The organism is Enemella evansiae (assembly GCF_002250705.1).
In the GTDB taxonomy this organism is placed as follows: domain Bacteria; phylum Actinomycetota; class Actinomycetes; order Propionibacteriales; family Propionibacteriaceae; genus Enemella; species Enemella evansiae.
Map to the genome: position 1 here is coordinate 1 of NZ_NMVP01000012.1, position 56,636 is coordinate 56,636.

56 protein-coding genes (1 of these 56 running past the window's edge) are annotated in these 56,636 nt (G+C 68.4%); 28 read left to right on the forward strand and 28 right to left on the reverse strand.

Features of this window, described 5'->3' with window-relative positions:
- From BI335_RS08625 to BI335_RS08635, 3 genes are all read right to left on the reverse strand, one after another.
- Positions 1 to 300 (reverse strand): IS110 family transposase (locus BI335_RS08625; RefSeq protein WP_144009093.1); only part of this gene is annotated, 300 nt, incomplete at its 3' end.
- Between the two features lie 298 nt (positions 301 to 598).
- A complete protein-coding gene (gene ispD / locus BI335_RS08630; protein ID WP_229119506.1) occupies positions 599 to 1,312 on the reverse strand; it encodes a 2-C-methyl-D-erythritol 4-phosphate cytidylyltransferase in 714 nt (237 codons plus the stop codon).
- A 28-nt stretch (positions 1,313 to 1,340) separates the two neighbouring features.
- A complete protein-coding gene (locus tag BI335_RS08635; RefSeq protein ID WP_094357255.1) occupies positions 1,341 to 1,826 on the reverse strand; it encodes a CarD family transcriptional regulator in 486 nt (161 codons plus the stop codon).
- A 205-nt stretch (positions 1,827 to 2,031) separates the two neighbouring features.
- On the opposite strand from BI335_RS08635, the gene BI335_RS08640 reads away from it, so the two are divergent.
- Positions 2,032 to 2,691: a hypothetical protein gene (locus tag BI335_RS08640; protein WP_144009094.1), complete on the forward strand. Its 660-nt coding sequence runs from the start codon at positions 2,032 to 2,034 to the stop codon at positions 2,689 to 2,691.
- A 65-nt stretch (positions 2,692 to 2,756) separates the two neighbouring features.
- On the opposite strand, the gene BI335_RS08645 is transcribed toward BI335_RS08640, so the two are convergent.
- From BI335_RS08645 to BI335_RS08675, 7 genes are all read right to left on the reverse strand, one after another.
- A complete protein-coding gene (locus tag BI335_RS08645; protein WP_094357259.1) occupies positions 2,757 to 3,698 on the reverse strand; it encodes a ribose-phosphate diphosphokinase in 942 nt (313 codons plus the stop codon).
- 29 nt (positions 3,699 to 3,727) lie between these two features.
- Positions 3,728 to 4,561, reverse strand: coding sequence for an ABC transporter ATP-binding protein (locus BI335_RS08650; protein WP_229119507.1), 834 nt, complete (start codon positions 4,559 to 4,561; stop codon positions 3,728 to 3,730).
- Between the two features lie 2 nt (positions 4,562 to 4,563).
- Positions 4,564 to 5,586 carry an ABC transporter substrate-binding protein gene (locus BI335_RS08655; protein WP_094430341.1) on the reverse strand — a complete coding sequence of 341 codons (1,023 nt, stop codon included), beginning with the start codon at positions 5,584 to 5,586 and terminating at the stop codon, positions 4,564 to 4,566.
- An 18-nt stretch (positions 5,587 to 5,604) separates the two neighbouring features.
- Positions 5,605 to 6,438 carry an ABC transporter permease gene (locus tag BI335_RS08660; RefSeq protein ID WP_229119272.1) on the reverse strand — a complete coding sequence of 278 codons (834 nt, stop codon included), beginning with the start codon at positions 6,436 to 6,438 and terminating at the stop codon, positions 5,605 to 5,607.
- Between the two features lie 115 nt (positions 6,439 to 6,553).
- Positions 6,554 to 7,414, reverse strand: a complete 861-nt coding sequence (locus BI335_RS08665) for a sugar phosphate isomerase/epimerase family protein (RefSeq protein ID WP_094430343.1) — start codon at positions 7,412 to 7,414, stop codon at positions 6,554 to 6,556.
- Entirely contained in the window at positions 7,411 to 8,622 is a 1,212-nt protein-coding gene (locus tag BI335_RS08670; RefSeq protein WP_229119508.1) for a dihydrodipicolinate synthase family protein, read from the reverse strand. Before BI335_RS08670 ends, BI335_RS08665 begins: the two co-directional genes overlap by 4 nt.
- Complete coding sequence (locus tag BI335_RS08675; RefSeq protein WP_229119509.1) at positions 8,619 to 9,794, reverse strand: Gfo/Idh/MocA family protein; 1,176 nt, start codon at positions 9,792 to 9,794, stop codon at positions 8,619 to 8,621. Before BI335_RS08675 ends, BI335_RS08670 begins: the two co-directional genes overlap by 4 nt.
- 148 nt (positions 9,795 to 9,942) lie before the next feature.
- Between BI335_RS08675 and BI335_RS08680 the strand changes: the two genes are divergently transcribed.
- The gene (locus BI335_RS08680; RefSeq protein ID WP_094430345.1) at positions 9,943 to 10,956 is read left to right on the forward strand and encodes a LacI family DNA-binding transcriptional regulator; all 1,014 of its coding nucleotides are present in this window, start codon (positions 9,943 to 9,945) and stop codon (positions 10,954 to 10,956) included.
- Positions 10,957 to 11,045: 89 nt separating this feature from the next.
- Here the strand turns inward: BI335_RS08680 and BI335_RS08685 are convergent, their stop codons facing one another.
- Together BI335_RS08685 and BI335_RS08690 are read right to left on the reverse strand one after the other, a co-directional pair.
- Positions 11,046 to 11,723, reverse strand: a complete 678-nt coding sequence (locus BI335_RS08685) for a response regulator transcription factor (RefSeq protein ID WP_094357270.1) — start codon at positions 11,721 to 11,723, stop codon at positions 11,046 to 11,048.
- Positions 11,720 to 12,976, reverse strand: a complete 1,257-nt coding sequence (locus BI335_RS08690; protein ID WP_229119510.1) for a sensor histidine kinase — start codon at positions 12,974 to 12,976, stop codon at positions 11,720 to 11,722. The genes BI335_RS08685 and BI335_RS08690 overlap by 4 nt, the downstream gene beginning before the upstream one ends.
- Positions 12,977 to 13,183: 207 nt before the next feature.
- On the opposite strand from BI335_RS08690, the gene phoU reads away from it, so the two are divergent.
- Entirely contained in the window at positions 13,184 to 13,849 is a 666-nt protein-coding gene (gene phoU, locus BI335_RS08695) for a phosphate signaling complex protein PhoU (RefSeq protein ID WP_094357274.1), read from the forward strand.
- A gap of 370 nt (positions 13,850 to 14,219) precedes the next feature.
- Here the strand turns inward: phoU and BI335_RS08700 are convergent, their stop codons facing one another.
- Positions 14,220 to 14,969 (reverse strand): phosphoglyceromutase, encoded by a 750-nt coding sequence (locus BI335_RS08700; protein ID WP_094430349.1) that lies wholly within the window; start codon positions 14,967 to 14,969, stop codon positions 14,220 to 14,222.
- Positions 14,970 to 15,029: 60 nt separating this feature from the next.
- Here BI335_RS08700 and BI335_RS08705 point away from each other — a divergent pair, with 60 nt between their 5' ends.
- Positions 15,030 to 15,767: an SDR family NAD(P)-dependent oxidoreductase gene (locus BI335_RS08705; RefSeq protein WP_094430351.1), complete on the forward strand. Its 738-nt coding sequence runs from the start codon at positions 15,030 to 15,032 to the stop codon at positions 15,765 to 15,767.
- 30 nt (positions 15,768 to 15,797) lie between these two features.
- Here BI335_RS08705 and BI335_RS08710 read toward each other — a convergent pair whose 3' ends face one another.
- Positions 15,798 to 16,304, reverse strand: coding sequence for a type III secretion system chaperone family protein (locus BI335_RS08710; RefSeq protein WP_229119511.1), 507 nt, complete (start codon positions 16,302 to 16,304; stop codon positions 15,798 to 15,800).
- Between the two features lie 227 nt (positions 16,305 to 16,531).
- Between BI335_RS08710 and aspA the strand changes: the two genes are divergently transcribed.
- From aspA to BI335_RS08725, 3 genes are read left to right on the forward strand one after another with little or no spacing between them, the layout of a single operon-like run.
- Complete coding sequence (gene aspA, locus BI335_RS08715) at positions 16,532 to 17,977, forward strand: aspartate ammonia-lyase (RefSeq protein WP_094430353.1); 1,446 nt, start codon at positions 16,532 to 16,534, stop codon at positions 17,975 to 17,977.
- 6 nt (positions 17,978 to 17,983) lie between these two features.
- Positions 17,984 to 19,351 (forward strand): anaerobic C4-dicarboxylate transporter, encoded by a 1,368-nt coding sequence (locus tag BI335_RS08720; RefSeq protein WP_094430354.1) that lies wholly within the window; start codon positions 17,984 to 17,986, stop codon positions 19,349 to 19,351.
- 15 nt (positions 19,352 to 19,366) lie between these two features.
- On the forward strand, positions 19,367 to 20,725 hold the full coding sequence (locus BI335_RS08725; RefSeq protein ID WP_094430356.1) for a dihydrolipoyl dehydrogenase family protein: 1,359 nt from the start codon (positions 19,367 to 19,369) through the stop codon (positions 20,723 to 20,725).
- Between the two features lie 42 nt (positions 20,726 to 20,767).
- Here the strand turns inward: BI335_RS08725 and BI335_RS08730 are convergent, their stop codons facing one another.
- The 5 genes from BI335_RS08730 to BI335_RS21870 form a co-directional block, all read right to left on the reverse strand.
- Positions 20,768 to 22,030, reverse strand: a complete 1,263-nt coding sequence (locus BI335_RS08730) for a L,D-transpeptidase (RefSeq protein WP_094430357.1) — start codon at positions 22,028 to 22,030, stop codon at positions 20,768 to 20,770.
- 125 nt (positions 22,031 to 22,155) lie between these two features.
- The gene (locus BI335_RS08735; protein WP_094430358.1) at positions 22,156 to 23,001 is read right to left on the reverse strand and encodes an endonuclease/exonuclease/phosphatase family protein; all 846 of its coding nucleotides are present in this window, start codon (positions 22,999 to 23,001) and stop codon (positions 22,156 to 22,158) included.
- A 96-nt stretch (positions 23,002 to 23,097) separates the two neighbouring features.
- Positions 23,098 to 23,631, reverse strand: coding sequence for a DUF697 domain-containing protein (locus tag BI335_RS21860; RefSeq protein ID WP_229119512.1), 534 nt, complete (start codon positions 23,629 to 23,631; stop codon positions 23,098 to 23,100).
- Positions 23,632 to 23,687: 56 nt separating this feature from the next.
- A complete protein-coding gene (locus BI335_RS21865) occupies positions 23,688 to 23,978 on the reverse strand; it encodes a hypothetical protein (RefSeq protein ID WP_229119513.1) in 291 nt (96 codons plus the stop codon).
- Positions 23,969 to 24,232 (reverse strand): GTPase, encoded by a 264-nt coding sequence (locus BI335_RS21870; protein WP_229119514.1) that lies wholly within the window; start codon positions 24,230 to 24,232, stop codon positions 23,969 to 23,971. The genes BI335_RS21865 and BI335_RS21870 overlap by 10 nt, the downstream gene beginning before the upstream one ends.
- A 47-nt stretch (positions 24,233 to 24,279) precedes the next feature.
- Between BI335_RS21870 and BI335_RS08745 the strand changes: the two genes are divergently transcribed.
- Positions 24,280 to 24,840: an arsenate reductase/protein-tyrosine-phosphatase family protein gene (locus BI335_RS08745; protein WP_094430361.1), complete on the forward strand. Its 561-nt coding sequence runs from the start codon at positions 24,280 to 24,282 to the stop codon at positions 24,838 to 24,840.
- On the opposite strand, the gene BI335_RS08750 is transcribed toward BI335_RS08745, so the two are convergent.
- Positions 24,824 to 25,663, reverse strand: a complete 840-nt coding sequence (locus BI335_RS08750) for an SGNH/GDSL hydrolase family protein (RefSeq protein ID WP_144009095.1) — start codon at positions 25,661 to 25,663, stop codon at positions 24,824 to 24,826. The two genes, BI335_RS08745 and BI335_RS08750, sit on opposite strands and share 17 nt — an antisense overlap.
- Positions 25,664 to 25,691: 28 nt before the next feature.
- Complete coding sequence (locus BI335_RS21040) at positions 25,692 to 27,143, reverse strand: tyrosine-protein kinase domain-containing protein (RefSeq protein WP_172421801.1); 1,452 nt, start codon at positions 27,141 to 27,143, stop codon at positions 25,692 to 25,694.
- 168 nt (positions 27,144 to 27,311) lie between these two features.
- Here BI335_RS21040 and BI335_RS08760 point away from each other — a divergent pair, with 168 nt between their 5' ends.
- From BI335_RS08760 to BI335_RS08810, 11 genes are read left to right on the forward strand one after another with little or no spacing between them, the layout of a single operon-like run.
- Complete coding sequence (locus BI335_RS08760) at positions 27,312 to 29,132, forward strand: nucleoside-diphosphate sugar epimerase/dehydratase (RefSeq protein ID WP_094430365.1); 1,821 nt, start codon at positions 27,312 to 27,314, stop codon at positions 29,130 to 29,132.
- Positions 29,129 to 30,208 carry an LCP family protein gene (locus BI335_RS08765; RefSeq protein WP_094430367.1) on the forward strand — a complete coding sequence of 360 codons (1,080 nt, stop codon included), beginning with the start codon at positions 29,129 to 29,131 and terminating at the stop codon, positions 30,206 to 30,208. The genes BI335_RS08760 and BI335_RS08765 overlap by 4 nt, the downstream gene beginning before the upstream one ends.
- A gap of 54 nt (positions 30,209 to 30,262) precedes the next feature.
- Positions 30,263 to 31,525, forward strand: coding sequence for a nucleotide sugar dehydrogenase (locus BI335_RS08770; protein WP_094430370.1), 1,263 nt, complete (start codon positions 30,263 to 30,265; stop codon positions 31,523 to 31,525).
- Positions 31,522 to 32,568, forward strand: coding sequence for a polysaccharide biosynthesis protein (locus BI335_RS08775; RefSeq protein ID WP_324252830.1), 1,047 nt, complete (start codon positions 31,522 to 31,524; stop codon positions 32,566 to 32,568). Before BI335_RS08770 ends, BI335_RS08775 begins: the two co-directional genes overlap by 4 nt.
- Complete coding sequence (locus tag BI335_RS08780) at positions 32,553 to 33,665, forward strand: polysaccharide biosynthesis C-terminal domain-containing protein (RefSeq protein WP_094430373.1); 1,113 nt, start codon at positions 32,553 to 32,555, stop codon at positions 33,663 to 33,665. Before BI335_RS08775 ends, BI335_RS08780 begins: the two co-directional genes overlap by 16 nt.
- Positions 33,662 to 34,771 carry a non-hydrolyzing UDP-N-acetylglucosamine 2-epimerase gene (gene wecB / locus BI335_RS08785; RefSeq protein WP_229118021.1) on the forward strand — a complete coding sequence of 370 codons (1,110 nt, stop codon included), beginning with the start codon at positions 33,662 to 33,664 and terminating at the stop codon, positions 34,769 to 34,771. Before BI335_RS08780 ends, wecB begins: the two co-directional genes overlap by 4 nt.
- Positions 34,772 to 34,773: 2 nt before the next feature.
- Positions 34,774 to 36,042, forward strand: a complete 1,269-nt coding sequence (locus BI335_RS08790; RefSeq protein ID WP_094430375.1) for a glycosyltransferase family 4 protein — start codon at positions 34,774 to 34,776, stop codon at positions 36,040 to 36,042.
- 3 nt (positions 36,043 to 36,045) lie between these two features.
- Positions 36,046 to 37,197, forward strand: a complete 1,152-nt coding sequence (locus BI335_RS08795) for a DegT/DnrJ/EryC1/StrS family aminotransferase (protein ID WP_172421803.1) — start codon at positions 36,046 to 36,048, stop codon at positions 37,195 to 37,197.
- 2 nt (positions 37,198 to 37,199) lie between these two features.
- Complete coding sequence (locus tag BI335_RS08800) at positions 37,200 to 38,348, forward strand: glycosyltransferase family 4 protein (RefSeq protein ID WP_144009097.1); 1,149 nt, start codon at positions 37,200 to 37,202, stop codon at positions 38,346 to 38,348.
- Between the two features lie 11 nt (positions 38,349 to 38,359).
- The gene (locus tag BI335_RS08805; protein ID WP_094430378.1) at positions 38,360 to 39,346 is read left to right on the forward strand and encodes a CgeB family protein; all 987 of its coding nucleotides are present in this window, start codon (positions 38,360 to 38,362) and stop codon (positions 39,344 to 39,346) included.
- A 19-nt stretch (positions 39,347 to 39,365) separates the two neighbouring features.
- On the forward strand, positions 39,366 to 40,598 hold the full coding sequence (locus BI335_RS08810; protein WP_094430381.1) for an oligosaccharide flippase family protein: 1,233 nt from the start codon (positions 39,366 to 39,368) through the stop codon (positions 40,596 to 40,598).
- On the opposite strand, the gene BI335_RS08815 is transcribed toward BI335_RS08810, so the two are convergent.
- Complete coding sequence (locus BI335_RS08815) at positions 40,529 to 42,007, reverse strand: hypothetical protein (RefSeq protein WP_144009098.1); 1,479 nt, start codon at positions 42,005 to 42,007, stop codon at positions 40,529 to 40,531. The two genes, BI335_RS08810 and BI335_RS08815, sit on opposite strands and share 70 nt — an antisense overlap.
- Before the next feature lie 26 nt (positions 42,008 to 42,033).
- A complete protein-coding gene (locus BI335_RS08820; protein ID WP_094430385.1) occupies positions 42,034 to 43,230 on the reverse strand; it encodes a glycosyltransferase family 4 protein in 1,197 nt (398 codons plus the stop codon).
- 93 nt (positions 43,231 to 43,323) lie between these two features.
- On the opposite strand from BI335_RS08820, the gene BI335_RS08825 reads away from it, so the two are divergent.
- From BI335_RS08825 to BI335_RS08835, 3 genes are read left to right on the forward strand one after another with little or no spacing between them, the layout of a single operon-like run.
- Positions 43,324 to 43,920: a sugar transferase gene (locus BI335_RS08825; RefSeq protein ID WP_324252367.1), complete on the forward strand. Its 597-nt coding sequence runs from the start codon at positions 43,324 to 43,326 to the stop codon at positions 43,918 to 43,920.
- On the forward strand, positions 43,917 to 44,549 hold the full coding sequence (locus BI335_RS08830) for an acetyltransferase (RefSeq protein ID WP_094430387.1): 633 nt from the start codon (positions 43,917 to 43,919) through the stop codon (positions 44,547 to 44,549). Before BI335_RS08825 ends, BI335_RS08830 begins: the two co-directional genes overlap by 4 nt.
- 41 nt (positions 44,550 to 44,590) lie before the next feature.
- Entirely contained in the window at positions 44,591 to 45,139 is a 549-nt protein-coding gene (locus tag BI335_RS08835; RefSeq protein ID WP_172421807.1) for a YdcF family protein, read from the forward strand.
- On the opposite strand, the gene BI335_RS08840 is transcribed toward BI335_RS08835, so the two are convergent.
- Complete coding sequence (locus BI335_RS08840) at positions 45,111 to 45,470, reverse strand: DMT family transporter (protein WP_094430391.1); 360 nt, start codon at positions 45,468 to 45,470, stop codon at positions 45,111 to 45,113. The genes BI335_RS08835 and BI335_RS08840 overlap by 29 nt on opposite strands.
- Entirely contained in the window at positions 45,467 to 45,778 is a 312-nt protein-coding gene (locus tag BI335_RS08845; RefSeq protein WP_094430394.1) for a DMT family transporter, read from the reverse strand. Before BI335_RS08845 ends, BI335_RS08840 begins: the two co-directional genes overlap by 4 nt.
- Before the next feature lie 85 nt (positions 45,779 to 45,863).
- Between BI335_RS08845 and BI335_RS08850 the strand changes: the two genes are divergently transcribed.
- The 4 genes from BI335_RS08850 (at position 45,864) to BI335_RS08865 (ending at position 52,124) form a co-directional block, all read left to right on the forward strand.
- Positions 45,864 to 46,445, forward strand: coding sequence for a TetR/AcrR family transcriptional regulator (locus BI335_RS08850; RefSeq protein WP_094357336.1), 582 nt, complete (start codon positions 45,864 to 45,866; stop codon positions 46,443 to 46,445).
- A gap of 91 nt (positions 46,446 to 46,536) precedes the next feature.
- On the forward strand, positions 46,537 to 47,586 hold the full coding sequence (locus tag BI335_RS08855; RefSeq protein ID WP_094430396.1) for a family 43 glycosylhydrolase: 1,050 nt from the start codon (positions 46,537 to 46,539) through the stop codon (positions 47,584 to 47,586).
- A gap of 99 nt (positions 47,587 to 47,685) precedes the next feature.
- A complete protein-coding gene (typA, locus tag BI335_RS08860) occupies positions 47,686 to 49,548 on the forward strand; it encodes a translational GTPase TypA (RefSeq protein WP_094430398.1) in 1,863 nt (620 codons plus the stop codon).
- A 311-nt stretch (positions 49,549 to 49,859) separates the two neighbouring features.
- Positions 49,860 to 52,124: a L,D-transpeptidase family protein gene (locus BI335_RS08865; protein WP_144009100.1), complete on the forward strand. Its 2,265-nt coding sequence runs from the start codon at positions 49,860 to 49,862 to the stop codon at positions 52,122 to 52,124.
- A gap of 60 nt (positions 52,125 to 52,184) precedes the next feature.
- On the opposite strand, the gene BI335_RS08870 is transcribed toward BI335_RS08865, so the two are convergent.
- Complete coding sequence (locus tag BI335_RS08870; protein WP_094357344.1) at positions 52,185 to 52,556, reverse strand: RNA-binding S4 domain-containing protein; 372 nt, start codon at positions 52,554 to 52,556, stop codon at positions 52,185 to 52,187.
- Between the two features lie 77 nt (positions 52,557 to 52,633).
- Here BI335_RS08870 and BI335_RS08875 point away from each other — a divergent pair, with 77 nt between their 5' ends.
- Together BI335_RS08875 and BI335_RS21045 are read left to right on the forward strand one after the other, a co-directional pair.
- Positions 52,634 to 53,068, forward strand: coding sequence for a helix-turn-helix domain-containing protein (locus tag BI335_RS08875; protein ID WP_094357346.1), 435 nt, complete (start codon positions 52,634 to 52,636; stop codon positions 53,066 to 53,068).
- Positions 53,068 to 53,748 carry a hypothetical protein gene (locus BI335_RS21045; protein ID WP_144009101.1) on the forward strand — a complete coding sequence of 227 codons (681 nt, stop codon included), beginning with the start codon at positions 53,068 to 53,070 and terminating at the stop codon, positions 53,746 to 53,748. Before BI335_RS08875 ends, BI335_RS21045 begins: the two co-directional genes overlap by 1 nt.
- Positions 53,749 to 53,850: 102 nt before the next feature.
- Here BI335_RS21045 and BI335_RS08885 read toward each other — a convergent pair whose 3' ends face one another.
- Positions 53,851 to 56,496 (reverse strand): glycoside hydrolase family 65 protein, encoded by a 2,646-nt coding sequence (locus BI335_RS08885; RefSeq protein WP_229118022.1) that lies wholly within the window; start codon positions 56,494 to 56,496, stop codon positions 53,851 to 53,853.
- Positions 56,497 to 56,521: 25 nt separating this feature from the next.
- Positions 56,522 to 56,636, reverse strand: the end of a protein-coding gene (locus BI335_RS08890) for an HAD family hydrolase (protein WP_094430405.1). It continues 608 nt past the right edge of the window; 115 of the gene's 723 nt are visible here — the last part of the coding sequence; its start codon lies off the right edge, out of view — the gene reads right to left on this strand; its stop codon occupies positions 56,522 to 56,524.

The following is a 56,636-nucleotide window of genomic DNA, read 5'->3' on the forward strand; positions in this document are numbered from 1 at the left end:
CCGGGTGGTCTTTTCCTGCCCGCTGACCTCGAGCACCTCGATCCCGGCCGACAGCAGATGCACCGTCAACCCGGCCCCATACGAACCGGTCGACTCGACCCCGATCGCGGTGATCGGTCCGTGGCCGACGACCCAGTCCACCAACGCGGCATAACCCGCGCGGGAGACCGGGAACTCCCGATCAGCCAACAACACCCCGGTCTCGGTGAGCACGACCGCGTGATGGGTGCGTTGATGAGTATCGACCCCGGCCACCACCGGGGTCGGGTCTTGAGGCGTGGCATGGTTGGTGGTCATCATGGGTGATGTCTCCCTCTACAACTGGATCGAGGGATGACCTCCCAGGCCGGGCGGACACCACAGTGATGAGACACCGATCAAGGTCCTATCAAGTCACACCCGCCCGGTCTGGCCATCCAAACCGAAAGAGGGGCCCGGCGGGCCGGCCGTCGACAAGTCGCGTTCAAGGCACCCAACCAACAGCGCCAGTGTCGAGATCGGTCAAACGAACAACCCAGACCCCAAAGACATCATCCCCAAGGCCACCGGACCCCCACCACCATCCTCACTGTGTCGAGATGACCGCGTCGGGCTGGGCTCAGTCGGCGCCTGCCTGGTCGAGGAGGGCCTCGGCGATCGCCAGGTCCACGGGTTCGGTGATCTTCATCGCCAGCCGGGAGCCCTCGACGAGTTCGACCGGGACGCCGATCGCCTCGCAGCAGGCGGCGTCGTCGGTGACCACTGCGCCCGCCTCGGCCACGTGCTCGTGGGCCCGGCGCAGGGTGGCCAGGTCGAATCCCTGCGGGGTCTGTACGCCGACCAACGCGCTGCGATCGACGACCGTCGAGGTCCGTCCGGCCGGACCGGGTGACACCCGGCGGATCGAGTCGATCACCGGCAGCACCGGTACCACGGCGGCATGGCCCGCGCGGACCGCGGCGATCACCCGCGCGACCAGCGTGGCCGGGACCAGCGGGCGGGCCGCGTCGTGCACCAGCAGCACGGCGTCCCCGCCGTCCGGCGCGCAGGCGGCCAGGCCGCGGCGTACCGAATCCTGACGCTCCGCCCCGCCGACGACCAGCTCGGTCGCTATCGGCGCGCCGGCCAGGGCCGCGGTGAACTCGTCCGCCAGACCGGCCGGGACGGTGACCACGGCTCGCTGCACCCCGCCGGCGGCGAGCTGCTGCACCGACCGCCGCACCAGGGGTACGCCGCCGAGCTCGCGCAACGCCTTGGGCAGGCCGCCGCCGAGTCGGGAACCAGAACCGGCCGCCGCCACGAGGGCGACGACCGGTTTCAGTGAATCAGTCAACTCTTGCAAATCACACTGTGGTTGAAGATCAGGACGCGAGGACCTCGTCGAGCATGGTCTCGGCCTTGTCCTCCTCGACCTTCTCGGCGAGCGCGAGCTCGGACACCAGGATCTGACGGGCCTTGGCGAGCATCCGCTTCTCGCCGGCCGACAGTCCGCGGTCCTTCTCACGACGCCACAGGTCACGCACCACTTCGGCAACCTTCATCACATTGCCGGAGTGCAGCTTCTCCAGATTCGCCTTGTAACGCCGCGACCAGTTGGTGGGCTCCTCGGTGTGCGGAGCACGCAGGACGGAGAAGACCTTCTCCAGTCCGGCCGCGTCCACCACATCCCGAACCCCGACCAGATCCAGGTTGCACGCCGGCACCCGAACCACCAGGTCGTTCTGGCCGACGATCCTCAGCACCAGGTAGAGCTTGTCCTCACCCTTGATCTTGCGGGTCTCGATGTCCTCGATGACGGCCGCCCCATGATTGGGATAGACCACCGTTTCGCCGACTGTGAAGGTCATATGTTGTAACCCCTTTCCCGCAGACCAGTTTAGCACGGCCCACGACCACACCTCCGGGCGTTTCCCGTAGCCAGAGCGGGATCGGCGCCCCTTCTCGATCTTGACAAGCCGGTCAGCGTGTGCATCGGGACGGGGCCCGGCGGATTCTTGGTACGCTGCCACCGACATTCCCAGGTGAGTCAGGAGCCCAGCAGAAGTGGACCCCGTGAAGATGAAGCGTGCCAGGTTCGCCCGCGGCGTTGCCGCCCTCGCACTGACCGGTGCCCTGGCGGGCGGGCTGGCCGGCTGCGGTGCGCCGCAGACCCTGCAGCCCTACACCCCGGCCGCCGGTGTGAACACCGACATCGGTCCCGAGGGGGCCACCCCGCTCAAGGTGCGCAACCTACTGGTGATCAGCAGGGAGCCGGGTCAGGGCTTCCTGTCCGGGGCGATCGTGTCGCCGACCGACCAGGTCGTGCCCGAGGGGATCGTCACCCGCCGGGTGCCGGTGCCGGCGGACGCGCTGGTCGGGGTGAGCGGTGCCGCACTGGCGCCGAACGATGCCCCCGAGGGCCAGTTCGCCCCGGTCCAGACCAATGTGACGCTGCCGCCCGGACAGCTGGTGGTGCTCACCGATCAGCAGCCCATCCAGCTCACCGCGCCCGGACTGACACCGGGCCTGCTGGCCGACGTCACGCTCACCTTCCGCAGCGGCGCGACCACCACGCTGCGGGTCCCGGTCGTCGACGGCAACCTGCCCGACTACCGCACGGTGACCCCGGGCCCGCCGGCCGGCTCGGCCTCCCCGGCCGCCGGGGCGACACCGGCCGCTGGCGCGACACCGGCCGCCGGGGCGACGCCCTCCCCCGCGGCGACCCCCGGCTGAGATCCCGCGGACAGCACAACGGCCCGGTGGCGTGACCACCGGGCCGTTCGCGTTTCCCGCTCCGATCAGTTGAACAGCGAGGACACCGATTCACCGGAGTTGTGCCGGCGGACCGCCTCGGCGAACAGCGGCGCGACCGAGCGGGTCTCCAGCTTGTCCGGAGTCCGCTCGGCGGTCAGCGGGACGGTGTTGGTGGTGACGATCTCCGACACGTCGTCCTGGTTGTTCAACCGCTCCACCGCCTTGCCGGTGAACAGGCCGTGGGTGCAGGCGATCGAGATCGACTTCACGTTCTCCTCGCGCAGCCGGTCCATCAGCTCCAGCATCGAACCGGCGGTGGCGATCTCGTCGTCGATGATGATGACGTCCTTGCCGGCGACGTCACCGACGATCCGGTCGATGACCACCTTGTCGTCGGCCATCCGCTGCTTGGAACCGGCGGCGACCGGCAGGTTCAGCAGCCGGGCGAACTGGGAGGCGACCTTGGCGTACCCGAAGTCCGGCGACACGACGACGGTGTTGCTGAGATCCTTGCTCTTGTAGTGATCGGCCAGCTCGTGCACCGCGGTCAGGTGGTCCACCGGCACCGAGAAGAAGCCGTGCACCTGCTCCGAGTGCAGCGCCATGGTGATCACTCGGGTGGCACCGGCCGCGGAGAGCATGTCGGCGACCAGCCGGCCGCCGATCGAGATCCGGGAGGCGTCCTTCTTGTCCGAGCGGGCGTAGGCGTAGTGCGGGATGACCGCGGTGATGTGGCTCGCCGACGCGCCCCGGGCGGCGTCCAGCATCAGCAGCAGCTCCACCAGGTTCTCCTGCACCGGCGGCACCAGCGGCTGGACGATGTAGACGTCCTTGCGCCGGCAGTTGGCCTGCAGCTGCACCTGGAGGCAGTCGTTGGAGAAACGGGTGATGTCCGCCGGGGAGAGTTCGACACCGAGGATGTCGCACATCTCCTTGGCGAATTCGGGAGAACCAGAGCCGGAGAAAACGGTGATGTCGTCGGTCACGGGGGCCACCCTAGCCGTTCACCTGCCGTTCAATCGACCTCACCGGTGGTGCCGAGCAGCTCACGGATCTCGCCGGTCAGCTCGGCGAAGACCGGGCTGGCCATCGTCTCGGCGTACCGGCGGTGATCGGGCAGGGGTACGCCGAAGGTCTCGACGATCCGTCCGGGTCGCGGACTCATCACCACCACCCGGTTGGCGAGGTAGACGGCCTCGGGCACCGAGTGGGTGACCATCAGCACCGTCACCCCGGTCTCCTCCCACAACCGCTGCAGTTCGACGTTCATCTTCTCCCGGGTGAGCGCGTCCAGGGCGCCGAACGGTTCGTCCATCAGCAGCACCTCGGGGCGGTGCAGCAGGGCCCGGCACAGGCTGACCCGTTGCTGCATGCCACCGGACAGCTCGTGCGGGTACGCCTGTTCGAAGCCGCGCAGCCCGGTCAGCTCGATCAGTTCGGCGGCGCGTTGCTTCGCCTCCGCCTTCGGCATGCCGCGCATCTCGGCCTGCAGCAGGATGTTCCCCTCGGCGGTCCGCCACTCGGCCAGCGCGGCCCGCTGGAAGACGTAGCCGACATCGGTGCGCGGTTTCGTCACCGCAGTGCCGTTCAGGCTGACCGCGCCCCGGCTGGGTCGGATCAGCCCGGCGACGACCTTGAGCAGTGTCGACTTGCCGCAGCCCGAGGGCCCGACCAGGCTGATGAACTCCCCGCGCTGCACCGTCAGATCGATCTCGGTGAGCGCCAGCGTCTCCTTCTTCTTGCTGCGGAACAGCACGCCGATGTCGTCGATCTCGACGGTCGGGCCCGCGGTCGGTGCCGGGCCGGGGCGTACCGATTCGGTCTGCATCTCCACGCTCTCCACGCTCACGTTCAGCTCCCCGCCGGCTGGGCCGACTTGTCGAAGTAGGTGTCCACCGGCTTGGCGGATTCGATCAGCTTGGCCTCGGACAGCACCTGGATGGTGGCCTGCCAGTCGCTGTCGGCATTGGTACCGGGCGCCTTCCCCCTGGTGGCCGAGGTCTCCAGCAGTTTGGTGGTCTCCTGCCACTGGTCCAGCAGCACCGGCTCCGGCGGCATCTGCGGATCCTTGCCGACCATCGACTTGACCGCATCCTGGGGTTTGGCCTGCGCGGCGGCGAAGGCCTCACTGGTGGCCGCGACCATCTTCTTCGCCAGCTCCGGCTTCTCCTTGGCGAGCGCGTTGTTCACCACCAGGCCGTTGGAATAGAAGCTCAGGCCCGCATCGGAATAGCGGAAGTACTTGACCTCTTTGCCGGACTTGTTGGCGATCGTCGGCCCCTGGTCGTGGGCGAAGCCGATCAGCCCGTCCACCTGGCCCGACATCATGGCCGAGATCTTGCCGGCCGCGTCCAGGTTCTGCTGCTTCACATCGTTGGGCTGCAGGCCGGAGCGCTGCAGGAAGATCGGGAAGGTGGTGGTCGGCGCGTCACCGGCGGAGACCGCGATGGTCTTCCCCTTCAGATCGGCGACCGAGTTGATGTTCTTGTCGGCGAACACCTGGACCGCCGAGGGGGTCGTCTGCAGGAAGACGCCGACGCTCTTGATCGGCATCCCCTTGTCGATGTTCGCCAACACGGCCGGGGTGTCCGCCCAGCCGAAGTCGACCTGCTTGCTGCCGACGGCCTGGGCGGTCTTGGTCGATCCCTGCCCGGCCTTCACGGTCAGGTTGATCCCGTATTTGGCGAAGATGCCCTGGTCGAGCCCGTAGTAGAAGGGTGCGTGTTCGCCGTAGGGGTACCAGTTGAGCATCAAGGTGACGTCCTGCGGGCCGGAGTCGGCCTGGGCGCCGGAGCCGGCGCCGCTGCCGCAGGCGGTGGCGGCGAGGGTGAGCACGGTGGCCGCGAGGGTCGCGGCGATCTTCTTGAACTTCATTGTTCTGCCCTTTCGAGGTCAGGCCTGGACGGTGTTCGCGCCAGCTCCCCGGAAGGAGGAGTGCCAGCCGATGAGGAGTCGCTCCAGCAGCGCGATGGCGCCGAACAGGGCCACGCCGAGCAGCGACATGATGATCAGGGCGACGAAGAGGGTGGCGGTGTCGACGTTGCCGTTGGCCTGCAGGATCACGTATCCCAGCCCGGTGTTGGAGCCGACGAACTCCCCCACCACCGCGCCGGTGACCGCCAGCGTCGCGGCGACCTTGAGGCCGCTGAACAGCTGTGGCAGCGAGGCCGGGAAGCGGATCTTGGCGAAGGTCTTCACCTTGGAGGCGCCCATCGTCGAGGCGAGTTCGAGCATCTCCGGATCCACCGCGCGCAGCCCCGCGAGCCCGGAGATGACGATCGGGAAGAAGGCCATCAGCACCGCGACCACGACCTTGGGTGTCATCCCGAAGCCGAGCCAGACGATGAACAGCGGCGCGATGGCGATCTTCGGGATCACCTGGGCGAACAGCACCACCGGATAGAGGGTGCGCTCGACCGGTCGGGAGTAGACCATCACGATGGCCACCAGCTCACCGATCACGAACGCGAGCAGGAAGCCGAGCACGGTCTCGATCAGGGTGACCAGGGTGTGCTCGCCGAAGTAGGGCACGTTCGCCGCGAACGCCGCCCAGGTGTCGGCGGGTGAGGGCACCAGGTAGCGCGGCAGCAGACCGGCGGCCGTGGTGGCCCACCAGAGCAGCAGCACCGCCACCGCGAAGGCCAGCGGCGGCCAGTGTCGACCCCATTGGATCGCGGCCCGCGCCGGCCGGTGACCGACGGCGGTCTGGACCGAGGCTGTCGTCATTGACATTCCTTCCTGAGGATCCGGGTCGTCGCCGGCCCGGGTTGGAAAGCGCTTCCCAACATAGGTGTCGGGGGTGCGCCGGTCAAGGGTGGTGGCCGAATCGAGACCTGTGGATTCAGGTGCGGGCCGGTTGCCCGGCGCCGGTCAGGTGCGGCAGGACCAGGTCGCGGTAGCGCCCGGTCATCTCGGTAAGCACCTCATCGGCCGGCCGCGCGTAGATCTCGGCATTGAAGATCTCCACCTCCACCGGCCCGGTGTAACCGGCGCCGGCGACCATCGCACTGAGTGCGCCGAAGTCGATCACGCCGTCGCCCATCATGCCGCGGGAGAGCAGCGCGTCGGCCGCGATCGGCAGGTTGAAGTCGCAGACCTGGTACGCCGCCAGCCGGCCCTCTCGACCGGCGCGGGCGATCTGGTGGCCCACCTCCGGATCCCACCAGACGTGGAAGGCGTCGACGACGACCGAGACCACCGAGGGATCGAACCCGTCGGCCAGATCGAGTGCCTGGCCGAGGGTGGACAGCACGGCGCGATCCCCGCAATACATGGGATGCAGCGGTTCGAGCACGAGTTGTACGCCCCGCTCTGCGGCGTACGGGACGAGGTCGACCAACCGGTCCCGGACCCGCCGGCGAGCGGCGACCAGATCCCGGTCACCGGCGGGCAGTCCGCCGACCACCATGATCAGCTGATCGGTGCCGACGGCCACGCACTCGTCGATGGCGGCTCGGTTGTCGGCCAGGGCGGCCCGTTGGTCGGTCGGCCCGGAGGCGGTCAGGAAGCCACCGCGGCACAGGCTGGTGACCCGCAGCCCGGACTCGGCGACGAGTTCGGCGGCCCGCTCGAGGCCGACCTCCTGGATCCGGTTGCGCCACAGCCCGATGTGACCGAGGCCCGCATCCCGGGTCGCCGCCAGGGCCTCGGCCAGGCTCAACCGGGGTGTGGTGCCGGTGTTCAGCGCCAGTTCGAAACTCATCGCACTCCCCCGATCGACGACAGTGCGGCGAATCGCTCGGCGGCCAGGTCGGGGCGGCACAGCAGCCCGGCCTCCCCGGCCAGCCGGAGCGTCTGGCCGAGGTGGACCAGCGACCGCGCCGACTGCATCCCGCCGACCATCTGGAAGCCCGGCTGGTCGCCGTTCAGCCAGGCCAGGAAGGCGATCCCGGTCTTGTAGTGGAAGGTCGGCGCGGCGAAGATGTGCCGGCCCAGCTCGCGGGTCGAGTCGAGGATTTCCCTGCCCTGCTGGGGATCGCTGGCATCGTAGCGCTGGAGCGCGGCCGAGGCGGCGGGTGCGATCGCGGCGAAGATGCCGAGCAGTGCGTCGGAGTGCTGGTCACCGTCGCCGTCGATCAGCTCGGGATAGTTGAAGTCGTCACCGGTGTAGAGGCGCACCCCGGCCGGCAGCGCGGCACGCAGCGCGACCTCGTGCCGCGCATCCAGCAGGGAGACCTTCACCCCGTCGACCTTGTCGGCGTGCTCCTCGATCAGGGACAGGAAATTCCGGGTCGCGGTGGGGATGTCGTCCGACCCCCAGTAGCCGGCCAGCGCCGGGTCGAACATGGTGCCCAGCCAGTGCAGGACCACCGGCTGGTCGGCGCGGCGCAGCAGCTCGGCATAGGTGTCGCGATAGTCGCTCCAGTCCCGGGCGGTGGCCGCCAGGGCGCGGGAGCACATCAGCACCACCTTGGCACCGGCGGCCTCGACGACCTCGAGCTGTTCGGCGTAGGCGCGGCGCACCTGCGCCAGGCCGGCACCCGGGATGAGTTGGTCGGTACCGGCACCGCAGGCGATCAGGTCGCGTACGCCAAGCCCTGCCAGGGCAGGATTCCCGCGCCCCAGCTCGGCCGCGGCGGCCGCACTGGAGCGCTCGATCAGCTCGGCGGTGGCGGCCCAGTCCAGGCCCATCCCGCGCTGCGCGGTGTCCATCGCATCGGCCACCCCCAGACCCAGTCCCCAGATCCGCCGGCGCAGTTCCAGGGTGGTCTCCCAGTCCAGCACCGCGGGAGCACCCGGGGTGTTGTCGGCGGTCATCACCGGTACCACGTGGGCGGCGGCGTACGCCTTGCGGGCGGTCAGCGGCTGCTGCGGGACCGGCCAGTCGGTCGGCTCGGGCAACCGGTACGCCGACAGGGTTCCGTCGGGCTGCGGCAGTCGCACCGTCGACTCCAGCGTCGGCGCGCTCACAGCGAGAGCTCCGCGACGTCCAGGGTGCGGCGCTCGTCGGAGGACTGCAGCCCCAGCTCGGCGAGCTGGACGCCGCGGGCGGCCGAGAGCAGATCGAAGCGGTGCGGCCGTCCGGCGATCACATCGCGCAGGAACTCCTCCCACTGCAGCCGGAACCCGTTGTCCAGGTCGCCGTTGGCGGGGACGTCGAGCCACTGGGCGCGGAAGGGTTCGGTGGCCGGCAGATCGGGATTCCAGACCGGCTTGGGAGTGTGGGATCGCTGCTGAGCAACGCAATTGCGCAGCCCGGCGACCGCCGAGCCATGCGTACCGTCGATCTGGAACTCGACCAGTTCGTCGCGGAAGACCCGGACGGTCCAGGAGGAGTTGATCTGCCCGATGACCGGATCGCCGTCGGGGGTCTCCAGATCGAAGATCGCATACGCCGCGTCGTCGGTGTCCACGGCATAGGGCTCGCCGCGTTCGTCCCAGCGCTGCGGGATGTGGGTGACCGCACGCGCGTTCACCGTGCGCACCTTGCCGATGATCCCTTCCAGGACATAGTTCCAGTGGCAGAACATGTCGGTGGTGATGCCACCACCCTCGGCCTTCTTGTAGTTCCAGGAGGGACGCTGCGCCTCCTGCTGCTCACCGGTGAAGATCCAGTAGCCGAACTCCCCGCGCAGCGAGAGGATCCGGCCGAAGAAGCCCTCGTCGACCAGCCGGCGCAGCTTCACCAGGCCGGGCAGGTAGAGCTTGTCGTGCACCACTCCGGCGGTCACCCCGGTGCGTTCCCGCAACCGCGCCAGCTCGACGGCCTCGGCCAGGGTCTCGGCGGTCGGCTTCTCCGTGTAGATGTGCTTTCCGGCCTCCATCGCCCTGGTCAGGGTCGGCACCCGCAGGTTGGTCATCGAGGCGTCGAAGACGATGTCCACATCGTCCAGCACCGAGTCCAGGTCGGTGGTCCACTCGTCGAGGCCGTGCTTCTGGGCGAGTTCGGACAGCTTCTCCGGGTTGCGGCCGACGAGGATCGGTTCCACCTGCACCCGGCCACCGTCGGGCAGCAGGATGCCGCCCTCGGCCCGGATCGGCAGGATCGAGCGCAGCAGGTGCTGCCGCAGGCCCATCCGGCCGGTCACGCCGTTCATGGCGATGCGCAACTTCTTCGGGGCCTCGTGCTGTGGGTCGGTCATGGCGTCCTCCGTGGGCTGGGACCAGGTCACCGGGACGAGGCGGATCGCCACGCCGGCACCGGCGCCGGACTATGTTGGAAAGCGGTTTCCCGAGTAGGTTATGCTGCAGGTACCGGGTCGTCAAGGCCCACCCCAGCGAGGAGGCGTCATGGCGATGGTCACCCTGTCCGAGGTCGCTCGGCATGCCGGGGTGTCCCTGGCCACCGCCTCCCGGGTGCTCAACGGCTCCGCCCGCACCCCCGCCGCCGACATCGCCGACCGGGTCCGGGCCGCCGCGACCACGCTGGGTTATGTGCCGAACGCGCAGGCGCAGGCGCTGGCCCGCTCCAGCACCTCGCTGATCGGGTTGGTGGTGCACGACATCGCCGACGAATACTTCGCCAGCATCGCCAAGGGGGTGCAGCGGGTCGCCGCCGACCGGGACCGGCAGCTGCTGCTCGCGGTGGCCGGATCGATCCACTCCGCCGCGCCCGAGGTGGACCGCGCGGTGACCGCGTTCGCCGCGCACCGCACCGACGCGATCATCCTGGCCGGCTCCCGGACCGCGGCCACCGACGCCGTCCGATCCCGACTGGAGGCGTACCAGGGACGCGGTGGCCGAGTGGTCACCGTCGGCCAGTCCTGGGTGCCGGGAGCGGCCGCGGTGCGGATCGCGAACCGGGAGGGGATGGCCGAGCTGGTCGCCGCGCTGGCGGCCGACGGGCAGCGGCGCTTCGCCTATCTCACCGGCCCGGACGCGGCACTGGCCACCGTCGACGACCGGTTGGCCGGTTATCTGGACGGCATCGTGGCCACCGGGGCGGAGAGCGTGGCGCTGATCCGGGGCGAGTTCAGCATGGCCGGCGGGCACGAATGCGGCCAGCGGCTGCTGGAACAGCTCACCAGCACCCGGCGCCGCCCGGTGACGGTGCTGGCCGGCAACGACGTGATGGCCCTGGGAGCCGCCTCGGCGTTCGCGGAGGCGGGCCTGCGGATCGGCCTGGACATCAAGGTCGCCGGCTTCGACGACATCGGCGTGCTCACCCATCTCTCCCCGGGCCTGACCACCTATCGGCTCCCGCTCGGCGAGATCGGCGGCCTGGCCGCGGAGCTGGCGATGGACCCCGGGCTGCCCGACCCGGCACCGGTCACCGGTGAGGTGATCCGGCGGGCCAGCGCCTAACCGCCATCCAGCGAATCTTGAGTGCATATCCCTAACCCTGTAGGGCTGGCGAGATGCACCGAGGATTCGCTGGATCGCGCCGAGGGTGGCTATCCCTCGAACTTGTAACCCAGTCCGCGGACGGTGACCAGGTACCGGGGCTGGGCCGGATCGGGTTCGATCTTGGAGCGCAGCCGCTTCACGTGCACGTCCAGGGTCTTGGTGTCCCCGACGTAGTCGGCACCCCAGATCCGGTCGATCAACTGCCCGCGCGTCATCACCCGGCCGGCATTGCGCAGCAGCATCTCGAGCAGCTCGAATTCCTTCAGGGCAAGGCGTACGGGCTCACCGTTCACCGAGACCGTGTGCCGTTCCACATCCATCCGGACACCGCCGCTCTCCACCACATCGGGGACCAGCTCGACATCCTGACCGCGGCGCAGCACCGCCCGGATCCGGGCCACCAGTTCGCGGTGCGAGAAGGGTTTGGTGACATAGTCGTCGGCGCCCAGTTCCAGTCCGACGACCTTGTCCACCTCGGCGTCCCGGGCGGTCACCATGATCACCGGGACGCTGCCGCGCAACCGCAACTGGCGGCACACCTCCGTACCGGGCAGGCCGGGCATCATCAGGTCCAGCAGCACGATGTCGGCGCCATTGCGGTCGTACTCCTCGAGCCCGAGCTGGCCGTTGGGCGCCTCGATGACATCGAACCCCTCCTTGCGCAGCATGTAGGCAAGTGCCTCGCGGTAGGACTCCTCGTCCTCCACCACCAGCACACGGGTCATCGCAGGACCTCCCCATTCTTCTGGCCGACCGGCCCGGTTTCGATCTCATTGGGCGCAACGTTGGAAAGTTCTACCAAATCGGCGTCACCGTCCCCGACCAGCTGCTGGTCGAGGTCGGCATGCGCCGGGATCCGGATGGTGAACGTCGAGCCCTGGCCGAGCTTGGACCAGACGCTCACCGTGCCACCGTGGGCCCCGGCGATGTGCTTGACGATCGACAGGCCCAGCCCGGTACCGCCGTTGTCGCGACTGCGGGCGTAATCGACCCGGTAGAAGCGCTCGAAGATTCGGGGCACGTCCTTGGCGGCGATCCCGATCCCCGAATCGGAGACGGTGAGCTCGACGTAGTCGTCGTCGGCATCGCTGGTACGCCGGGCCGCGACGGCGACGCGATGCCTCGGTTCGGAGTAGATCACCGCGTTCTCCACCAGATTCGACACCGCGGTGGTGAGCTGCTCGGTGTCGCCCATCACCTTGCATCCGCGCTCCCCCGCCACGCTGAGGGTCACCCCGCGGGCACCGGCCCGCTCCTGGCTGCGGCGTACCGCGGTGGCCAGCACCCGGTCGATGTCGACCTCCTCGGCGGTGTGCAGCGGATCGTCGGCCTGCAACCGGGAGAGCTCGATGATCTGGGCGACCAGCTCGGACAGCCGCGCCGATTCACGGCCCATCCGGGAGGCGAACCCGCGGACCGCCTCGGGATCGTCGGCGGCGTCCTCGACCGCTTCGGAGAGCAGCGAGATCGCCCCGATCGGGGTCTTCAGCTCGTGACTGATGTTGGCCACGAAGTCGCGGCGGGTCTCCTCGACCCGACGGGCCGCGGTGCGGTCCTCGGCGAGCACCAGCACCAGATCGGCGATCGGGGCCACCCGGGCGGTGAGGTAGAGCGACGGGGCGCCGCGGCCGCGACGCAGCTCCAGTTCGGCGGTCCGGATCTGGCCGTCCCGGCGCACCTCGCGGATCAGATCGAGCACGATCGGTACCGCGATCCGGGTGCCGCGGACCAGCCCGAAGGTACGCGCCTGGCTGGTCGACTGCAGCACCTGGTCGTGCGGGCCGATGACGACGGCCGAGGAACGCAGCACGCCGATCACCGCGGAGACCCCTTCGGGCACGACCGGCTCCGGCGTCGGCTCGGGCTGCACCGGCGCCTCCTCGGCGGCCCGGTCGCCGCGGCCGACACGCGCGGCGATCAGCCAGCCGATGAGGACACCCAGGGTGAGCCCGAGCAGGGTCCACCAGATCCACGTCACGCCTTGCATGGTAGGCCCGATTCGAAGAGCCCGGCCCCATCCGGCGGGTCGATACCGGTCGGACCCGGTGCGTCTGGCATCTTGTTCTACAAGTGTTCACTCGGCGTTCATGCCCTTGGGGCCACGATGCTGTGGCATCCCGTAGGTTGGACGCCGAATGGGCCGCCGGCCCAGGACGCCCCGTCGGAGAACAGTGAGGTCATCTCGATGCGTGATTCCTACCGCGAACAGCTCGACACCGTGGTCAACGACCTGGTCGAGATGTCCCGGCTTGTGAGTTCGGCGGTGAAGCGGGCCACCCAGGCCCTGTTGACCGCCGACATCCAGCTCGCGGAACAGGTCATCTCCGACGACGCCAAGATCGACAGCGCCCACAACGACATCGAGCAGCGCTGCTTCTCCCTGCTCGCCCGGCAGGCCCCGGTGGCCGGCGAACTGCGCACCGTCGTCGCCGCGCTGCGGATGGTCGCGGAGATGGCCCGGATGGGTGACCTGTCCGCCCATGTGGCCAAGATCGCCCGGCTGCGTTACCCGGAGAAGGCGCTGCCGACCAACCTGGAGGGGAACTTCCGCCGGATGGCCGAGGTCGCCGACGAGATGGTGAACAAGGCCGGCAACACCCTGCACAGCCGCAATGTCGAGGTGGCCCACGAGCTCGCCGAGATCGACGAGGAGATGGACGACCTGCGCCGCAGCCAGTTCCGGATCCTGCTCAGCGACGACTGGACCCACGGTGTCGAGGCGGCCGTCGACGTCGCCCTGCTCGGCCGCTACTACGAGCGGATCGCCGACCACGCCGTCTCGATGGGCCGCCGGGTCGTCTACGTCGTCACCGGTGAGACCGCCGGCGACGACACCTGGACGACCGCCTGAGGCGTACGCCGATCCCCACGCTCATCGAGTAGGCCGCCATGCGCAGCGCAGCGGAGCATGGCGGCCGTGTCGAGATGAGCCCGTTGCCGGAACGAGCGCCCTTTCCCGGTGGTTGAGCGAGCGAGGAACGAGCGCCCTTTGCCGGTGGTTGAGCGAGCGAGGAACGAGCGCCCTTTCCCGGTGGTTGAGCGAGCGAGGAACGAGCGAGTCGAAGCCACCTACGGTGTACGCCGGCTGAGTTCGAATCCAGCAGCATCCGTCGTCGACCTTGCACCGCGCCGATCCCTTCGACTCATCGCTGCGCTCCTCGCTCAGGGAACGTGGGCGAGGCCCGCATGGCGGCCCACTCGATGAACGTGGAAGGTCGGTACTACTTCTTGCCCTGGTTCTTGACGGCCTCGATGGAGGCGGCGGCGGCCTCGGGGTCGAGGTAGCGGCCGCCGGGGGTGACCGGGCGGTACTGGTCGTCCAGCTCGTAGTACAGCGGGATGCCGGTCGGGATGTTCAGCCCGGCGATGTCGTCGTCGGAGATGCCGTCGAGGTGCTTGACCAGGGCACGCAGCGAGTTGCCGTGCGCGGCGACCAGCACCGTCTTGCCCGCCGCCAGATCGGGGATGATGTCGGACTCCCAGTAGGGCAGCATCCGCTCGACGACGTCCTTCAGGCATTCGGTACGCGGCCGCTCGGCCTCGGGGATGTCGGCGTACCGCAGGTCGTTGAACTGGCTGTACTCGTCGTCGATGTCGAGCGGCGGGGGCGGGGTGTCGAAGGAGCGGCGCCAGGTCATGAACTGCTCCTCGCCGAACTCCTCCAGCGTCTGCTTCTTGTTCTTGCCCTGCAGGGCGCCGTAGTGCCGCTCGTTCAGCCGCCAGCTGCGGCGTACCGGGATCCAGTGCCGATCACAGCCGTCCAGGGCGAGGTTCGCGGTGCTGATCGCGCGGCGCAGCAGTGAGGTGTGCACCACATCGGGCAGCAGCCCCTCGGCCTGCAGCAGTTCGGCACCACGCTTCGCCTCCGTGACACCCTTCTCGTTCAGGCCGACATCGACCCAACCGGTGAAGAGATTCTTGGCGTTCCACTCGCTCTCGCCGTGACGGAGCAGGATCAACTTTGCGCTCATGTCCCCCGAGCCTAGTGGGCGCGGTGCGAGCGTGCCGACCCCCGATGGCAGAATCGCGGCATGGACACCACACGTACTGCCGTTGTCACCGGAGCCAGCAGCGGGATCGGAGCGGCCACCGCGCGCACGCTCGCCGAGCTCGGCTTCAAGGTCATCTGCGCGGCCCGTCGGACCGAGAAGGTGGCCGCGCTGGCCGAGGAGATCGGTGGGATCGCGGTCACCTGCGATGTCACCTCCGACGAGTCGGTGGCCGAACTGGCGAAGACGGTCGGCGACCGGGTGGATCTGCTGGTCAACAACGCCGGTGGCGCACTCGGCCTGGAGCCGGTCGCCGAGGCGGATCTCGCTGCCTGGCAGGCGATGTACGACTCCAACGTGCTCGGTTCGGCGCGGGTCACCAAGGCGCTGCTGCCCGCGGTCGAGGCCGCCGGGGGCCAGATCGTGTTCATCACCTCGGTCGCCGCCGACGGTGGTTACGAGGGCGGCGCCGGCTACTGCGGGGTGAAGGCCGCGGAGCGCTCGATCGTGCAGTCGATGCGGCTGGAGTGCTTCGACAAGCCGGTGCGGATCGCCGAGGTGGTCCCCGGCATGGTGAAGACCGACTTCTCCCTGGTCCGCTTCGGTGGCGATGCGGAGAGGGCCGACAAGGTGTACGCCGGGGTGGTCGAGCCGCTGGTCGCCGAGGACATCGCCGAGTGCATCGGTTTCATCGCCGAGCGGCCCGGCCATGTGAACATCGATCGACTGGTGGTACGCCCCCGCGCCCAGCCGGCGCAGCACAAGGTGCACCGGGTCTGACGGACCCCGGTTGCGATCCGGTACGCCGGATCAGTCCTCGCGGAGGTGTTCGAAGGCCGCCAGGTTGTGGGTGGGCTCGCCCCGGGAGAGCCGCCACCGCCATTCCTTGCGGATCGATTCGGCGAAGCCGAGCTCCAGGATGGTGTTGAAGGAGTCGTCCGCGGTGTCGGCAACGGCGCCGAGCACCCGGTCGACCTCCTCGGAAGTCACTGCGTGGTAGGGAATCCGGCCGATCAGGTAGATGTCGCCGAGCCGGTCGATGCAGAACGAGACGACGTAGAGCCGCAGGTTGCGTTCCAGCAGCCAGCGATAGACCGCCTGATGGTTCTCATCCGGGTTGCGGACCACGAAGGCGCGCACCTCGAGTGCCTGCGCGCTGAACACCAGCGCGCACTCGGTCTGCAGCTTGCGGGTGCCGGGCAGGGTGACGCTCACCGAGTCGGCGGTCTCCCGGCTCTCCAACTCCAGTTCGGCCAGGCAGGCCATCACGACCTCGTGGGCCCGCTCCCGTTGCGCCAGCTGCTGATTCGCATCCATGCCCCAACGGTACGCCACCGATACCGACGTGAGATTGGGCACATCCACACCCGGCGAGCGGCGCACCGCACACCCCTTCGACGCCATTTCCCCTGTGCTGGTTGCGAATGCGGGAATCGACCAGCGGCTCGAACGCCGGCGGAGCACCATCCCGAAAAGTACTACAATACGTAGTAGACGGGATCGGGGATCCGGTCCCGGAGGATGGATGAAGGAGCTGGACCGCCATGACCACCACCAGGACCGAGGAGGATCTCCTCGGCGCCCGCGACGTGCCCGCCGACGCCTACTGGGGAATCCACACCCTGCGCGCGATGGAGAACTTCCCGATCAGTGACCGGACCATCAACGACGCACCCGACTTCATCCGCGGCATGGTGCAGGTCAAGAAGGCCGCTGCACTGGCCAACGCGGAGCTGGGCGTCCTTCCGGTCGAGATCGCCGACGCGATCACCACCGCCTGCGACGAGATCCTCACCGAGGGGCGCTGCCTGGACCAGTTCCCCATCGACGTCTTCCAGGGTGGCGCCGGGACCAGCGTGAACATGAACACCAACGAGGTGATCGCGAATCTGGCGCTGGAGCAGCTCGGGCGACCCCGGGGGGACTACCGGACGATCAACCCCAATGACCATGTCAACCGCAGCCAGTCGACCAACGACGCCTACCCCAGTGGTTTCCGGCTCGGGGTGTACGCCGCCCTGCAGCGGCTCACCGCTGCCCTGGCGGAGCTCGCGGATTCCCTGCAGCAGAAGGGAACCGAGTTCGCCGGCGTGCTGAAGATGGGGCGCACCCAGCTGCAGGACGCGGTGCCGATGACCTTGGGTCAGGAGTTCGACGGCTGGGCCGCGACGATCCGCGAGGAGATCGTGCAGCTCGACCACACCGCCGAACTGCTGCTGGAGGTCAACCTCGGTGCGACCGCCATCGGCACCGGGGTGAACACCCCGGTCGGTTATGCGCATCTGGCGGTGCAGAAGCTCGCCGAGGTGAGTGGCTACCCCTGCGTACCCGCCCCGAACCTGATCGAGGCGACCAGCGACTGCGGGGCGTACGTGATGGTGCATGCGGCGCTGAAGCGGGTGGCGGTGAAGCTCGGCAAGGTCTGCAACGACCTGCGCCTGCTGGCCTCCGGGCCACGCGCCGGGCTCAAGGAGATCAACCTGCCCGAACTGCAGGCCGGCTCCTCGATCATGCCCGCCAAGGTGAACCCGGTGATTCCGGAGGTGGTGAACCAGGTCTGCTTCAAGGTGATCGGCAACGACCTCACGATCACCCTGGCCGCCGACGCCGGGCAGCTGCAGCTGAATGTGATGGAGCCGGTGATCGGCCAGGCGATGTTCGAGTCGATCGGTCTGCTGGTCAACGCCTGCGACACCCTGCGCACCCGCTGCATCACCGGAATCACCGCGAACGAGGAGCGGTGCCGCGACTACGTCGAGAACTCGATCGGGCTCGTCACCTACCTCAACGACATCATCGGCCACCACAACGGTGACCTGGTCGGCAAGGAATGCGCCGAGACCGGAAAGACGGTCCGCGAGGTGGTGCTGGAACGCGGCCTGCTGACCGCCGAACAGCTGGACCGGATCTTCTCGGTGCAGAACCTGATGCATCCGCGTGATCTCTCCACCCTGGCAGAGATCCAGCACGATCCTCAGGCGACGAGGTAACCGATCATGATGCTCTGGATCCACCTGCTGATCGTCCTGCTGGCGATCTTCCTGGGGGCCCGCCTCGGCGGTATCGGCATCGGGTTCGCCGGCGGGCTGGGCGTGATCGCGCTCGGCCTGACCGGCGCCCAGGTGCGGACCTTCTACGTCGCCGACGGTGCGGTGAAGCTGGACATCCCGGTCGACGTGATGACCATCATCATGGCGGTGATCGCCGCGATCGCCGCCATGCAGGTGGCCGGTGGTCTCGACTATCTGGTGCACCTGGCCGATGTGGTGCTGCGCAGGAACCCCAGGCACCTGATGTTCCTGGCACCGATCATCACCTATCTGATGACCTGGATGGCCGGTACCGGGCACACCGCCTTCTCCACCATGCCAGTGATCACCGAAGTGGCGAAGGAGAACAACATCCGGCCCAGCCGGCCGCTGTCGATCGCCGTGGTCGCCAGCCAGATCGCCATCACCGCGTCCCCCATCTCGGCGGCCGTCGTCTGGCTCTCCGGCGCACTCGGCACCCCGCACGCCGGCCAACCCGCCGTCGACTATCTGCAGATCCTGGCGATCACCTTCCTGTCGACCTTCCCGGCCTGCATGATCGTGGCCGGTCTGATGCTCGCCTGGGATCGCTGGGTGAACAAGAAGTCCGCGCTGGAGTTCGACCCGGTCTATCAGCAGCGGGTCGCCGCGGGCCTGGTGCATCATCGTGACAACCACGACTACCGGGCGCCCAGGGGTGCCAAGGCGTCGGTGCTCATCTTCGTCATCGGCCTGGTGCTGGTGATGGTCTATTCGGCGGCCATCAGCGACAAGCTGCAGTGGATCGCGAATCCGCCGATGCCACGCGACGCAGCGATCATCGCGATCATGCTCTCGATCGCCGCAATCATCGTGATGGTTGCGAAAGTGCGGCCCGCCGACATCCTCAACGCACCCACTTTCAAGTCCGGGATGAGCGCCTCGGTCTGTGTGCTGGGGGTGGCCTGGCTGGGCACGACCTTCGTGAACGCCCACATCGATACGATCAAGTCCGCCGCCGGTGGTCTCCTGCAGGACCACTCCTGGCTGCTCGCGGTGGTGCTGTTCTTCGCCGCCTCGCTGCTCTATTCCCAGGCCGCGACCGCCAAGGCACTGATGCCGGCGGCGATCGCCCTCGGGGTGAGCAATGTCGGCATCGTGGCCAGCTTCGCGGCGGTCTCCGCACTGTTCGTGCTGCCGACCTACCCGACGCTGATCGCGGCGGTGGAGATGGACGACACCGGTTCCACCCGGGTCGGGCGGGCGGTGTTCAACCACCCCTTCCTGGTGCCCGGGGTGCTGACCATCGGGATCGCCGTCGGGCTCGGCTACCTCTTCGGTGGGCTGATCCTCTGACATAGGCTGCCGATCATGACCGACAGCTATGACGTGATCGTGATCGGCGCCGGTCCGGCCGGTGAGAATGCCGCGGACCATGCGATCCGGGGCAGCGACCGGACGGCGGTCCTCGTCGAGCAGGAGCTGGTCGGCGGGGAATGCTCCTACTACGCATGCATGCCGAGCAAGGCGCTGCTCCGTCCGCTCGAGGTGGCCGCCACCGCCAATCACCTGCAGGGCATCGGCAAACCGGTGGAACTCGATCCGGCCGGGTTGCTGGCCCGCCGCGACGCCTGGGTGTCGAACTATCAGGACGCGGGCCAGGTCGACTGGGCGCGCGGCGTCGGCGTGGACGTCGCCCGGGGCCGCGGCCGGCTCGTCGGCGAGCGGGAGGTCGAGGTGGTCGACTCCGCGGGCGGCGTACGCCGACTGACCGCGCGCCAGGCGGTGGTGATCGCCACCGGCAGCACGCCGACCGTTCCGGCACCGTACGCCGACATCGCGCCCTGGTCCTCCCGGGATGCGACCGGCGTGGTCGAGGTGCCGCAGCGGATCGCGATCGTCGGCGGCGGCGTGGTCGCCTGCGAGGCGGCGTACTGGCTGCGCGCACTGGGTGCCGAGGTGACCATGCTGGTCCGCGGCGAACGACTGCTGGCGCAGGCCGAACCGTTCGCCGGTGAGGCGGTGCTCGCCGGATTGCGGGCGGCCGGCGTCGACGTCCGCCTGGGCGCCGACGTCGATTCGGTACGCCGCGACCGGGTCGACGACGAGCCGGCGCTGGGGCGCCCGCACGGTGGACCGGTGCGGCTCGCCCTGTCCGGTGCGGAGCTGGAGGTCGATGAGGTGCTGGTGGCCACCGGCCGCAAGCCGGCCACCGACGGCCTCGGGCTGGAGGCGTACCCGGACGCGGACTGGCTGTTCTCGGTCGGTGATGCGTCCGGCGAGGCACCGCTGACGCACTGGGGCAAGTATCGGGCGCGGCAGCTCGGCGCCCGACTGGCCGCCCGCGCCGAGGGGCGTCCCGAACCGGAGCAACGCACCGATGCGCCGGTACCGCAGGTGGTGTTCACCGATCCGCAGGTCGCCTGGGTGGGTCGGACGAAGGCCGCCGCCGAGGCCGACGGCATCGAGGTGACCACCCGGGACGCGGCCTACACCTCGGCCGCCGGCGCGGCGCTGCTCCGCGACGACGCCGACGGTCATGCGCGACTCGTCGCCGACGCCGCCACCGGCCGACTGCTGGGCGCCACCTTCGTCGGCCCCGAGGTCGCCGAACTGCTGCACTCGGCGACCGTCGCGATCGTCGGTGGACTCACCCTCACCCAGCTCGAGGACGCGGTCCCGAGCTATCCGACCGCCAGCGAGGTCTGGTTGCGCCTACTCGACCAGTGACCGAACGCTCTCCGCTGCGCATGGTGGCCTACTCGATGAACGTCAGCGCAGCGCGGACTTCTGCTGCCACTGATCCCAGCTGAGATCCCACTCGCTCCAGCCATTGCCGAACTCTGTCGGCCGATCGGATCCGGTGAACACGACCGGGTCGCCGATCTGCGCGTTCTCGAACAGGGCGTACATCTGCTCGGTGGACATCCCCACGCAACCGTGCGAGGCGTTCACCTTGCCGAACTTGCCCTCGTTCCACGGCGCGGAGTGGATGAACTCCCCCGATGAGGTGACCCGGAGTGCGTACGCGACCTTGAGTGAGTAACCCTCCGCGGAGTCGCGGGCGATGCCGGTGGTCTCGGACTCCATCTGGATGTTCTCGGCCTTCTCCATCACCACCTTGGTGCCGGAGCGGGTGGTGAAGCCCTCCTTGCCGGCCGACATCGGGTAGGTCTTCGGCGCCTGGTCGCCGGTCTGCCAGGAGACGGTCTTGCCGGAGATGTCGACGCGGCCGATCTGCTGGCGACCGATCTTCAGCTTCAGCTTCCGGCTCTCCTGGCCGTAGCGGCCCTCCCCGGCGTTCACCCCGTTGAGATTGGCATCGAGGGAGATCTCGGTTCCGGGCTGCCAGTAGTCCTTGGGCCGGAAGTGCACGGTCTTGTCATCGATCCAGCCCCACGACCCCTCCTGGGCGGGAACCGAAGTGACATGGAGATTGCGCTCGAACTCGGCCTTGTTCGTCACCGGCTGGTCGAACTGGAGCACCACCGGCTGGGCGACCCCGAAGGGTCCGCCCTGCACCGGGGTGAGGGTCGGGAAGACCTCGTTGGCCCGCGACACCGCGGCGGTGGTGAAGGTGGCCTTCTCGGTCCTGGTGCTGCCGTCGGCGCCGGTGCCCTTCGCGGTCACGGTGTAGCTGGCCGAGGGATCGAGCCGACTGTCGGCGGTCCAGGCCCCCTGGTCGTTGACCGCGCCGCCGATCTTCGGGTTGGTGCTCTTTCCGGAGGCGGTGGTGCTGACCTGCACCTGGTCGACCTTGCCGAACTTCGGGGTGACGGTGATCAGGGTGTCCACCGGAACGCCCTTGGCACCGTTGGCGACGTTGAGATCCAACGCGAAGGGGCCGCTCTCCGGGGTGGGTACCGCGGTCGGGGTCTGGCTGCTCGGCGCGGCCGTCGCGGGTGCCGCGCTCACCGCCGGCGCGTTGCCCGCGGCGGACGGCGTACTCCCCGCGGTGGCGGTGCTCGCACCCCCGCTGCAGCCGACGAGCAGCAGGCAGCTGCCGATCACTCCGACCAGTCCGACACCACGCATTGAATCCCCCGATCCGTTCCGCGGCCGATCCTGCCACGCGCCGATGGCAATCCGCGCGGCCGGCCGGCGGGCGAGCTGCGGATCGTGACCTGATCGTTGGGGAACCCGGTGCCGAGCGTGCGCCGCTAGCGACCCGGGGCGGTCTGGATCTGCAACCGGGCCAGCACCCCGAGGTGGTCGGAATACTGGGCGGTGCGCAGCTCACCGGACAGGGTGCGGATCGGGCCGGCGTGCAGCACGTAGTCGATCCGGCGATCGGGAGCGTTCGCGGGATAGGTGTAGGCGTCGTCGCGGCCCAGCTCGCGGAAGGTGTCGGCGAAACGGGTACGCAGCAGCTCCATCTCGGGGGTGTCCGGGATGGCGTTCAGATCACCGGTCAACACCGTGGGGCGTGCCGGATCGTCAAGCCTGGAAAGGATCTCGCGGACCTGGGAGATCCGCTGCTCGGAGCGCTGGTGGTCCAGATGAGTGTTCCAGACCTGGACGAACGCACCCCGCACGTTGATCGTCGCGGTCAGCAACCCGCGCTGCTCGGTCGGCCGGGTCGGGTAGGGGATGCTGGTCAGCGGGACGTTCTCGCTCGCCACGATCGGGTACCGGCTGAGGATCGCGGTGCCGTACTGCCGGCGTTCGGTGCGACCCTCCGGCGGCGCCTCGTCGAGGTTCGCACCGTAGGCGAGCTGGTAGCCGAGCAGCCGGGCGAGTTCGGCGCCCTGGTCGGCCCAGGCGCTGCGTTCACCCCAGTAGCGGTCGACCTCCTGCAACCCGACCACGTCGGCACCGCTGGCCCGGATCTCTTCGGCGATCCGGACGAGGTCGAGCCGGCCGTCCTCGCCGACACCGTGCTTGATGTTGTAGCTCAGCACGGTGAGCTGGAAATCCTTGCGTGGTGCGGCATCCGCGGCGGTGCTGAATCCGCCGAGACCGAGCAGCAGTGCGAGGGACAGGACGAGGGTGGTGACCAGTCGCATGGCGGTGACGTTACCGGTACGCCACCGCGGGATGGCGAGCGGTCACCGACGGTCACCCAGAATTCACCCGGGCGTACCAGCGACGGAGACCGCCGATCAGGAGTCCTTGTGGCGGATGCCCGGTACCCGCTTGCGGAACTCGGCGTTGAACAGATCCTGCACGGCCTCGGCGTCGATCACGCCGTCCAGCCCCTTGAGCCGGCCGGCGATCAGTTGCTGGCAGACCGCCAGCCAGGCCTGCCCCATCGCGAAGGTGAAGGTGGAGGCGACGCCGGCGCTGATCGCTCCCCCGGCGAGGGTGCCGGCGCCGGGGATCAGCTTGAGCAGGTTGGTGAAGGCGGCGCGCCCGCCGACGGTGGCCGCCGAGGTGGAGGCGACCGCCAGCATCGCCGCGCGTTCGAACTTGAGCTGATAGATCTGCGCGATCCGCGCCATCATGCCGAGCTGGATCGGGACCAGCATGGCGGCGTCGGAGAACGGGATCGGGCTCGCGGCCGCGGCGGCCGAACCGGCCGCCGCCGTCGTTATCGCTTTCCGCGCCTCCCGGGCCTTGGCACCGAGATCCACCTGTTGCGACGCGGCGAGGGCTGAGTGGACGGCCTCGGGTGCGACCTGAAAGGTCGCCTGCATCAGGTCGATCAAGCCGTGGACCGACTGACCAGTGAACTGGTCCCTCACCGCGTTGGTCATGAACGGACGGCCACCGACGATCGGCAGCTGGAGGCTCTCCACGTAGCGGCGAGCTGAACGGCATCGGGGTGATAGTTCGGGACACCGTTGTCGAGCTGGGCCGGCACCTGGGTGAAGACCACGATCACCGGCAGGCCGAGCTTGTCGATGCGGCGGATGAACTCGGCCTCGGCCTCCTCGAAGCGGCGGTCCATCCCGCGCACGCAGTACCAGGCCACATGCACCTGCTCGGTGATCGGCTTGCGGCGCTGCTGGGTGACCAGGGCGTCCAGGTCCTTCAGCAGCACCTTGTCATCGCGACCACCTCGAGGCCCTGGGTGTCGACGATGCCGAGCTGGCCGCGATGACCCAGATAGAGGTGCGACCCCTTGGTGACCGGCTCACCGATGCCGGTCGGGGCGACGTTCTCGCCGAAAACCGCGTTCAACAAGGTGGATTTGCCCACCCCGGTCTTGCCGAAGATCGCCAGATTGAACCGGCCCATCACCTCGGCCTGCCGGTCGAACTCCGCTCGGAAGGAGTCGGTGAACCATTGCGCCATGGGCCAAGGGTACGCAGCGCTGCGGAACGCGTGGTTGAATCCCCACCATGTCCTTCCAGGTCCTCGTGCTCTGCACCGGCAACATCTGCCGCTCCCCCGCCGGCGAACTGCTGCTCCAGCACAGTTTGGGCGACTCGGTGACGGTCCGCAGCGCGGGTACGCACGCTCTGGTGGGCAACCCGATCGAACCCCAGATGGCCGCACTGCTCCCCGCCGACATCGACACTGGCGGCTTCGCGGCGCGCCAGCTGGGTGTACGGATGCTGCGGGATGCGGACCTGATCCTGCCGATGACCAGGTCGCATCGCGAGGTGGCCCTGCAGGAGTACCCGGCGGCGCTGAAGCGTACCTTCACCTTCCTCGAGTTCGCCCGACTGCTGCGACTGCCCGAACTGACCGCGACCGCGGCCTCACCCGCCGAGTTCCTGGCCGAGGCGGTGCCGATGGCCGCCGCGCTCCGCGCCGGGGTGCGCGGCACCGATCCCCGTGCCGACGACGTGAGCGACCCCTACCGCCGAGGCGATGAGGCCTTCCGCACCGCGTACGCCGACATCCACCGGGCGACGAGGGCGATCGCCGATGCCGTCGGCGTCAGCCGACCTGCTTGACCAGTTCGTCGCGCCAGACCCGCGACCCCGTCTTATTGGGCAGCACGCCGTCGCGGTCCAGCAACTCGGCCAGCGGTTCCGGGGCCTGGATGAACGCATCGAACACATCCACCGTCGGCACCCTGTTCCGACTCGCCCAGTCGGTGACCGCACGCACCCGGTTGCGCTGCGCCTGCTGAGTGGCACCGCGCTCCGGGTTCTGCAGCATCACCAGCCCCGTGGCGGACGGCGGGATCCTGTTCCACAACCGGTCGAGATCGGCCGAGATCGAACCCTCCGACTCCTGGTGCCCGAAGTTGAGGATCACCAGATCGGTGCCGGCCGGCACCAACTGGTCGAATCGGTTCGTCGCATCCCGCAGGGTCATCCCCGATTCGCTGACATTCCGCAGCACCGTGGAACTTCCCGAGTTGCCCAGGTTGCGGGTACTGGTGCGACCGTTCTCGATGGCGCGCAGTTCGATCCGCCGGTTCGCGGCGAGACTGTCCGCCCACTGGGCGACCCACTTGTCCTCACCGGCCCCGGACGCGTCGCCCAGCACCACGATGTCGAGCTGGTCCTCGCTGCGGACGAGGTCGCGGATCGCCTCGAGTGATCGCTGCCGCGGGGGCGCGCTTGCGGCCGGGGTGGTTCTGGGTGTTGCCGTCGAGGAAACCGTGGGCGCCGGCGACCCGGCCGCCGGCGCGGCCGGTGAGCCGGGACCGTTCATCGGGACGGCGTTCACACTCGGCGGCCGCGCATGCCGGAATGCCAGCACCACCAGGACCATGGTGATCACGGCCAGCACGATCAGGCCCAGCACGGGCCACCGCTTCAGCTGCATCTCACCCACCCGATCCCGTGCGGTGCGTTCACTCGCGCGCCTGGCGCGGGGTCAGCACGAGGTCGTCCGGACGCTCCCCCGAGGGCGCGGCCCGCCGGCCCGTCGCAGCGCTGCTCGAGCGCTGTCGCCCGGGCTCGGAGCCGTAGGCGTAGTAGCCATAGGCATCCCCACGCTCCTTGCGGCGCACCATGTTGAGCACCACACCCTGCACCTTGACATCCACCGTTTCCAATGCAGCAAGGGATTCCGCAAGCTGGGGTTTCTTGACCCGTTCGATCCCGGTCACCAGCAGCGCGCCACCGACGAGCTTGCCCAGCACCAGTCCGTCGGAGACGGGCAGCAGCGGCGGCGAGTCGATCAGCACCACATCGTATTCGGCCAGTGCCTCATCGAGCAGCGCACGCATCTGCGCGGAATCGAGCAGCTCGGTGGGGTTGGGCGGCACCACACCGGAGGTCAGAACATAGAGATCCGGGTGACCCGAGAACGGCTGCACCAGGTCCGACAGGGTCGCCTGACCGGCCAGAATCGTGGAGAGTCCGGCGGTCCCGACCAGACCGAAATTGTCGGCCACCGTGGGCCGTCGCATGTCCGCATCGATCAGCAGGGTTCGGTTTCCGGCGTCCGCCATCGCCAACGCCAGGTTCGCCACGGTGACCGACTTTCCCTCACCCGGCACCGAGGAGGTGACCACCAGGGCGGTACGCCCCTGCGGTGCGGCCACGAACTGCACGTTGGTCCGCAGCCGGCGATAGGCCTCGAACCGCTGATCGGTGTGCGCCCCGAGCTCGAGCGGATGCTCCGGCGTACCGGCCACGTAGGGAATCGAGCCCACCTGGGAGGCGGTGGTCACCGCCGCGACATCGGCCTCGTTGCGGACCCGGGTGTCGAGACGCTCGCGCACCAGCGCGGCGGCGAACCCGAGCGCCAGGCCGAGCAGCAGCCCGAGCGCGAGATTCTGTGCCACCTTGGGAGAACTCGGGCTCGGCGGGGGCAGCGCCGGAGAGATGGTGGTGGCCTTCACCGTGTCCTGGCCGTCACGCTTGGGCGACAGCTCACGGACGGTTTCGGCGACCTGGTCACCGATCGCGTTGGCGATCCGCGCGGCGCTCGCCGCATCCGGATCGGTGACCGTCACCTCGACGATCACCGTCTTCTGCGGAACGGTCGTGGTCACCCGCCGGGCGAGTTCGGCCGGGGTGCTGTTCAGCTGCAGCCGTTGGATCACCGGGCCCAGCACCAGCGGCGAGGCAGCCACCTCCGCATAGGACTGCACCTGCTTCTCGGCATAGGTGCTGCCCTGGGCGAGGTCGCTGGCGCTGGCGGCTCCCTGGACCGCGAAGAGTATGGAGGTTCTGGCCTGGTACTGGGGTTGCATCAACAGGGTGGCAAGCGCCGCGAGCGATACTCCGCAGAGCGCGATCGCCGCGATCATCAATGATCTGCGGCGCGCCAGCCCCAGATAGTCACGCAGTTCCATAACGTCCTTCCGGCCGGTCGGCGGCAGCATGGCCGCCGCGAGTTGGGGGTGTTCCTGCTCAGCCCTCGAGGGTGGCCGTCTGTCAATCAGACCTCGAGGGTGGTCGTGCCAGCCTATTTCATCGCATGCTAAGTTCTGCACGTCCACCCCCTGGATCGAAGGACCGGCATGAGCCCCCGCATTCCGGCCGCGTCGCCCCCACGACCGCGCCATCTTCAGTTGGCACTGGGTGACGCCCTCGCCTGGGGCGTGGCGACCCTGGTCGTCCTGGGTGGCCGATACGACTTCGAGTTGAAGCGGGTGCTCTGGGCGGAGGTGTTCGCCTATCTCGCCGCCGCGATCCTGCTGCATCTCGTCCTCGGCTGGTTCTTCCGGCTCTATCGGGGTCGCTATCGCATCGGCAGTTTCGAGGAGAGCCTCGGGCTCGGACTGGTCACCTTCATCAACTGGGCGACGCTGTGCCTGATCTTTCTGATCTTCCGGCCGGCGATGCCGCGCGGCCTGGTCGTTCTCGCCCCGATCGCTGCCCTGGCGGGAATGGCCGCGGTACGCCTGATGGCTCGGGTCTACCTCAACCGCATCGCTCCCAATGCCGAAGCGGAGAAGGTGCTGATCTACGGCGCCGGCAACGCGGGTACGCAGCTGTGCCGCCTGCTCGACCAGGATCCACACGCGCCCTACGTGGTGGCCGGGATGATCGACGACGACCGCGGCAAACGCAATCTTCGGATCGGTCGCCATCCGGTGCTCGGCACCGGCAGCGAACTGCTCGAAGTCGCCGCCGCCAGCTCGGTCCGGACGATCATCATCGCCATCCCGACCGCGAGCCCGGAGTTCCTCCGCGAGACCATCGGGGCCATCGAGACCGCGGGCCTGAACGTGCTGATCCTGCCGCCGATCCGGGAGATGATCAACGGTCGGGTCAAGGTGGACCAGTTGCACCAGGCCGACGTGGCCGACCTGTTGGGACGACCCCAGGTGAAGACGGACCTGTCCCAGATCGCCGGTTACCTGAACGGCAAGGTGGTGCTGATCACCGGTGCGGGTGGGTCGATCGGCTCCGAGATCGCCCGTCAGGTGCACGGATTCGGCCCGCAGGAACTGGTCCTGCTGGACCGCGACGAGTCCGGCCTGCACGGGGTGCAGTTGTCCATCTACGGCAAGGGTCTGCTCGACACCCCGGACATGGTGCTCTGCGACATCCGGGACCCGGCAGCCCTGGACCGGGTCTTCGCCCGCCACCAGCCGCAGGTGGTCTTCCATGCGGCCGCGCTGAAGCATCTGCCGATGCTCGAGCAGTATCCGAGCGAGGCCTGGAAGACCAACGTGCTCGGCACTCTGAACGTGCTGGACGCCGCCCAGCGGCACGGGGTGACCCACTTCGTGAACGTGTCCACCGACAAGGCCGCCGACGCCACCTCGATCCTGGGTCGGTCGAAGCGACTGGCCGAGCAGCTCACCGCCTGGTACGCACAGCACCACCGCGGTGTCTGGCTGTCGGTGCGGTTCGGCAACGTGCTCGGATCTCGCGGATCGGTCCTGCACACCTTCATCCGCCAGATCGCCGAAGACCTTCCGATCACAGTCACCCATCCCGACATCACCCGTTATTTCATGACGATTCCGGAGGCCTCGCAGCTCACCATCCAGGCCGGTGCGCTCGGTGATCCGGGGGACGTGCTGGTGCTGGACATGGGTGAACCCGTCCGCATTCTGGACGTCGCCGAGCGCCTGCTCAAACAATCCGGGAAGCAGATCCCCATCCACTACACCGGGCTCCGGCCGGGTGAGAAGGTGCACGAGGTCCTGTTCAGCCGCAATGAGCAGTCGACCCTCACCAGCCATGAGCTGATCAGTCGTGTCGGCGTACCCCCGGTTGGCCCGGACGATCTCCCTCGGTACTGTTTCGTCACCGCTCCGGCGCGGGCAACCCCGCGTGCCCGGCCGACGCCGGCGCACGAACCGATCTCGGAGGGGATTGCGCTGTGACTCGCGATCAGGACCAGTTGTCATTCTTCGCTGACGACACCGAACCGACACCCGACGATCAGCCCGCCAAGGCTGAGACCGCTCCCCGACGCCGCGGCACGCGACGCGCGCTGATCGTGCTGCTGTCATTGGTGGCGGTGCTGGCGATCGGCGCGGTGGCGGCCGTCGGCTTCTACACGACCCGGTTGAACAAGGCCGTCTCCCAGATCCAACGCGACGATCTGATGCCCACGCGTCAGGATCCTGCCCCGGCCGCGATCCCGACGCCCACCGCGGTTCCGCCCGGCGGGCTCAATTACGTCCTGCTGGGCACCGATTCCGCCCCCGGGGACGCTGGTCGCTCGGACTCCCTGATGGTCGCGCACATCCCGAAGGACCGCTCCAAGATCTATCTGATCTCCTTCCCCCGGGACTCCTGGGTCGACATCCCCGGCCGCGGCAAGGGGAAGATCAACTGGGCGTACGCGTTCGGCGGCGCCCCCCTCACCGTGTCCACCCTGGAACAGTTGTTGAACGTCAAGATGGACCACACCGCGGTGGTGGACTTCAGCGGATTCATCGCACTCACCGAGGCACTCGGTGGCGTCGAGGTCTACAACAAGAACAACTTCAGCGCCGGCGGGTATCGCTTCGAACAGGGCTGGATCACCGTCCGCGGCGAACAGGCACTGGCCTTCGTCCGGGAGCGCAAGAGCCTGCCGAACGGCGACCTGGACCGTGCCGAGAACCAGCGTGCCGTCGTCACCGCCATCATGGAGAAGGCCAGCAAACCCGAGACCCTGGCCAATCCGGTCGCGGTGGACCGCTTGCTGACCGACGCCTCGAAGGTGGTCAAGGTCGACCGCGGGTTGAGCGACGACGAGATCCGGAAGACCGCGACGTCGATGCGGATCACCCGATCGAGCGACATCGTCTCCACCCAGGCGCCCATCGTCGGTTTCGGTTGGGCCGGTGACCAATCGATCGCCGTGGTCGATGAGAAGCAGACCGCCGAACTGGCCAAAGCACTGCGCGAGGACACGATGGATGACTATCTGAACCGGTTCCCCAAGTCCTGCACCGGCCCGGACTGTTGACCCTCCGGACACCCACCGGCCGGATCCCCTGCCCCGCAAGCAAAGGACCACGCGTTGCCCACCACTGATCTCGTCGTCGTAGGCCTTGGCTACGTCGGTCTGCCGCTGGCCCAGCAGGCGGCCCGCAGTGGGCTCACCGTGCGCGGCTTCGACATCGACGCCGCGGCCGTGGACTCCCTGAACGACGGCAGGTCCCACATCGACGACCTCACCGATGCCGACATCCGCGAGATGCTCGATGCCGGTTTCACCGCGACGGCCGACCCCGGCAGCATTCGGGACGCGGCCGTCGTGACGCTGTGCGTACCCACACCGTTGTCGCCGCTCGGCGGGCCGGATCTCTCGGCCCTGCTGTCGGCCGCAGCCACGGTGTCGGAGAACCTGAGCCCGGGGACCCTCGTCATCGTGGAGTCGACCACCTATCCCGGCAGCACCGAGGAGGATGTGCTGCCCGTTCTGGAGCAGTCCGGGTTGACGGCAGGAGAGCAGTTCGGGCTCGCGTTCTCACCGGAGCGCGTGGATCCGGGCAATGCGACCTTCGGCATCAAGAACACCCCCAAGGTCGTCGGCGGCCTCACGCCCGAGTGCACCGACCGCGCCGCCGCGTTCTACGGTCGCTTCGTGGACAGTGTCGTCCGTGCCCGCGGCACGCGCGAAGCGGAGATGGCGAAGCTGCTCGAGAACACCTACCGGCACGTGAACATCGCGCTGGTCAACGAGATGGCCAAGTTCTCACACGAGATGGGCATCGACATCTGGAACGTGATCGAGTGCGCGTCGACGAAACCGTTCGGGTTCCAGGCGTTCCGGCCGGGACCGGGCGTCGGCGGGCACTGCATCCCCATCGATCCCAACTACCTGTCCTACAAGGTGCACGCCGATCTGGGGTATCGGTTCCGGTTCGTCGAACTGGCGCAGGAGATCAACGCGGGCATGCCCGCCTACATCGTCCAACGGGCCCAGTCGATCCTGAACGGTGATGCGTTGCCGCTGGCGAACTCCCGGGTGCTGCTGCTCGGTGTCACCTACAAGCAGGACATCGCCGATGCCCGCGAATCACCGGCGGTGGAGATCGCCGAACGGTTTCTGGCGGCCGGGAGCGATCTGCGGTTCCACGACCCGTTCTTCGAGCAGTGGACGGTCGGTTCGCGGACCCTGGACCGCGTCCCGGACGTCGTTTCGGCCGTGGCCGAGGCGGATCTGGTCGTGCTGCTGCAAGCACATGCGGCGTACGCCGATGGGACGATCACCAACGGCGCCAAGAGATTGTTCGACACCCGCGGACGGCTCAGCGGTCAGGGAGTCGCGCAGCTGTGAGCGCCCATGGAGGGATCCACGACGCGACCTTCGCCATCACCGGTGGAACCGGCTCGTTCGGTTCGACGATGGCCGCCCAGTTGCTCGACCGGGGCGCCCGGCAGATCCACATCTTCTCCCGGGACGAGGCCAAACAGGACGCCATGCGGCGCCGCTTCGGCGACGAGCGGCTCCGTTTCTTCCTGGGTGATGTGCGTGACAAGGACTCGATCGTCCCGGCGATGGCGGGTGTCGACTACGTCTTCCACGCCGCCGCCCTGAAACAGGTCCCGTCCTGCGAATTCTTTCCGCAGCAGGCCGTCAAGACCAATGTCATCGGTTCCCAGAACGTCCTCGATGTCGCCGCCGCGAGCGGGGTGCGCTCGCTGGTCTGTCTCTCCACCGACAAGGCCGTCTATCCGGTGAACGCGATGGGCATGTCCAAGGCACTGATGGAGAAGACGGTGCAGGCATTCGCCCGCAACCACCCGGACTCCCAGATGACCGTCTCGCTGACCCGCTACGGCAATGTCATGTATTCGCGTGGTTCGGTGATCCCCCTCTTCGTCGAGCAGCTCACTCAGCACAAACCGCTCACGGTCACCGAACCGTCGATGACCCGTTACCTGATGTCGCTCACCGAGTCGGTCGACCTGGTCCTGCACGCGTTCTTCCACGCGACCTCGGGTGATCTGTTCGTGCAGAAGGCGCCCGCATCGACGGTCGAGGTGCTGGCACGGGCCGTGTCCGAGCTGCTCGGACATCCCGATGCCGAGATCAGGACCATCGGCATCCGGCACGGGGAGAAGATGCACGAGACCCTGCTGAGCCGGGAGGAGATGGCGAAGGCGGAGGATCAGGGCAGCTACTTCCGCGTACCGCTGGATGCCCGGTCGCTGCAATACGAGCTGTACTTCGATGAGGGCGACCGTACGATCACCCGGGACCGCGACTACGACTCCCAGAACGCCCTGCGCCTGGATGTGGCGAGCACGAAGGAATGCCTGCTGCAGCTGCCCGAGATCCAGCGACTCGTGAAGGACGTGCCATGCGGGTGCTCCTGACCGGCGCGGCCGGTTTCCTCGGCTGGCACACCCGCTGCCGGCTGCACGCCCTCACCGAGCATGACGTCGTCGCGGTGACGCGAACCACCTGGGACGACCTCCCCACGCTGGCCGCGGATGCCGACGCGATCATCCACGTCGCCGGCATCAACCGCGCGGACCCCGACGAGGTCCGGAACGGCAATGCCGAACTGGCTCGCGCCGTGGCCGCCGCCGCCCGCGCGGCGGAGCAGCCGCCGGTGATCGTCTACGCCGACTCGATCCAGGCCGGCAATGGAACCGCCTATGGGGAAGGGAAAGCGGCCGCGGGTCAGATCCTGGCCGAGACGGCGGACGCGCTCGGTTCGGTGTTCGTCGACGTGCGTCTGCCCAACCTGTTCGGTGAACATGGCCGACCGCACTACAACTCCTTCGTGGCGAGCTTCGTCGACTGGCGCATCAGGAACGAGACACCATCCATCACCGATCGCCCGATCGATCTGCTGCACGCCCAGGACGCCGCCCAGGCGCTCATCGACGGCCTGGCGGCCACCGGATCGGGTGAGACCGCCCCCCAGGGACATCCGACCACCGTCCAGCACGTGTGGGACCGGCTCAGCGTGTTCCACGAGCTGTATCCGGGTCGTGGTGAGATCCCGGCGCTGGCCTCGGACTTCGAGGTCGCGTTGTTCAACACCTACCGCGCCGCACTGTTCCCCACCGCGTACCCGATCGCTCTGACCCCCCGGGCCGATGACCGCGGCCGGTTGGTCGAGACGGTCCGCTCCCACGGTGGGCAGGGTCAGAGCTTCGTGAGCACCAGCAGGCCCGGAGTGGTGCGCGGCGACCACTACCACCTGACCAAGATCGAGCGGTTCGCAGTGCTGACCGGTCGGGCGCGGATCGCACTGCGCCGCATGTTCAGCGACGAGGTCATCGAGTTCGACGTCTCCGGCGATGCGCCGGTGGCCATCGACATGCCGACCCTGTGGACCCACAACATCACCAACACCGGGGACACCGAGGTGCTCACCCAGTTCTGGACCCACGTGCTGTTCGACCCCGACAACCCCGATACCTTTCCGGTGCAGGTCGATTCCAAGGAGTGCACCCAGTGACCAAGGTCATGACGGTCGTCGGCACGCGACCAGAGATCATCCGGCTCGCTGCCGTCATGAAGCATCTGGACGCCAGCCTCGACCACGTCGTCGTGCACACCGGGCAGAACTACGACTATGAGTTGAACGAGATCTTCTTCGACGAACTGGGGCTGCGGAAACCCGATCATTTCCTCAACGTCGACACCTCGAGCCTCGGTGCGGTGCTGGGCGGGGTGCTGACCGGTGTGGAGCGGGTCATCGCGGCGGAGCAGCCCGACGCCGTCCTGGTGCTGGGTGATACGAACTCCTCCATCGCCGCGGTGATGGCCCGGCGGATGCGGGTGCCGGTCTACCACATGGAGGCCGGAAACCGTTGCTTCGATGAGAATGTGCCCGAGGAGACCAATCGGCGCATGATCGATCACGTGGCCGACTTCAACCTCGTCTACACCGAGCACGCCCGCCGGAATCTGCTCGCCGAAGGCATCCACCCCCGCCGGATCCTGTTGACTGGTTCACCGATGCGGGAGGTGCTGCTGGCCCAGCGCCCGGCGATCGACGCCTCCGATGTGCTGGACCGTCTCGAGTTGACCGCCGACGGTTATTTCCTGGTCAGCGCGCACCGCGAGGAGAACGTGGACAGTCCCGAACGATTGTCCGCACTGCTGGACTGTCTGGAAGCGGTGGCGGAAAGGTTCGACCTGCCGATCCTGGTGTCCACCCATCCGCGTACCCGCAAGCGTCTGGAGTCGCTGGGCCGGGAGGTCGATGCGCGGATCGTCTTCCACAAGCCGCTGGGTTTCCATGACTACAACCACCTGCAACTGCACGCCAGATGCGTGCTGTCGGACTCCGGCACGATCGCCGAGGAGTCGTCGATCCTCGGCTTCCGCGCTGTCACCCTGCGGGATTCGATCGAACGCCCCGAAGCACTCGACACCGGTGCGATCATCATGACCGGTCTGGATCCGCAGAATGTGATCGAGGGAGTCGAGCAGGTGCTCCGATCCTCCGCGGCAGCACAGATTCCCGCCGAATACCTGATCGACAACTGCGCCGAGCGGACGGTCAACTTCATCATCTCCACCAGTGCCCGGCACAAGTCGTGGTCCGGATTGCGCTGAGCATGCGCATCGGCTTCATCTCCCAGTGGTACGCCCCGGAGAATGTCTGGGTACCCACCGCGATCGTCGACGGTCTGCGCGCCGAAGGTCACGACGTGGTCGTGGTGACGGGCACGCCCCACTACCCCACCGGTGCGGTGGCCGACGGTTACTCCGCGACGCAGTGGCGGACCGAGACGATCGATGGGGTCCGGGTGCACCGGGTGCCGGAATTTCCCTACCGTGGCTCGGGTCTGCTCGGACGGCTGCTGGGATATGCCTCCTTCGCGGTCACCGCGAGTTGGCGTGCGCTCGCGGAGCTGCGCGACCGTGAGGTGATCCTGGTCTACGGCTCCCCCGCCACCGCGGCCCTGCCGGCCATGGTGCTGCGCGCCCTGACCCGGATCCCCTACGTGCTGCAGGTCCAGGACGTCTGGCCCGATTCGGTCGTCGACTCCGGGTTCGTCCGCCGCTCCCTCACCCTGCGGGCGATCTCGACGATCCTGCACGCCTTCGTGAGCGCCTCCTATGCCGGCGCCGCCCGGATCGTGGCCATCACCCCCTCGGCCGTCACGCTGATCGGCAGGCGCCCCGGGGCCCGCGGCAAGGTCGAGCTGGTCCACAACTGGACCCCCGATCCGGCCGTCGCCGGGGCCGCCCAGACGCGCGGCCTGCGGGCCCGTATCGGTGCCGACCCGGATGCCCCCGTCTTCCTGTACGCGGGTGCGATGGGTGCCCCGCAGAACCTGGGCGCGGTCGTCGACGCCTTCGTGGCCGCCGACCTCGATGCCCATCTGGTGCTCATCGGCACGGGTACCGACCGCCAGGCGCTGCTGGAGCGGTCGGCCGCCGCCGATCGGGTGCACATCCTGCCTGCGGTCCCGCTCCCGGAGGCCACCGCCCTGACCAGGGAAGCGGACGTGGCTCTGGTCTCGCTCGCCGACACCGCCCTGCATCGGGCCACCTTCCCGAGCAAGATCCAGTTCCTGTGCGGGCTCGGCATGCCGCTGCTCGTCGCCGCCCCTGGGGATGCGGCCACCTATGTCACCGACAACGGTGCGGGTCTGGCGGCCGATCCCGCCGATCGCGGCAGCATCACCGCAGCGTTCCGGTGGTTCGCCGCCCTGGGCCGCGAGGACCGGTGCATCCTCGGCCAGGCAGCGCGCCGCTGCTATGACGCGGACTTCGCACCGAGCGTCGGCGCCGGGGCGCTGTCCAGGATTCTGCAGCACGCCGCGGATCCCGATACCGCGGTTGCTGGTTCCCTCCACGTCCAGTCCAAGGATCGGTGACCTGTGGCCAATCGCATCTTCATGTCCTCACCCGATGTCGGGCGGGCCGAGCAGGAGGCGCTGCTGCGCGGGTTCGACAGCGGGTGGATCGCGCCCCTGGGCCCGGAGGTCGACGCCTTCGAGGCCGAGCTGGCCGCACGGTGCGAGCGTGAGCACGCGGTCGCGCTCTCCTCCGGCACCGCTGCGCTGCACCTCGGACTGCTCCACCTGGGTGTGCGACCCGGGGATGTGGTGATGACCGCCTCGATGACCTTCGCGGCGACGGCGAATGCGGTCACCTACACCGGCGCGACCCCCGTGTTCGTGGACGCGGACGAATCCGGGTCGATGAATCCTGAGCTGTTGCAGCAGGCCGTCGCGGACCAGCTCTCCCGAGGCGCCCGGGTGGCGGCCATCGTCCCCGTCGACCTGCTCGGCAAGGTGGTCGACCATGATGCGATCGCCGCGATCGCAAGCCGGCATGGCATTCCGGTGCTCGCCGATGCGGCCGAGTCGCTGGGTGCGCTGCGCAACGGGAAGCCCGCTGCGGCGTACGGTGACGCCGCCGTGCTGTCGTTCAACGGCAACAAGATCATGACGACCTCCGGTGGTGGCGCCCTGCTCACCGACGATCCGCAGATGGCTGAGCGCACCCGGTATCTGGCGACCCAGGCCCGCCAGCCCGTCGTGCACTACGAGCACACCGACATCGGTTACAACTACCGGTTGTCCAACCTGCTCGCCGCCCTGGGGCGGGCGCAGCTCGATCGGTTGACGGAGATGGTCGATCGGCGGCGCGGTTGGCGCAATGCCTATCGTGACCTGGTTTCCGACGTTCCGGGTGTCACGATCTTCAGCGATGACGATGGTGCGGACAATCCGGAGATGACCGGTACGCGGGACAACTTCTGGCTGACCTCGATCCTCATCGATCCGGACGCCTCGGGCCTGGACCGCAACCGGGTGATGGCCGAACTCGCGGACCAGCAGATCGAATCCCGCCCACTCTGGAAGCCGATGCACCGGCAACCGGTGTTCGCGGACAACCCCGCCTATGTCGACGGGACCTCGGAGCGACTTTTCGAGCAGGGGCTGTCATTGCCGAGCGGTTCCGCGATGTCCGACGCGGACTTCGATCGGGTACGCACCGCACTCGCGACCGCCCTGAGGCGTTGAGCGTGGCACCCAGGCTGATCATTGCCGCAGGCCCGTTCTTTCCGGCCCGTACCGGAGGCGGGCCGGTGAAGTCGCTGATGGCCCTGGCTGTCGGCATCTCGCAACGCGGTGACGAGGTCACGGTCCTGGCCGCCGACAGGGATGCCGGTGATCCCGGCCCATTCCCCGAACACCGACGGTTCTCCGCGCCACGGGTGACCGTGGACTACATTCCGTCCGGCAGCCGCGCGGACCAGCTGATCGGGATCGTGCGAACCCTGTGGGGGAAGGAGAACTACACCCTCTACGTCAATTCCCTGTTCAGCCCGACGTTCGGGATGCTGCCGCTTCTCCTGGCCCGATTGCGTCTCACGCGACCCCATCGCGTCGTGCTGGCGACGCGCGGACAGTTCATGCGCAACGCGCTCGCCCACCACGCGCGCCGCAAGCAACTCTTTCTCCCGTTCATCCGGGGTGTGCTCTTCCGCGGGATCGACCTGTTCCACGTCACCAGCCAGGACGAGCGGCAGGAACTCCGGAGTTGGGCTCCGGCGGAACGGATCCGGTTCATTCCGAACACCCGGCTCTCCCGGGATGCGGAGACCCGGAATGCCGAACCGGGGCATCTCACCTATGTCGGCCGGGTCGTGCCGATCAAGAACGTGCATGTGATCTTCGAGGCCCTCACCCGTGCGGATCGGCCGCTCACCCTCACCGTGGTCGGCCCCGAAGAGGATCCCGACTATGCCGCGCTCTGCCGGGCCCGTGAGGCAGCTCTGCCGAACAACGTGACCGTCGAGTGGCGGGGAACGTTGGACGGTGAACAGATCGCGGAGGAACTCTCGCGGACAGAGGTCTTCGTGCATCCGACCCAGGGTGAGAATTTCGGACACGCCATCGCCGAGGCACTGGAGGCGGGTTGCCCCGTCGTGATCGGTGTGCGGACCCCGTGGACCGAGCCGATCCGATCCGCCACGCCGTCACCAGGGGTGGTGCTCGACGACCCGAATGACGCCGACGCCGTCTGGACCGGCATCCGCGCGCTGTTGGACCGGGACGAGCGGACTCGCTCGGACGCGGAGCTGTCCGGCCGGGAGATCGCGCGGCTGGCGAACGGCTCCCGGCAGTTCGAGCCCTATGCCGAGATGTTCTTCGGCCGGCTGGGAAACTGAGGAGGAATCTGGTGCGTATCGCCGTCGTCGGCCCATTGGGCAAGGACAGTTTCGCCGACAACGTCATCGACCAACTGGCGCAGGACGGGCACCAGGTCCGACCCCTCGGGCCGGCGCGTCCGCCCCTCGGCGTACGCAAGGTGGATGCGCTCTTCTCGGTCGTGTCGGACCACCATCTCCCCCTCGACGCACGGCGGCAGGCGCCCATGCGCAAAGAGATCGCGGCCTTCCGGCCGGAGGTGTTGATCACCGTCGATCGACGGCTGCACGCCTCGACGATCGCGGCCGCGAAAGCGACGGGCGCACGGACTGCTCTCTGGTTTCCCGATGCGGTGGGCACCATGGGGTTGCACGACATGTTCACCAACGGCTACGACCGGATCTTTCTGAAGAACCCTGTGCTGACGAACTGGCTGCAACAGGTGCAGGGGTTGCCGGTCCGGTTGCTGCCGGAAGCAGGCAATCCCCGGCGGCACACCTCGGACCTCCCCTATGGCACCCGCCCGGTGGTGGTGCTGGCGGGCAACGTCCATCCGACCCGGGCCGCCCTGCTCCAGCGGATGGTCGATGCGGGGCTCCCGGTGGAGGTCTATGGCTCGGGAATCCCCTCCTGGTTGAATTTCCCGGACCTGTCGAAGGCGCACACGGGCAAGTATCTGACCTGGGCCGACAAGGGGGACGCGTTCCGCTCCGCCCGGATCGTTCTGAACAACCTGCATCCGACGGAGTTCGCCGGCACCAACTGCCGGCTCTTCGAGGGCACCATGTCCGGCGGGCTGGTCATGACCGAGCACCGCCCGGGACTGGAGGAGCAATTCGTTCCCGACGAGGAGGTCGCCACCTTCACCACCTTCGATGAACTCGTCGACAAGTGCCGCTGGCTGCTCGACGATCCGGACCATGGCCGACCCATTGCCGATGCCGGTCGGCAGCGGTCCTTGACCGACCACACCTACGCCGTGCGTCTCGGCGCCCTTCTTGACGAGTTGACCGGCTGACGTGCGCCCTCTCGAGCGGATGGTCAGCGCCGTTCGGCATGCCATCTTCCGCACTGCAGCGGTGAACATCGCCATGCTGATGGCGACCACCATCACAGGCATCCTGGTCGCTCGCAGCCTGGGTGAGTCCGGCCGCGGACAGTTCGCGTCGATCGTCGCGGTCCAGGGCATCGCCTACGTCGTGGGTGAGGTGGGCCAGAGCGTCGCGGTGACCTTCGCCGTGAGTCGCGCCCCCGGGAGCGCGGCACAGGCGCTGGCTGGCAGTCGACGGATCATGATCCCGGCGAGTCTCCTCGTCACCGTGCTGGGATGCGTCGGTGCATTCTTCCATGCCGGTGGTGACCGGGCCGTCTTCGTCGCCTACCTGCTCGCGCTCTGCAGCATCCTGGTCAACGCGCTGGGTGGCCCGGCCCTCTATGCCCTGCAGGCCTGGTCGATCACGGCCTGGAACCGGGTGCGGCTCGCGCAGCCCACCGTCTATCTGCTCTCCGCCGCACTGCTCTTCGCCACCGGACGCCTGACGATCGTGCTCGCCAGTGCCGCCATGCTGGTCAGTTATGCCGTGAGCATGGGGTTCGCGGTCGTCATGGAGCGCCGCCTCCGCCCCCCACCGGCAGCCGATGCAGCTCTCCCGGTGAGTCTGGTGGGTTACGGTCTGAAACAGGCCGGGTCATCCATCCCGGAGGTGCTCTCGGGGAACATCGACCGGGTGCTGCTGCTCGGCCTGGTGGGTGCACCAGCCCTCGGCCAGTACGCCGTTGCTCAATCGGTGGTGAGTGCCGCCGGGCCGATGGGTACCGCGGTCAGCGCGGTGGTCTTCCCGTCACTGGCGGCGGACGTCTCGACAGCTGGGGTGCGGCGTCGACGCGAACTGCGCATCTTCGGCGGCGCCGGCATCCTGACCGCGACCGCGCTGGTGCTGCTCGGACTCGTCTCCGGCTGGGCAGTGCCGTTGCTGTTCGGCGAGGCCTTCCGGCCTGCCGCCCCATTGGTCTGGCTGCTTGCACCCACCGTGCTGCTGCGGGCCCTGTTGCAGGTGAGCGGAACGATTCTTCGAGGACGCGGCACACCCGGCCTGGCGACGATCTCCAATGTCGTGTGTCTGGTCACGACCACCACCCTGCTGATCGTCCTGAGCGCCCGTTTCGGACTGCCCGGCGCCGCGGCCGCCACCGCGATCGGTCAGGCGGCCGGTCTGGCGGTATCGGTCTTCCTGGTCACCCGTCGCGTCACGAATGCGGCGATCAGGTAGGCGAGGAAGACACTGGGGCCCAGCATCAGGGTCGTCATGAAGTCCGTCTCCTGCTTCAGCACGATCGGCAGCAGCAGCAGCGGGAGGAACAGGGGTCGCGGATCATCCTTGGCCCGCGGCAGCCGATCCACGAGCGCAGCCAACAGGCCCAGGACGATCATCCCCGCCGCGACGACTCCCCAGCCACCGTGCCACCAGAGATCGCCGTACGGTGTCACGGCGAAGCTCGTCCGCACCGTCGGCGGCAGGTCGTACATGAGCGCACCCATCTGATATCCGGTGTCCATCACGGGCTTCTCCGCCCAGATGGAACGAGGAATGAAGCCCATCACGGGTGCGGCCAGGAGTTCGGAGGCGTCCTTGTAGCTGATCCGGTCCGGCACGGTGTCCACGATCATCGCCACATCACCCACCCGGGAGAGTCTCAGGAGGGTGTTGTCCGCGCCGGCTTCGTCCGAGTCGGTGGTGAGTGGGGCCGTGACGATGTCCGCCAGGCTGACCCGTTCCAACACCTGCGTGGTCGACATGCGATCCCCGCCCACCTGGACCATGTTCCGGTAGGCCGCGACGGCTGGACTGAGGAACATGAACCAGAAGGCACACAGTGCGATCAGGGGAAGGATGCGGAAGCGTCGCCACCGGTAGTAGGCGAAAAGTGCCGCGATGACATGGATGATGACGTTCTCCTTCATCCCGGAGAACAGACCGATGGTTGCCTGACTCCCCACGATGAGAACCATCACCGCAAAGCGTTTCCCCCCTCGGTCACGCGCCCAGTTCCAGGCGCTGAGGAAGGATGCGACCACACCCAGGCTGTCGAGCATGGCGTACAGCATCGGCAGGGACGAACTCGCCTGCTCACCGTCCGAAAGGTATTCGAAGGTTCCGGATCGGACCTGCGCGATGGTCGAGGCGATCATCAGGGCCCAGAGAATCAATGGCGCCCGCGATGAGGTGTCGGCGCCCCGGCCCTGGCTCGCCACCCGGCCGAGCAGGCGCAGCAGGCCAGCGAGTGCCGTGCTCGGGAGAAGCTTGTATCCCAGAACGAATGCCCAGATGCCGAGAGCTGCCACGGCCGCCGCACGCGGGAACGCGTCCAGCGGGGTCAGCGCGGCGCTGCCGGTGACCGGTTGCAGCCAGCGGAATGTCGTCAGCCCGTAGACCAGTGCGAAGGCGAGGGTGAAGAGCGGGCCGAGTCGCATCCCGCGAATGAAGTCCGCGTTGGCAGGTGTGATCACCACGAAGGTCGCGGCGAAGCCGGCGGCCGCGAGCACGACCCCGGAGGCGACGATCCCGACGGCCACGGACGAGGTCGTCTCCGCGAACAGGTAGCCGACGACTGCGACGAACGCCCAGCCCAGGAAGGCCAGTAGTTTCACACCGTGGCTGTAATCGCGGGTGACCGGCACCTCGGCGGTGAGGCTCGTCTGCACCGTCACCGGACTCCTCCCATCGTGGTCAGGACTCCCTCATAATGCCTGATGAAGTTGCCGAGACAGGCTTCGGTGGAGAACATCTCCACCGCGCGCACCCGAGCCGCCTCGCCCAACTCATCACCGCTCTGCAGGCAGCCTTCGATGGCGAGGGAAAGTCCGTCGGCGATGGCGTCCGCGTCGCCCAGCTCGCACAGATACCCGGTCTCGCCATCCGCGACCGCCGCGCGTGAGCCGTCGGTCGCGGTCGCGGCGACGGGCAGTCCGCACGCCATGGCCTCGATGCTCGAGAGTCCCAGCCCCTCCTCGAAGGATCCCTGCACGAACACACTGGCCGAGCGATAGAGCTCGGGAAGCCCGTCCTGCGGCACATCGCTCAGCACCGTGATCCGGTGTCTGACCGGGGAGTTCTGCAGCGCCTGCTCGGCCACCGGGTAGAGCGTTCCCCGGCCGGCGAGCACCAGGTCGGGCACCGTTGCGTGACGAGTTGCGAGCAGTCCGTACGCCCGGATCACGTTCTCCAATCCCTTGCGTGGTTCGCCGAGCCGGCAGACCGACAGCAGCGGGCCGTCACCGGCTCGCTGGTCCGCCGGGAAGAAGCGCTCGACATCGGTGCCGGGAGGAGCGAAGTGCGCATTCCGCTGTCCGACCGACTGGGTGTAGCGCAGCATCTCCCAGTTCTCCAGGAATGCGACGTCCGCCCGGCGGAGCGCAGGAGCCTCGAGGCGGGCGACCGCATCGGTCATCGCACCGCGCAGCTTCCGCTCGAGCCCCGAGTGCCGGGCCAGGATGCTGGCCCGTTCCCAACTCACCCGCGTGGCCGCCTGCACGGCCACCGGTCGCTCCACGTGCCTGGCCACGGTGGCGAGTGCCGGCCCGCCGCAGACGACCTGGACGAGGTCGTAGCCGTTCAGCTCATCGGTCAATTCCTTGCGTGGCAGGTAACGCATGAACTCCAGCTCGACGGCGTTCGCACCCCAGGCCTGCTGTCCGAGCTCCAGGGTCTCCCCGGCCAGCGTTCGCCGACGCCAGGTCTGCGGGGCCGTCAGACGCCTGCTGAACACGTCACTGCGGGACTCCGCCAGCTCGAGGACGTCGACCTCGAGCCCCCGGGCACGCAGACCGTCGACGAGCCATCTGGCGACCGTCGCCACACCGCCCACGTGGCCGAACTTCTGCGCCACAACCGCAATGCGCATGACCGCCCTTCGAGTTTGGAAATACGATGGAGACCCTACGGCACAAGCAGCAGCGCCGGGCCGATGGTCCGGTGGGTTGCGGAAGGATGGGTAGTGATCTACGACCGGTTGAAGCGGACCTTCGACATCGCCGCGAGTTGTGCCGGGCTGGTCCTGACCGCTCCGCTTCAGGTCGGTATCGCTGCCGCTGTGCTGAAGATCCACGGACGCCCCGTGCTCTTCCGCCAACCCCGTCCGGGCAAGGATGGCGAGGTCTTCGAGCTGCTCAAGTTCCGCACCATGCTGGAACCGGATGCAACCCACCGGACCGACGCCGAACGGCTCACCCGCTTCGGCATCCTGCTGCGCTCCCTGAGCCTCGATGAGCTGCCCAGCCTGTGGAACGTCCTCCGTGGGGAGATGAGCCTGGTCGGGCCGCGTCCGCTGCTGGTCGACTATCTCCCGCTCTACGACGCACGACAGGCGCGCCGGCACGAGGTCCGCCCCGGGATCACCGGCTGGGCGCAGATCAATGGTCGCAACAGCACCCCGTGGGAACAGCGGCTCGAACTCGACGTCGAATACGTGGAGAACCGTTCGCTCACCCTGGACGCCAGGATTCTCCTCGGCACGGTGCTGACGGTCCTGAGACGGCAGGGCATCAACGCCGAGGGAGAGGCGACCGTCGCCAGATTCCAGGGCAGCCGATGATCGCGGCACCGGTGGTGATCGTCGGTGCCGGTGGTTTCGGGCGTGAGGCGGCCGATGTCGTCATCGCCTGCGGCCGTCCCGTTCTGGGTGTGGTCGATGACTCCCCCGCCACCAAAAATCTCGACCGGTTGCGCGACCGGGGGATCCCGCACCTCGGCTCACTGCGCGACCTTCTCACCACCGGGCCGGGTGATGCCCAGATCATCATCGGGATCGGGGATCCCGCCATCCGCAGCAGGCTCGGCGGCGTCCTGGCGGAAGCGGGATTCGAGTTCGCCACCCTGGTCCATCCCCGCGCCACGATCGGCAGTTCGGTGCGGATGGGGCCGGGAACCGTGATCTGCGCCGGGGCCTGTGTCTCCACCAATGTCACCCTCGGCCGCCACGTGCACCTGAACCCGAACTGCACGATCGGCCACGACACCGTCATCGACGACTTCGCCTCGGTGAACCCGGCCGCGACGGTGGGTGGGGAGGTCCGGGTCGGCGCGCGTACGCTGCTCGGCTCCGCCGCCAATGTCCTGCAGGGATTGACGATCGGCACCGATTCCCTCATCGGGGCCTCGTCGCTGGTGACCAGGCACGTCCCCGATCAGGTCGTTGTCAAAGGCATCCCGGGGCGCTGGTGAATGCCGCGCACCCCTTTCGGTCGACGCGTACAGTCGGCACCGTGCGCGCTTCGACCACTCGACCCAGAGTGCTGCGCCGACTCCTGATCGCCACCGGTGCCCTCGGGTTGCTCTGGTTCGGTGGCTGCCTGAAGTGGTTCCGCTACCCGGCCACCGATGAGCCCCGGTCGACCGACGCCGCATACGTCCTCGCCTCCGGCGGCGGGGTGACGCGGGTGGGTGACGGTGACCTGGACGCCCTCCCGGGTCGGACGATCGTGCTCTCCGTCTCCGATGTGCTGGCCGGTCGGCCGGACTATCAACAGGCCTGCGCCCAGCCCGATGTCGTCTGCCTCAGTCCGGACCCGGTGACCACCCGTGGTGAGGCCCGGGTCTTCGCCGAACTCGCCCGCGAGCGGGGCTGGCGGTCGGTGACGGTGGTCACCCACCAGTCCCACATCACCCGCAGCCGGATGCTGATGAAGCGCTGTTTTCCCGGTGAGGTGCGGATGCAGGCGATCGACGCCGAGAACGGGCGCCGCGCCTGGGCGTACGCCTTCGCCTATGAGACCGGCGCGATGATCAAGGCCCAGCTGATCCGCTCCTGCTGAGATCGGGCTGCTTCGCCCCGGTCGTCATCTTCAACCCGACCATGGCAGCGATCAGGCCGACGAGCAGCAACCCGCGTACCACGCTGAACGCCTCGCCGAAGAACACGGCACCGACCAGCACCGTGCCGACGCTGCCGATACCGGTCCAGACGGCGTAGGCAACGCCGACATTGATCGACTTCAGTGCCCGGGAGAGGAACTCGAAGCTGAGGATGCAGCAGGCCAGGAAGGCACCCCACCAGCGCGGGTCCTGCTTGGCCAGCATCATCGAGGTGGTGAACCCGATCTCGAAGATCCCGCCCAGGACCACCCAGAACCAACCCTGTTTCATGCCGTCACCTTCAATGCCACGATCAGCGCCACGATCACCCCGAGCAGCCCCACCGTCGCGGGCCGCAGCCTCTCGCCGAACGCGAGCGCCCCGACCAGCACCGTGCCGACCGCGCCCATGCTGGTCCAGATCGCGTACGCCGTGCCCATCGGGATCTCCCGGGTCGCGCGGTCCAGGAAGGTGAAGCTGATGAACGCGCACGGCAGAAACGCCCAGAGCCAGTTCCTGTTGCGCTGCTCGAGTTTCAGGAAGGTCGTCATGCCGACCTCGAACACCCCCGCCAGCAGCAGGCTCCCCCATGCGAGCATCTCCGTCTCCTTATTTAGCCCGTCTGTGTCATAAACCTTTTTAGCACGGTTGTGCCATCAACGCCAAACCGCCTAGGATCACCCCATGCCGCGCATCGTCGACCACGACCAACGCCGCCGAGAGCTCGCCACCGCGGTCTGGTCGATCGTGCGTACCGACGGCCTGGGCGCGGTGAGCATCCGCCGAGTGGCCGCAGAGAGCGGCTGGTCCACCGGCGCCATCCGGCACTACCTGCCGAGCCATGACGAGCTGATTTCCTTCGCTGCAACGGAAATGGCCCGCCAGGCCACCGAGTACGTGGCCTCGCTGCCACGCACCGACGACCCCGTCGCCGACTTCCGCGCCTTCCTGCTCGCCACCCTGCCGCTGAACGAGGAGGCGCGGACCTTCCTGGAGGTGTGGCTGGCGTTCATCGGTGCGGCGGTGACCAGCAACGACCTGTCCGATGCCCACGGCATCCTCTACCGGGACCTGCACACCGGGCTGCTGCAGTGGCTCACCGCGCTGGACCGCCGGGGCCTGCTGGCCGGTGATCCCGAACCGGCCGCGGACCTGATCCACTCCGGCATCGACGGCCTGGCGGTGCACCTGCTGCTCGGCCAGACCACCGCCGAGCGCGCCGAGTCGGTCGTCGACGGACTGCTCACCGCGGTGCTGCGCCCCTGATCGGAACCTTCCGGCCACATCCGGGCGACGACGCACCGCCGGCTCACTAGCGTCGCGAACGCCAGCTCGCAGGGCACCGGAAGGGGCCAGCATGTCGAAACGTGGAGTGATCTCGGGCGCCGTGGTCGCCGCCCTCACCGCAGGCCTCGCCCTGGTGGGGTTCAGCACCTCGGGAGCTGAGGCCGCCTCGGCCTCCTCGGTCACCCCGCTGGCCGATCCGGACACGCTGGTGGCCGAGAACGGACGCTACGTCACCTACGGCACCTCGCTCGGCAAGCAGAGCGGCCGGTGCAACACCACCGCCAAGGTGGTTCCCTACCTGGTCCACGGTTCGGGCGAGAATCCCGGCATGGGCGACTGCGTGAGCGGCGACGCGATGCCCGGCGGGCCCGGGGCCTGGGCCCAGGGCGCGGTCTGGGCCCCCGGGGTGGCACGGCACGGCGATCGCTACTTCATGTACTACACCGCCAGCCGCAAGGGCAGCGGCCAGAAGTGCATCGGTCGCGCCGTGTCGAAGTCGGCGACCGGACCGTTCACCGACGGCAAGGAATGGGCGTGCCCGCCCGCCGGCCGCTGGGCCATCGACGCCAATCCATTCGTCTCCGGCGGGAAGCTGTACGTCGCCTACCGCGACGATGCGGTGGCCAGCGGCGCCGAGACCGGGTTGTCGGTCGTCCGGGTCGGTGCGAGCGGGTTCGCCGACTGGTCCACCCGACGCACCCTGTTGCTGAGCACCGATATCCGCTGGGACACCACCGGTACCTCCGGCGGTACCCATGTGATCGAGAATCCGTCGATGTTCCGGACCGGGAACGGCGAGTGGTACGTGACCTATTCGGGCAACAACTGGGACAGCCCGCGCTACGCCACCGGCATCGCCCGCTGTGGCACGAACCCGTTGCCGAGCAAGCGGTGCAGCCCGATCGGCCAGGGTGCCACCCGTCCGTACTTCGGTTTCCGGGGTGCCGGGGACATCAACCCGCTCAAGGGACTGCCTGCGAACCACCGCGGACCCGGCGGGATGGATGTGTTCCAGACCCCGTCCGGCGACAACCGGGTGGTCTGGCACTGGTGGAACGGCCAGCGGTACGTCAAGACCGGTGATCTGAAGGCCGCCGGCAGCGGCTTCGTGGTCGACTGAGCACCCGCCCGCCGGCATCCCGAGCCGGATCACGATTCTCCCCCTGGCGTACCCCTCGAATAGACTCCGCAGGTCATCCCTCGAGGAGAAAGATTCCGCATGCCCACTCGCGCCGACCTGCGCAATGTCGCCATCGTGGCCCACGTCGACCACGGCAAGACCACCCTCGTGGATGCCATGCTGTGGCAGTCCGGGGCGTTCCGGGAGGGGTCCGAGGTCGACAACCGGGTGATGGACTCGATGGATCTGGAGCGCGAGAAGGGCATCACCATCCTCGCCAAGAACACCGCGGTGAAGCACACCATCGACGGCGAAGAGGTGACGATCAACATCATCGACACCCCCGGCCACGCCGACTTCGGCGGCGAGGTGGAACGCGGTCTGGAGATGGTCGACGGTGTGGTGCTGCTCGTCGACGCCTCCGAGGGCCCGCTGCCCCAGACCCGCTTCGTGCTGCGCAAGGCACTGCAGAAGAAGCTGCCGATCATCGTGGTGGTGAACAAGGTGGACCGCTCCGATGCGCGGATCGCGGAGGTCGTCTCCGAGACCGAGGACCTGTTCATGGATCTCGCCGACGACGCGGCCGATGCCGACGTCCTCGACTTCCCGGTGGTGTACGCCTCGGCGAAGGCGGGTCGGGCGTCGGTGAACCAGCCCGAGAACGGCGGGATGCCCGATTCGGAGGATCTGGAGCCGCTGTTCTCCACGATCATGCAGCACATCCCCGCGCCGACCTACACCGAGGGCGCCACCCTGCAGGCGCACGTCACCAACCTGGACGCCTCCCCCTACCTCGGCCGGCTGGCACTCTGCCGGATCGTGGAGGGCGAGCTGAAGCGCGGCCAGAACGTCGCCTGGTGCCGCGCCGACGGCAGCGTACGCACGGTGAAGCTGTCCGAACTGCTGATGACCGACGCGCTGGAGCGCAAGCCCGCCGATTCCGCCGGCCCCGGCGACATCGTCGCGATCGCCGGCATCGACGAGATCACCATCGGTGAGACGATCTCCGATCCGGAGAACCCGAAGCCGCTGCCGCTGATCACCGTCGACGAACCGTCGATCTCGATGACCATCGGCATCAACACCTCCCCGCTGGCCGGCAAGGCCGGCAAGAACCTCACCGCCCGACTGGTGAAGGCCCGCCTCGATCAGGAGCTGATCGGCAACGTCTCGATCCGGGTGAACAACACCGAACGCCCCGACACCTGGGAGGTCCAGGGCCGTGGCGAACTGCAGCTCGCGGTGCTGGTGGAGATGATGCGCCGTGAGTCCTTCGAGCTGACCGTCGGCAAGCCCGAGGTGGTCACCCGCACCATCGACGGCAAGCTGCACGAACCGGTCGAGCGGCTGACCATCGACGTGCCCGAGGAGTTCGTCGGCACCGTCACCCAGCTGCTCGGCACCCGCAAGTCGCGGTTGGAGCAGATGGTCAACCACGGCACCGGTTGGGTCCGGATGGAATACATCGTGCCGGCCCGCGGGCTGATCGGCTTCCGCACCGAGTTCCTCACCGAGACCCGCGGTACCGGGCTGATGCACCACGTCTTCGAGGCCTACGAGCCGTGGGCCGGGGAGCTGCGCACCCGGCCGACCGGGTCCCTGGTCGCCGACCGCAAGGGTGTGGTCACGTCCTACGCGCTGTTCAACCTGCAGGAGCGCGGCACCATGTTCGTCGGCCCGGGCGCCGAGGTCTACGAGGGCATGATCGTCGGCGAGAACTCCCGCCCCGACGACATGGACGTCAACCCCACCAAGGAGAAGAAGCTCACCAACGTGCGCTCCTCCACCGGTGAGGAGCTGGAGCGGCTGATCCCGCCGAAGCTGCTGAACATGGAGCAGGCGCTGGAGTTCTGCCGAGAGGACGAGTGCCTCGAGGTGACCCCGAACGCGGTCCGGATCCGCAAGGTGCAGCTCGCCGCCAACGACCGGGCCAAGACCCGCAACCGGAACAAGAACAGCTAGGCGCGGGGGCTTCGCCCTGGCGTACCCCCGTCTCGCCATCCATCGAACCCTGGCTGCACCCGGCGCACCCTGGAGCACGCGCCGGATGCACCCAGGGTTCGATGGATCGTGTGCGACCGGCGAGTTCCCGGGTGAGAGAACTGTTATCTGTTCGTGACCGGCTGGGGCCGGGTGGGGCGGCGACTTACCGTAGGTTGAACGGTGCGTCCATGGGCGCCGGGGTCTGTTCGTCGGCGGTTCATGGGGTGCCGGGCGACGCTTCCCCTACCCCCGGGTGACTTGACCGATCCGACCCAGCACGAGGACGACAGATGAAGCCAGTCGTTTCGACCGCGGTGGGGGTGGCAGCAGTAGCGCTCGCTATGGCGCTGCCCGGCCTCGCCCACGCGGCACCGACTCCCACCCCCGCTGTTTCCACTCCGACCCCGGGCGCGACGGCCACGCCGCGCGCGACCGCTTCCCCCTCACCGGCACGCTCCGCGTCGCCCTCCGGTACGCCGTCAGCGGCCCCGTCGGCCCGCGTCGCCGCCACCCCGGCAGCCACCGCGACACCGACCCCCGGCCCGACACCGACCGCGAACCCGATCGGCACCCCGCAGATCCAGGCCCTCTGGCTCGCCGAGGGCGGCCCCGCGGGCTGGCTCGGCAACAAGGTCGGCGACGAGGTCGCCGTCCCCGGTGGCGTGAAGCAGGTCTTCGACGGCGGTGACATCTACTACTCCGCCGGCACCGGTGCGCACTGGATCAAGGGCACGATCCGGGCCAAGTACGACGCCCTCGGTGGCGCCGGCTCCGCGCTCGGCCTGCCGAAGACCAACGAGAAGGACTCCAGCCGCCGGGCCGGGGCGAAGGTGCAGGACTTCGCCAACGGGCTGATGATCTGGACGCCCGACAACGGCGCCTGGGGCCTGTCCGGCAAGATCGCCGACAAGTACCTCCAGCTCGACGCCGAGGGCGGCGCGCTGGGGCTGCCGACCAGCGACGAGTTCGCCGGCCAGAACAACACCCGGGTGCAGCGCTTCGGCAACGGCCTGATCGTGCTGAACCACGACACCAACGAGGCCTGGTCGGTGCAGGGTTCGATCCTGCAGCGCTACGGCGACTACGGCTGGGAGGGCGGCGTGCTCGGCCGGCCCACCAGCGACGAGTTCGCCGGCCAGAACGGCGCCCGGGTCTCCACCTTCGAGCGCGGCCTGATCATCTGGACCCCCGAGACCGGCGCGCACGCGGTCTACGGCTCGATCATGACCAAGTACGGCGCCAAGGGCTGGGAGGGTGGCGAGCTCGGCGCCCCGACCAGCGAGGAGTTCGACGCCGGTCGCGACGGCCGGGTGCAGAACTTCCAGAACGGCTACATCATCTGGAGCGCCGCCACCGGGGCGTACGCCGTGCAGGGCCGGATCGCCGCCGACTACGCGACGCTGAACTGGGAGCGCGGCCCGCTGGGCCTGCCGATCAGCGACGAGTTCGACGGCGCCCGTCCCGGGACCCGGATCTCCCGCTTCCAGGGCGGCATCATCGTCTACACCGCCGAGACCGATGCGCACGCGGTCTACGGTTCGATCTACGAGACCTATGGGGCGTACGCCTGGGAGTCCGGCGTGCTCGGCGTCCCGGCCACCGACGAGTTCGGCGGCGGGCGCGGTTCGCGGGTGCAGAACTTCACCGGCGGGCAGATCCTGTGGAGCCCGGGCACCGGGGCGCATGCGGTCTATGGCCGAATCGCTGCCAAGTTCGCCGAGCTCGGCTGGGAGAACGGCCCGCTCGGCCTGCCGCTGACCCCGGAGTTCGACGCGGCGCGCGAGACCAAGGTGCAGAACTTCCAGGGCGGCCAGATCGTCTTCTCCCAGCGCACCGACGCGCACGCGGTCTACGGCTCGATCTACCAGACCTACGCCGACCTGGGCTGGGAGGCCGGGGTGATGGGCCCGCCCAACACCGATGAGTTCAACGGCCAGAACGGCGCCCGGGTGAATGCCTTCGAGAACGGCGGCATCATCATCTGGACCCCGCGCACCGGGGCGTACGCCGTCCGCGGGCTGATGCTGGAGGAATACGGCCGACGCGGCTGGGAGGGCGGCGAACTCGGCGCCCCGATCAGCAACGAGACCCCGATCCCGGGCGGCTGGGCGCAGGACTTCGAACGGGCCCGGCTGGAGTTCGTCGACGGCCGCTTCAATGTCATCTGGCCCGGGCCGAAGGTGGACCCGCGCTGCATGACCGGCCGGGTGATGTGCATCTCGAAGTCCGACCGCAAGCTGCGCTGGATGATCGACGGCAAGGTGCTCAAGGAGATGGACGCCCGCTTCGGTGCGGAGGCCACCCCGACCCGCGAGGCCGAGTTCCGGGTCTTCTCCAAGGTCCGCGACGAGGTCAGCTGGATGTACGGCAACACCCCGATGCCGTTCGCGATGTACTTCTCCGGCGGCCAGGCCGTGCACTACTCCTACGACTTCGCTGCTCGTGGGTATGCCGGCGCCTCGCACGGCTGCGTGAACATCCGCGACTGGGACGGCATCCAGTGGCTGTTCGACACCCAGGTCCGGATCGGCGACAAGGTCGTCGTCTACTGGTGACCAGCTGAACCGAGGTACGCAGGCGGCCCCCGACCGATCCGGTCGGGGGCCGCTTTGTGTTCAGCGGGTGCGGCGACCGCGCAGCGCGTCGAGCTGGCGGCGTTCCCGCTTGGTCGGGCGGCCGGCGCCGGGGTCGCGGTGGATCGGGGCCGGGGCCAGCTCGCGCGGCAGCCGCGGCGGTGAGTGGTCGGCGTACGCCTCGACCGCGAGCGGGGCGCCGACCCGGGTCTGCAGCAGTTGCTTGACCTCGAGGATCCGATCGAATCCCTGCACCCGCAGGCGTACCTCGTCACCGACCCGGACCGGGGTGGACGCCTTGGCCGGGCGGCCGTTCACCCGGACGTGGCCGGCCTTCGCGGCGGCGGTGGCCAGCGAGCGGCTGCGCAGCTGGCGCACCGTCCACAACCAGGTGTCCACGCGTACGCTCTCCATCGACCCAGCGTAACCACCGATGTGAGCTTGCTTGCAATAGTTTGCGTTTTGCTAGCAGCAGCTAGCATACTGATGGCATGGCCAAGAAGACCGCAACGGACTCGAGCACCTGGGGCGAATCCCTGGGCGAGTTCATCGCCGACCAGCGTCGCAGTGCGTCGCTGTCGATGCGTCAGTTGGCCGAACTGGCAGGGGTCTCCAATCCCTACCTGAGCCAGATCGAACGCGGACTGCGTCGGCCCTCCGCCGAGGTGCTGCAGCAGCTCGCCAAGGCTTTGCGGGTCTCCGCGGAGTCGCTCTACATCCGTGCCGGCATCCTCAGCCCGGACGAGGAGGGCACCGCGGATGTGACCCGCGCGGTGCTCGCCGACACGGCCATCAATGAGCGTCAGAAGCAGGCGCTCCTGGAGGTGTACGCCGCCTTCGCCGACCAGCATGCGGCGGCCACCCGGAAGACCCGGACCCGGCGCACCACCAAGACCCCGCGATCTCAACCACGCAAGGAGAAGTGATGAACGACAAGCTCAAGGACCAGACCCAGCCGCTGCTCGACACCAGCCTCAAGGCGCTCTACGTGGCCGCCGGTGTGACCGACGTGCTTGCCGAGCGGCTGCGCGAGTACGCCGAGACCAAGCAGGCCGAGGCCCGCACCCGGCGCGCCAAGCGCAAGGAGCAGCTGGAGCAGGCGACCGAGCTGCTCAAGGAGGCCCCGGGCCAGGCGAAGGGTCTGCTGGACCAGGCGCCCGAGCTCGCCCGCACCCTGCCCGAGCAGGTGCAGGTCCAGTTGGAGGAGCTGCTCAAGGAGCTGAACCTGAGCTTCGACGAGATGGCCGTCCGTGGGGAGAACCGGATCGTCGAGGTCCGTGCCCAGGCCGCCACCGCCGCCCGCCGTGGCGCCCGCCGCACCCAGGCCGCCGCCGATCGTGCGAGCGCCGATTTCGTCGCCGACGTTGACGATCTCGCCGATGCCACCGACAGCGGCACCGGTACCGCGAAGAACGCGCCGACGAAGAAGGCGCCCGCCAAGAAGGCCCCGGCCAAGAAGGCGACCGCGAAGAAGACCCCGGCGAAGAAGACCACCGCCAAGAAGGCGCCGGCCAAGAAGAGCACCACCAAGGCGAGCACCAGCAAGTCGACCGCCAGCAAGTCGACCGCCAGCAAGTCGAGCACCCCGGCGCCCGCCTCGGAGTGAACCCACCTCCCTGAGGTGGATCCAGGGGGTTCATCTCGACACGCCAACGGCCCGCTACCGCTTCGCGGTGCCGGGCCGTTGGCTACTCGATGAACGTGTGCGTCACTGGTCGCGGGGGCGGGGCACCGAGGCGGTGATCAGCGAACCGTCCTGGCGACGACCGCCGACCAGCGGGCCGGGGCCGATCTCACCGCGGCGCCGCTCCCCCTGGCCGGACAGCGGCACGCGGCACACCTCGTCCGGTTCGATGTCGACCTGCTGCTCACCGACACGCACCTGCATGGCGGGGCCGGAGAGGATCTCGAATCGGATCTCGTCGCGGCGCAGCGTGACCAGCAGCCGGGTCTCCCGCCAGCGCAGCCGGAATCGCAGCTCCGGCCAGGATTCCGGCAACCGCGGCTCGAAGGTGAGCTCGCCACCGGTGTCCCGCATCCCGCCGAAGCCATAGACCAGCGCCGACCAGACACCGCCGGCCGAGGCGACGTGCACCCCGTCGGTGGTGTTGCCGTGCCGGTCGTCGAGATCGACGAACAACCCGGCATAGAAGTAGCGCAGCGCCAGATCGTGGTAGCCGGTCTCGGCGGCCATGATCGACTGCACCACCGCCGACAGCGTCGAGTCGCCGGTCGTGATCGGGTCGTAGTATTCGAAGTCGGCGCGCTTCTCCTCCGCGGTGAAATGCTCCCCCTGCAGGAAAAGCGCCAGCACCACGTCGGCCTGCTTGAGCACCTGGAAGCGATAGAGCACCAGCGGGTGGTAGTGCAGCATCAGCGGCCGCTTCTCCGCCGGGGTGTGCTCCAGATCCCAGACCTCACGCTCCAGGAAGTGCATGTCCTGCGGATGCACACCGAGGCTCTCGTCGAAGGGGATGTACATGCCCTCCGCGCAGCGCGCCCATTCCTCGACCTCGTTGTCCCGCAGCGAAAGCCGCTTGGCGACCCGGGCGTACGCCTCCGGATTGAGCTGCTTCAACTCGGTGACGGTCTCCGCGGCGTGCGCGAGATTGAACCGGGCCATCACATTGGTGAACAGGTTGTCGTTGACCACGGTGGTGTATTCATCGGGGCCGGTCACCGAGTGGATGTGGAACTCCGAGGTCCCGTTGGTGCGCCAGAAGCCGAGGTCGGCCCACAGCCGCGCGGTCTCGACCAGGATCTCCACACCCTCGTGCAGCAGGAAGTCCAGGTCACCGGTGGCGTTCACGTACTTCACCAGGGCGTACGCGATGTCGGCGTCGATGTGGTACTGCGCGGTGCCGGCGGCGTAGTAGGCCGAGGCCTCCTCACCGCTGATCGTGCGCCACGGGAAGAGCGCACCGAGCTGGGCCATCTCCTCGGCCCGCTGCCGCGCCGCGTCCAGCATCGCGTACCGGAACCGCAGCGCCATCCGCGCGGCCTGCGGCTGCGCATAGGTGAGGAAGGGCAGCACATAGATCTCGGTGTCCCAGAAGTAGTGCCCCGAATATCCGGTACCGGTGACACCCTTGGCGGCGATGCCCTGCGCCTCCGCGCGGGCCGAGGCCTGGGCCAGCTGGAACAGGTTCCAGCGGACCGCCTGCTGCAGCGCCGGCTGCTTCGGCAGCTCCACATCGGCGCTGCGCCAGAACTCGTTCAGCCAGGCGCGCTGGTCGTCGTGGATGGACTCGACACCCTGCTCGCGGGCGCGGTCGAGGGTACGCCGGCAACGGTCGATGAGTTCTCGCACCGGCACCGACTGGGAGGTGTGGTAGGCGACCAGCTTCTCCAGGTGGATGGGCATCCCCTGCCGGGCGTTGATCCGGTAGACCAGCTTGCCCGAATCGGGTTCGGCCGAGATCTGTTCGCTGTAGTCGTTGTCGGTGAACATGCTGTGATCGACACCGACGGCCAGCGTCATCCGCGACTCGTGGGTGCGGTAGCCGAGGGTGATCCGGCCGTCGCCGGCGGACTGGCTCACCGGATCGAGCACGCGGCGGTCCAGCGATTCCTGCTTGCGCGGGTCGTTGCCACCGGCGGCCCCGGTGCTGCGGGTGACCCCGGAATACTCGTCGTGGCCGTCCTGGCGGTTCAGCACCTGCGAGGAGATCACGATCGGGGCGTCCCCGTCGAGCATCGTGATGTCCATCGTCATGATCGCCAGATGGCGCTGGGCGAAGGACACCATCCGGGTGGTGTTGATCTGCACCCGCTTGCCGGCGGAGGTCCGCCAGATCACCTTGCGGCGCAGCACACCGGTCTTGAAATCCAAGGACCGTTCGTATTCGTCGAGATCGGCGGTGGCCAGGTTCAGCGGCTCATCGTCCACATAGACCTTCATCACCTTGGTGTCGGGCACGTTGACGATGGTCTGGCCGACCCGGGCGAAACCGTGCGCGTCCTCGGCGTGCCGGATCTGCCAGGTCTCGTGGAAACCGTTGACGAAGGTGCCGTGGGTGTGGGCGTCGCGGCCCTCCTCCGGGTTGCCCCGCATCCCGAGATAGCCATTGGCGACCGAGAACAGCGTCTCGGTGGTGCCGAGATCGGCGGGCCCGTAGTCGGTCTCCACCAGGCGCCACTCATCGATCGGGAAGCGGGTGCGATCCAGCGGATCCTCCGCCTGGGGTGGAGCATCGCTGGGTCCCTGCTCCGGTTCGGTGCTGGGCTCGAAGTTCCACGGGTCGGCATTCACCCGACCCGCCTCCGGGGCGCCATTGGGGCGACGCACTGCCGCCTCCATGGGCGGTTCCGGCAGATCAGCCGCAACCAGGCTCGGTTCGAAGTCCTCGGTCATGTCCCCATCACTCGTCAGCGTCCGCTCAGGAGCGGACGGAATCAACCAGCTCGTCAAGATCGCCGACCACGACGTCGGCCCCGGCCTCCCGCAATCGGTCGGCACCGGTGCCGCGGTCCACGCCGACCACGAGCCCGAAG

Coding starts and splice junctions, on each gene's coding strand:
- BI335_RS08680 (WP_094430345.1), top strand. CDS start 9,943: ATGGCGATGGTCACCCTGTCCGAGGTCGCTCGGCATGCCGGGGTGTCC.
- BI335_RS08635 (WP_094357255.1), bottom strand. CDS start 1,826: ATGACCTTCACAGTCGGCGAAACGGTGGTCTATCCCAATCATGGGGCG.
- BI335_RS08845 (WP_094430394.1), bottom strand. CDS start 45,778: ATGCTCGCATGGGGGAGCCTGCTGCTGGCGGGGGTGTTCGAGGTCGGC.
- BI335_RS08705 (WP_094430351.1), top strand. CDS start 15,030: ATGGACACCACACGTACTGCCGTTGTCACCGGAGCCAGCAGCGGGATC.
- BI335_RS08855 (WP_094430396.1), top strand. CDS start 46,537: ATGTCGAAACGTGGAGTGATCTCGGGCGCCGTGGTCGCCGCCCTCACC.
- BI335_RS08700 (WP_094430349.1), bottom strand. CDS start 14,969: ATGAGCGCAAAGTTGATCCTGCTCCGTCACGGCGAGAGCGAGTGGAAC.
- BI335_RS08830 (WP_094430387.1), top strand. CDS start 43,917: ATGATCGCGGCACCGGTGGTGATCGTCGGTGCCGGTGGTTTCGGGCGT.
- typA (WP_094430398.1), top strand. CDS start 47,686: ATGCCCACTCGCGCCGACCTGCGCAATGTCGCCATCGTGGCCCACGTC.
- BI335_RS08725 (WP_094430356.1), top strand. CDS start 19,367: ATGACCGACAGCTATGACGTGATCGTGATCGGCGCCGGTCCGGCCGGT.
- BI335_RS21860 (WP_229119512.1), bottom strand. CDS start 23,631: ATGCAGGCGACCTTTCAGGTCGCACCCGAGGCCGTCCACTCAGCCCTC.
- BI335_RS08720 (WP_094430354.1), top strand. CDS start 17,984: ATGATGCTCTGGATCCACCTGCTGATCGTCCTGCTGGCGATCTTCCTG.
- BI335_RS08885 (WP_229118022.1), bottom strand. CDS start 56,496: ATGACCGAGGACTTCGAACCGAGCCTGGTTGCGGCTGATCTGCCGGAA.
- BI335_RS08745 (WP_094430361.1), top strand. CDS start 24,280: ATGTCCTTCCAGGTCCTCGTGCTCTGCACCGGCAACATCTGCCGCTCC.
- BI335_RS08870 (WP_094357344.1), bottom strand. CDS start 52,556: ATGGAGAGCGTACGCGTGGACACCTGGTTGTGGACGGTGCGCCAGCTG.
- aspA (WP_094430353.1), top strand. CDS start 16,532: ATGACCACCACCAGGACCGAGGAGGATCTCCTCGGCGCCCGCGACGTG.
- BI335_RS08810 (WP_094430381.1), top strand. CDS start 39,366: ATGGTCAGCGCCGTTCGGCATGCCATCTTCCGCACTGCAGCGGTGAAC.
- BI335_RS08750 (WP_144009095.1), bottom strand. CDS start 25,663: ATGCAGCTGAAGCGGTGGCCCGTGCTGGGCCTGATCGTGCTGGCCGTG.
- BI335_RS08675 (WP_229119509.1), bottom strand. CDS start 9,794: ATGACCGACCCACAGCACGAGGCCCCGAAGAAGTTGCGCATCGCCATG.
- BI335_RS08760 (WP_094430365.1), top strand. CDS start 27,312: ATGAGCCCCCGCATTCCGGCCGCGTCGCCCCCACGACCGCGCCATCTT.
- BI335_RS08875 (WP_094357346.1), top strand. CDS start 52,634: ATGGCCAAGAAGACCGCAACGGACTCGAGCACCTGGGGCGAATCCCTG.
- BI335_RS08840 (WP_094430391.1), bottom strand. CDS start 45,470: ATGAAACAGGGTTGGTTCTGGGTGGTCCTGGGCGGGATCTTCGAGATC.
- BI335_RS08660 (WP_229119272.1), bottom strand. CDS start 6,438: ATGACGACAGCCTCGGTCCAGACCGCCGTCGGTCACCGGCCGGCGCGG.
- BI335_RS21040 (WP_172421801.1), bottom strand. CDS start 27,143: ATGGAACTGCGTGACTATCTGGGGCTGGCGCGCCGCAGATCATTGATG.
- BI335_RS21045 (WP_144009101.1), top strand. CDS start 53,068: ATGAACGACAAGCTCAAGGACCAGACCCAGCCGCTGCTCGACACCAGC.
- BI335_RS08780 (WP_094430373.1), top strand. CDS start 32,553: ATGCGGGTGCTCCTGACCGGCGCGGCCGGTTTCCTCGGCTGGCACACC.
- BI335_RS21870 (WP_229119514.1), bottom strand. CDS start 24,232: ATGGCGCAATGGTTCACCGACTCCTTCCGAGCGGAGTTCGACCGGCAG.
- BI335_RS08665 (WP_094430343.1), bottom strand. CDS start 7,414: ATGAGTTTCGAACTGGCGCTGAACACCGGCACCACACCCCGGTTGAGC.
- BI335_RS08655 (WP_094430341.1), bottom strand. CDS start 5,586: ATGAAGTTCAAGAAGATCGCCGCGACCCTCGCGGCCACCGTGCTCACC.
- BI335_RS08790 (WP_094430375.1), top strand. CDS start 34,774: ATGCGCATCGGCTTCATCTCCCAGTGGTACGCCCCGGAGAATGTCTGG.
- BI335_RS08820 (WP_094430385.1), bottom strand. CDS start 43,230: ATGCGCATTGCGGTTGTGGCGCAGAAGTTCGGCCACGTGGGCGGTGTG.
- BI335_RS08850 (WP_094357336.1), top strand. CDS start 45,864: ATGCCGCGCATCGTCGACCACGACCAACGCCGCCGAGAGCTCGCCACC.
- BI335_RS08685 (WP_094357270.1), bottom strand. CDS start 11,723: ATGACCCGTGTGCTGGTGGTGGAGGACGAGGAGTCCTACCGCGAGGCA.
- BI335_RS08710 (WP_229119511.1), bottom strand. CDS start 16,304: ATGGATGCGAATCAGCAGCTGGCGCAACGGGAGCGGGCCCACGAGGTC.
- BI335_RS08730 (WP_094430357.1), bottom strand. CDS start 22,030: ATGCGTGGTGTCGGACTGGTCGGAGTGATCGGCAGCTGCCTGCTGCTC.
- phoU (WP_094357274.1), top strand. CDS start 13,184: ATGCGTGATTCCTACCGCGAACAGCTCGACACCGTGGTCAACGACCTG.
- BI335_RS08735 (WP_094430358.1), bottom strand. CDS start 23,001: ATGCGACTGGTCACCACCCTCGTCCTGTCCCTCGCACTGCTGCTCGGT.
- BI335_RS08865 (WP_144009100.1), top strand. CDS start 49,860: ATGAAGCCAGTCGTTTCGACCGCGGTGGGGGTGGCAGCAGTAGCGCTC.